The sequence below is a fragment of the Rouxiella badensis genome, from assembly GCF_026967515.2.
GTDB classification, from domain to species: Bacteria; Pseudomonadota; Gammaproteobacteria; order Enterobacterales; family Enterobacteriaceae; genus Rouxiella; species Rouxiella badensis.
Genome location: NZ_CP114062.1, coordinates 1,717,355 through 1,773,104 on the forward strand (window position 1 = coordinate 1,717,355; position 55,750 = coordinate 1,773,104).

The following is a 55,750-nucleotide window of genomic DNA, read 5'->3' on the forward strand; positions in this document are numbered from 1 at the left end:
GTACGACAAAACGTGTAAACGGAATGATTGAAATCATCAGAATAATAAACGGCAGCGAGCGCACAATATTAATAACGGGATTAATAATCCTATAGAAAAAAGGATGGTTAACCAGTCCGCCTGGGCGAGTGATGACCAGTAAAATACCGAGTGGCACCCCGAGCAAGGAGCCAATGAGCAAAGAAACGCTGACCATCAGCAGAGTGTCATGCATCGCGCCAAGAAACTGGTCCAGAGTAATAGCCGTATCGAACATTATTGCACCTCCTCTACCCGCACGCCGCACTGCTGTAAATAGGCAATCCCTGCGCGCAATACTTCAGCCTCACCGCTTAACTGAATAATCATAAAGCCCAGAACCGTATCCTGAATTTCTGACATACTGGCAAACAGGATATTAAATTCGAGGTCGAAAGCCTTGCTCATCTGATAAATAACCGGCTGGCCAGCCGTCTCGGCAACAAATTCCAGCCGGAAACGCCGCACCCGGTTATTCGCAGGTGAATGCGGCTCAATGCTTTCCGGCAAACTGTCGCGAACCAGCGTACGCACAAAATTCAGCGTGGTCGGGTGCTGGGGATGCCCAAATACGTCAATGACGTTCCCCTGTTCGACAATCCGCCCCTGTTCCATCACCGCGACTTTGTTGCAGATTTTTTGGATAACCGACATTTCGTGAGTGATAAGCACTAGCGTGACGTTAAATTCATGGCTAATACGCTTGAGTAACATCAGAATCTGTCCGGTGGTCTGTGGGTCCAGGGCCGAGGTTGCTTCGTCACAGAGCAGTATTGAGGGGTTAGTCGCCAGTGCGCGTGCGATACCCACGCGCTGTTTTTGTCCGCCGGAAAGTTCACCCGGATAGCTGCCTGCACGGTCTCCCAGTCCCACCAACTGAAGAAGCTCTTTCACCCTTTCGGCAATGAAGGCCTTGCTCTTTCCGGCTAAAATCAGAGGTATCGCGACATTCTTCCAAACAGTTTTAGACTCCAGCAGATTGAAGCCTTGAAAAATCATGCCGATATCTTTCTTCATTTCCCTGAGTTGCTTCGAGTTAAAATCGCCGATCGCCTGCCCGTTGATGACCACCTCGCCCGCGCTGGGGGTTTCCAGCGCGTTAATAAGCCGTACCAGCGTGCTTTTTCCCGCACCGCTATAACCGATAATGCCGAAAATATCCCCCCTCTCGACGCGTAAATTAATATTGTTCAGTGCGCGTGTCGTAATACCTTTACGCTGAAATACCTTATCAACGTCATGCAGCTCAATCATTTCCTCTCCCCAATACAAAGCAAGCAAAAAACTCGTCAGCCAGGCCGACGAGTAAAAAAGATTATTATTTTAAGTAGTCAGGCAACAGGTAACCCTGATACTGAGGGTTGGAGAGAATATATTCTTTGAACTCGGCAGAGTGATAGCCTGCGACAATATCCTGAGCAAACTGGGCATCTTTATTTTTACCCGCCACCGTGACCACGTTAATAAAGCCTTTTACCGGATTTTCGAGCTTGAGCGCGCTATTAAGCTTCATCCCACTCGAGACGGCGAAATTGCCCTGAATAGCGCCATAGTCTACGTCCGGTAAGGCCCGAACCTGCTGCGCGTTATCCATCTCTTTGAATACCAGTTTGTAAGGATTTTCGGTGATGTCTTTTTGCGAGAAGGTGGCAGGGTCAGATTTTGCCGAAATCTTTATCCAGCCGAGATCCTGGAGCAGCAGCGCGGCACGATATTCATTAGAGGCCTGATTAGGTACTGAAATAGTCTCACCGGGCTGAGGTTTTTCACCGGCCTTATGCTTGTTGGAATAAAGCCCCATCGGCGGAGTGGGCACCTGGACAATACCAACATTATCAATACCAAGTCGATCATTAACGGATTGGAGATAGATAGGATGCTGCATAATATTGCCGTCAATGGCGCCAGTGGCTACGGCATTATTGACCTGAATACCATCACTAAAGTCTTTATAAACCAGTTTATAACCTTTGGCCTCGAGAAAGGGTCCTACACCTTTGGCAAACTGTTCCTCATAAGGTCCGGGATTAAATCCAAGAGTAATCGTTTTATTTGCACTGTCAGCCGCATGCCCTGAAGAACTTACCGCCATTAATAGCAAAGATGCCAAAAATGAAATTTTACCTGTCGACATAAAAATAGCCCTTTTTGATTGATTATCTTCAAGGGCTATCCAATCATATTGAATCTCGCGAGCTAAACAATTAAAAGAGAATTGCTAAGCCAATTTTTATCTATTCACTCATCGTTAAACTGGCTTGCTCTTGGTTTAAAATTTTAAGAAACCAACAGTTCGGAATAATAGCGTTCTGCTACGTCAGGATGCGAGCGTAAACGCCCTTTCAGGTAGTTCCAGCCAACGTCTCGCAACAGGGGATTCTGCGGGTCGCTTTCCGGGCCATTAGCTTGGGCTGCAAGCTCTGACGGCAGCTGAAATACGGGCACCACGGCGTCGAGCTTCGCACCGAGGAAGAACGCCAGGGACAGCCTTTCCTTGCCGGCGGGCGGTGCAACCACACGGTGCACCGTGGCACGAAGATAACCGTTGGTTGCCAGCTCAAGCAGTTCGCCGATGTTAACGACAAAGGAACCTTCAATCGGCAGTGCATCAACCCAACGCCCCTCTTCAACCTCAACCTGGAGTCCCTTTTGCTGATCCTGCAACAGGAAACTCAGGAAGCCAGAATCTTTGTGCGCGCCAACGCCCTGATTACTCTCATTTTCTCCACGGCCTGGATAGCGAATGAGCTTGATGTGCTCATTAGGTTTATCGCCGTACAGCGGGTCAAAAGAGTCCACGGGCAGCGAAAGAGACTCGGCAAAGGCGCGCAGAATTTTTAGCGACATCGCGGTCATGGCTTTTTGCCAGTTCAGCAGCAGCGGTTTTAACTCAGGCAAGGCTTCTGGCCACTGATTTGGCCCCTGAAGCCGAGACCACGCCGGTGAATGCTCTGTCTGCGGAATCGGCTGACGCTCTGCGCCAAGGTCAAACTGCTCGCGCCAGTCGGGTTGCCCTCGCGTGCGCTCTGAGGCTGCACGATTGTAGCCGCGAAAGTGTCGGGAATTGACCATTGCCACACGGTCTTTTTCGGCCTGTGGCAGCGCGAAAAAGTCTCGTGAAGTCCCCTGAACCTGCGACAACAGCGTCGGATCAACGCCGTGATTAATTAAATAAAAGAAGCCGACATCACGGGCAGCAACGCGCAGCTCTTTGAGGAATTCGGCACGGGTAGCGTCTGAACCGTCGAGTTTTGACAGGTCAATAATCGGAATTGAAGAAATCTTTGAATGAGACATAACTGACCCCCTGGTGAATATAACTCAAGATTATCACTGCCAAACCGGCGGCCTAAAGGATTTAAAATGCATTACTTATGCAACATTTTTTGAGTTAGAGTGAGCTGACTTTTCCCCTTCCTTTTCACTATGCTGCCGTATGTTTCCGCTGGCGGAAAAACCACTGAACAACTTTAAGATAAACTCATGATTTCATCACTTTTCGTTGATAACTCTATCAGGGTAAATCAGGAGTTCATCAGTAACTTCATGGATATCTCGACATTTATTGATTGCAGGTGATTGAATGAACCGTCGTAATTTTATTCTCGGAGCCAGCGCGGCTTTGCTTGCAGGATGTGTTAATGCCAAGGAACGGCCGCATAACACGCTAACCATTACCGATACAGAGACTCTGCTGCTTTGGCCGCAAACGCCACCGGGCGGCGGAGGTCCTTCCGGGCCGATGAAACGCGACAAGCGCGGGGCCATCAGCAATATCAGCCAGCCATATCTGACGGTTTATAGGCCGAAAAACCCTAACGGCGCTGCAATGCTTGTTGCGGCCGGCGGAGGTTATAAACGTATCGAAATGGAAACGGAGGCACACCCGGCGGCTCAGTGGCTCAGCGAAAGAGGTATTACCGCCTTTGTTTTAACCTATCGTCTGCCTCATGAAGGCTGGAACGTGGGGCCACTGGCCCCCTTGCAGGATGCACAGCGTGCGTTGCGCCTGATTCGTGCCAACGCGGAAAAAAGGGGTCTTAAAAAGAATCAGATTGGCGTGCTTGGCTTTTCGGCTGGCGGGCACCTGCTTGGGCTCGCCTCGGTTCGCGCCGATTTTCAGTCTTATCCGCCCCAGGACGCGACTGATAATCACAGCGCCAGGCCCGACATCAGCGCACTTATTTATCCGATAATCACCCTCGAAGCGCCGTATGACCATACCTCAACGGCGCATATTCTGATTGGCAGAGACGCCGATGAGCAGGAGGCAGCGAAGTGGTCGGTGCAGACCTACGTTAACCCACAGACCCCGCCGATGTTCCTGGTTCAGGCCAAGGATGACCCCGTTTCTAACCCAATGAACACCGTTATCATGCAGCAGGCCTGCGAAAAGGCGCACGTTCCCTGTGAACTGCACCCACTCGCCAGCGGTGGCCACGGTTTCGGGATGGGGAAACCGGGCTCACCGACCCAATTGTGGCCACACGAATTCCGTGACTGGCTAAAGCAGCGTGGCGAGTTAAGCTAGGGGTCCGCTTGGAAAACGGAATCTATCCTACGCTAAGGCTCTTTATTGCCCTGTAGGGGCCGAAGGTGTGAAACTCTCTGCGACTTACTTTTGGTTCTTAACCAAGTAGTCGCTAAATACTTCTGCCATGTAATCCACAAAAACACGGACCTTCGGTGTCATCTGCCGCGTGCTGGGCCAGAGCATATGAAAAGTGGTTGTATGCGTCATATCATTATTCAGGATTGGCTCCACCTCACCTGTGGCGAGCGCGTCTTTTACCGAGTAATCAGGCAAACAGGCAATACCACGACCTTTTTTCACCATATACAGCAGGACTTCAAGGCTGCTGCAAGTCAGTGTTAAAGGAACAGCCTGAATACCGCCTCGGGTTACAGCGTATTGAAGCGGCCACTGAGCAATTTTCCCTGAATTGGGATAGCGATAGTGCAGGCAAGAATGACCGAATAAGTCTTCTGGGCTGGTAGGCGTTCCTTGATGCTTGAAGTAATCTGGTGAGCCAACGATACACAATTGAAATGATCCGAGTCGACGGGATATTAGTCTTGAATCACTCAACTCACCGCCACGAATGACAACGTCCATTCCATCCTCGATGACATCAGACAATCTGTCGGAAAAATCAAGGTCCAGCTCTATCTGGGGGTAACGTTCCATGAATTGTGAAATCATGGGTAACATCAGCCCTCCCGCCAGCGGCAGACCGACGCGGAGCCTTCCGCGTGGCTGTTCTGTCATCGCTGACAGTTCATCCTCTGCGGCCTGGATTTCACCAAAAATACGATGACATCGTTCCAGAAAGACCTCACCTTCTGACGTCAGACTAACCGAACGTGTACTTCGCTGGAAAAGTCGTACACCCAGACGTTCTTCCAGCCTGGAAATGCTCTTGCTGACTGCTGACGATGAAATGCCTTTTACTCGCCCTGTCGCGATGAAACTCCTTGTCTGCGCTACATGTACAAACACTTCAAGACCATTCATTTTTTCCATCATTTCAAGCACCGAATCATTAGTGACATAAATGTCACATATGTTATGCCATTCATCCCGATTAATCCCGGAGGAATATCATCATATTATTGCCTCTATCCCAGGGGGCTGATTCTTATAGCCTGCCTGATATTCAAATAATCTGATAAAAGAAGGCAGTATGAACAACAGTAAAATCCGAGTAGGTATTATTGGTACCGGTGGCTGGGCCAGATATGGTCACATTCCTGCACTCCAGTCGTTGAGTGATTTTGAGATTGTGGCACTCGCTGGTCGTAACAAAGAGAAAGTGGAAAAATATGCTGCACAGTTCAATATCAGCCAGGCTTACGGTAGCCCCGAGGCGTTACTGGCTAACCCCGACATAGACCTGATTGTTGTTCTGGCTCCGACACCTGAACATGGACGACTGGCAAAGGCAGTGATTGAAGCAGGAAAGGATGTCTACAGTGAGTGGCCCCTTTCCACCACCACGACTGAGTCAGAAGAAATTCTGGCGATGGCAAGTGACAAAGGTGTCAAACATATTGTTGGGTTACAGCGCCGTTTCTCACCCAGTTCCCGATACTGGCATGATCTGATTAAACAGGGTTATGTGGGTAAAATCCGCGCAGTGCGAATGTCCGTGGGCGTTGACGCCTTTGGCGAAGTCATGCCGGAGTTTGCAAAATGGGCAGTAGACGTAGGGAACTTTACTGAACTGTTATCCATCTATGGTGGTCATTTCCACGATATGCTTTTCAAGGGTGTGGGCTTCCCTCAACAGCTTTCGGCTGTCATTAAAAACCAGTTCCCTATCACAACGATTGCCGAAACAGGTGAGAAGATCCCCTATACCGGCCCTAACGAGGTCATGATCATAGGCTCTCTGGCAAATGATGCATTATTTTCTGTTCAGCTTGAAGGCGGACAGACACTACGTACAGGACTTCAGATTGACATCACCGGTACAGAAGGTGTTTTACGCATCACGAATGCACGTGGATTCCAGAATGAAGATGACAACTTAATCCAGGGAATGCGCAATGGTGTCGAACAGTTTGTCGACCTCCCTGTCCCAGCTGAATATACCTATTTACCTGTATCTCATCTTGATGCCAGTTCACAGGACGTTGCTTATCTGTATTCAGCCTATGCCAGGGATAAATTATCTGAAACTAGCGAAGTGACAACATTTGAAGATGCAGTGCGTCAACATCGGTTAATTGACCTGATCACAGAGTCTTCTGAGCGTTTCTTCAGGTAAAAGAGAAAAGCATGCCGCTTGCCTGATTCATTTCAATGAATCAGGCTAAATAAATCCGGGGGCGTTCGCTGGCAGCAACCGAGCCAATGATATGCTCCTTAATAATTCGTTGTGCTCTGAGGATGGGAAAGAAAGATGCTCAGGCCCGCTATCAAGGCCAATACGCCGCCAAGAATAAAAGCGGCGTAGGTTCCCTGAGTATCCGCCAAAAAGCCGCCGAAGAATGCCCCGCAGGCCAGAGCCAGCTGAAATACGCATACCAGCAGCGCAGAACCACCTTCGAATAATTCAGGGGCGGCCTGATAGATCCAGATATTCAGACAAATAGGCAGTGCACCAAACGCCAGTCCCCAAATAACGATAAGTACTGACGCTAATACCTGATTGCTGCTCAGCTGAGAGGCGATTAATACACAAACCCCAATGAACAGAATATTGGTTAAAAAGGCATAGCGGACGCCAAATTTGCGCACGGTGAATTCCGTGAGAAACGTGCCGATAAATCCGGCGATACCGTATCCCATCAGTAATAGAGAGATGGACGACGAGGAAAAATGCATTTGGAAACGCAGCCACGGCTCAAGGTAGGTATAGGCTGAATACTGCGCCGAGGCCATGAAAATTCCAATAATCAATCCTCGCCGAACGCCCTTCATTTTTGCGGCAGACAGCATAGCGCTCAGGCCTATCGAATTCCCCGCAGGCAATAAAGGCAAGGCTATCCACTGGTAAATAAATATCGCCACGGCCAATAGGGTATTCAGCGTAAAGGCCATCCGCCAGCCGTAAAGCTCACCCATATAGGCACTCGCGGGAACCCCAGCGACGGTCCCTAACGCCACTCCGGCACTAATCAGCGAAATCGCTCGCGCACTTTGCGCCTCTGAAACTAATCTTTTACCCGCAGGGATAGAAAAAGACCAGAAGCCACCGGCAGCAAATCCAAGAATAATTCGCCCCAATAAAAGCGTAGATAAATCGGTAGCGAACATCGCAATGGCGTTCGACAGTATCACTGAAACGGAAAGGATCAGCAGTAAAGTGCGACGATTTAATCGCCGTGAAAATAGCATCAACAGCGGTGCGGCAAAGGCGGCGATAAGTCCAGGCAGCATTACGGTCCATCCTGCCTGCCCTTCACTAACGTTGAGCGCTTTGGCAATCGGCGACAATAGCCCAATCGGTAAGAATTCAGAATTGATTAACACAAAAGTTCCGCACGCTAATGACAAGACGGCGGACCAGCGTTGCAGGGAGGACATTTGTCGCTCAGAACTCAGCGTTGTGCATTGAGACATTTTTATTCCCTCAGTTTTGCTCGATATAGAACGAAATCTGAGACAATGCGTCAACTATTTTTATAAAAATCATTAACTTAATAACATATTGGTCTTAAGTTATCACAATTTGTGCATTACCAAACTGACCTGCACAGCGCCTGCGACGTCAGAGCTGGAGGTCAGGTTCATTAAAACTCTTTTAAGTATGTTGTAACTAATATAACTGTTACCTATCGGTTCATGGCATTAAATTCAGCCAATGAATAATTTCGTCGCAAAGCGCTGCGGGTTGCTCAAGGGGGATCATATGACCACAGTTTTCGATCACGCGAAGCTCTGCCCCGGGGATATGGGTTTGCAGCTCGGTTGACTCTTCCAGACTGCGCATACGGTCATTTCGCGCCGCGATAACCAGCGTTGGGCAGTGGATTTGCGAAAGCCTGTCGGTATCACTGCTGCGGTCCAGGCGCGACTGACGAACAAAGACCTCATAGCCGAGGCGCTGCCCCATCCCCTTCAGGCGCTGCAAAAGCTCAGGGTCCTTGCTGCGGTCAACGTGGAGCGAATAGCCCAGCGAGAGATGACTTAATCCGTTGTAGGAATGTGCCGTGACCGCGTCGGCAGCGCTGGCCTTTGTGCGCTGCTGCAACGCCGAGTCCGCTCGACTTGAGGTAGCAACCAGAATCAACGCCGTGACACGTTCAGGAATGCGTTGCTGTATCTTGCGCGCAATGTAACCGCCCATCGAAAAGCCCAACAGAACAAAATTTTGCGGACAGGTTTCGATGATGCGTTCGGCCATCTCATCCATCGTGTGGCCGCTGTCTAGCTGGGCAAAAGTCAGCGCCGCCCCCTGCGCTTTTAAAGGTTCAACGACGTCATCCCACAGGCGGTCATCGGTCATATAACCTGGGATCAAAACGATATTCCCTAAAGACATCGGCGATTTCTTCCTTGTGCAGTCATTACAATTAACAATATTTTGGAAACATCACGCCATATTTTCAGACAGCGAGAAACCACGAATAGGTAAATCGGGGCTGTTGGCGCAGTCGGAAAGATAGCGCGCTGGCGGTTTCCCCTGCGCCTTGCGGAACATGGTCACAAAACTGCTGGCACTTTCGTAGCCTAAGTCGAGTGCTACGGTTTGCACGCTCGCCCCGCCTGAGAGTTTCTGTAGTGCGAGGATAACATGCAGCTGTTTACGCCAACGGTGAACGCTGACGCCAACCTGGTTAACAAAAGTGCGGCTCAAACTACGCTCGCTCATGCCGATACGCCCAGCCCATTCGGCCAACGTCGATTTGTCGGCGGGGTCTTGCAACATGCCGTCGGTCAGTTGTCGCAGACGATTGTCTCGCGGCAGCGGCAGATAAAGGTCTTCCACTTCGGCCACCGTTAGCTGATCAAGCAACACGTTGATTATCTTACCTTCGGGTCCCTGCTCATCGTAAAGCAGCGGGAAGTGCGCGGCGTGCAGCAGGAGTTCTCGCAGTAGCGGCGTCACCGACAAGGTACAGCAGGAGGTCGGTAACGAAAGATTGGCGTCGGGTTCAACAAACAGGCTATAGCACTGATTCACGCCCGTTCCGCGTGCAGAGTGCATTAATCCGCTCGGGATCCATACCGCACACTGCGGAGGCACGACCCAAACACCCTGCTCCAGCTCACAGCTGATGATACCTTCGAGCGTATAAATCAGCTGTGCCTTACGGTGGCAATGCATGGCTTTTTCCCATGAACCGTTGGTGCGCGAAGCACCTACCGCAATCACCGGCCTCTCAATATCGTCGATAGCAACACGATTACAATCGCCGGGATGGCATTGAATAATTGGCATCGTTTATTAAAACTCCGTTAAGATTTGGCCGATTTGATAAATAATATGGCTGAATTGCGCATTGTAGTCCAGCGTTCGGAGTGGCTAAATGGCTACCTTAACGGGGGAATCAAAATATGTATCACGAAAGTATTGTCAGTGAACTGTTGGATTGGATTGAACATAACTTGGATCAGTCCTTAACATTAGACACCATTGCCGCGAAATCGGGCTACTCAAAATGGCACCTGCAACGCCTGTTTAAAAGTTTTACCGGCCAGACACTCGGGACTTATACACGACAACGTCGTCTGACGATGGCCGCGACCGAACTGCGTCTGACGCAAAACTCTGTATTACGCATTGCCGATAAGTATCAGTTTGATTCTCAGCAGACGTTTACCCGCACGTTTAAAAAGCAGTTTAAAACAACACCTGCGGTTTATCGTCGTCTGGATCATTGGCCGAGCTATGGTATGTGTCCGAAGATTGAGCTGGAAGCCGCGCATGAGCAACCCAGTATACAGCCTGTTGCCGTGAGCGAGCTGGAGAAGGAAAAACCGGAGTTAGAATGGATGGGGCTAAAGAGCAGTACGCCGAGTTACCACTGTCAAAAAACCGTCTGGACCCACTGGAAACCGTGCAGTGACGGCGTAAGTTCAAAATCTTGCTAATTTAAGATGGGGAGAAAATTGCTTTCTCCCCATCCTAAATATTTATTGTTTAATCTTAGAGAACAGACTCCCTACCATTGAGATACGATCGCGTTCTATGGCTGTGTCCTGCATGCATTTAGCAAAAGAATTCGTTCCCGACTGGAAGCCATACTGCGAGCAACGCTCTCTGTCCTGCTGTAACTGCACATTATGCACTCCACAACCTGATAACAAAGTCACTGCCGCTAAAACGGCTGTCATAACGATGTAAGTCGCCTTCATTTTCTCTTTCCGTCTTCGATGATTTTTAGGAAAAACAAGCGCAGAAAATCAGAGGGTTAACTGGAGATTATTCCGCTAAATCCGCGCTTGTTTTAATGATATAAAGATATAGAGGGGATGGGGCCGATACTATCTGACAAGTACGGAACTGGGGGCGTCTGCCCTGGACCTGCTTTTAAGGTCAAGATCTGGGTTTAGGTCTTTTAGGTCAAAGGCAGGTGCTTCGCACGTGGCGTAGGCCGCGCCGCTTCGCGATTCCCTGCCTCGGTGACGAGACAAACGCGTCTCGTCACGCTTCACCCGTCACAGTCCCGAATCCGCCAACAGTCCTCTTAAACAAAAACCGGCAACCTTGAGGTCAAATCCACGCTCGGTTTAACGACGGGATTTTTTTGTTTTTCTTTGTTGCCTCGGCAACTGCTTAGGGATTATGTCTTCTCTACGGCGGATTCAGGACGGCGCTGAACGGCGGGAGAAAGACGTATTTGGCTTTCGAGCAAAGTGAAGGGACCGCATTGACGTTAACCTTAAAAGCTGGGCAGGCCAGCAGGCCGAGATCAGGCGGTGACCCAAAAAAAACATTTGCAATCAAAAGCCCCTACTCTAAGGGTTGGAACTTCAACGCGCTCAACGGCTGCACCTTGTCTTCGCGTACCATCTTGTAAGAGGTGTTAGGACCCATCCATTTATCCCAAATCTTGTCGATCACCCCCTGGTCGTCCATCGCTTTGAGGCTTTCATTGACCTTGGCCAGCAGCGCTGGCTCGCCCTGCTTCATCCCCACGCCGATGGGCTCAAGCGCCATCGGGAACGAGGTCATCGCCAAGTCGACGCCGCCCTTTTTGGCCTGATCGATCATCTTCACCGCCGTCATGGTGTTAGTCACAAAACCGACCGACTTGTTCTGCTGTAGCGCAAGATAAGCCGACGCAGTATCCTGGAAGGTGATCGCCTTGGCGCCCGCCAGATAAATTGACTGCTCGGAGGTGGTTCCCTTGGTCGCACTGATGCGTTTATCTTTAAAGAAGCTTTTCGGCTGTCCGGCATTCGGCGCCTTGACCACCAGCATCTCTTTAGCAACATAGTAAGGGTCGCTGAACTGAATCTGCGAGGCGCGGGTCTTGGTATAGGCCAGGTTAGCAATCAGCACATCAACGCGACCGGTAGTTAACACCGGAATACGCGCCTCGACCGAGGTCGGCATCAGATTCAACTTCAGGCCCATCTGTTTGGCGAGTGCGCCACAAAGGTCGACATCCATCCCCACCAACTGACGCGTCTGCGGGTCCGGGGATGAAAACGGCGGTACGTCGGAATACACGCCGCAGTTAAGCTGACCGCGCGCCTGAATATCGCTCAGCATATCAGCCTGTGCCGTCAAGGTGCTTAGCGCCAGCGGGCTTATCAATAGAGCCAAAGAAAGACTTTTGAGTTTCATAAGTAACCTACCCCGATAATGTTCAATATTAAGTGACAGCGTCACGAATTTTAAATAAAAATACCGCCTAAAAATGGATTGAAATGCTCTGATAAGGATCAGTGCTGGCGTAAATCGCTCAAGAATCGCTGTGCACGCGCGTGTCCCGGCTGAGTAAAGAATCGCTCCGGCGGCGCTTTTTCAAGGATCTTGCCCTCGTCCATAAACCAAATAGTATCAGCCACTTCACGTGCGAAATTCATCTCATGCGTCACACACATCATCGTCATTCCTTCCTGCGCCAGCCCCCGCATCACGCTCAGCACTTCGCCGACCATTTCAGGGTCGAGCGCGCTGGTCGGTTCGTCAAACAGCATCACCGGGGGTTTCATCGCCAGCGCACGTGCGATAGCAACTCGCTGCTGCTGGCCACCGGAGAGCTGTAAAGGATAGGCATCGGCCTTATGCGCCAGCCCGACGCGTTCGAGCAGCGCCATCGCCTCTTTGCGTGCCTGATAGCGACGCACGCCGAGCACCTTGATGGGTGAAATCATCACGTTTTCCAGCACCGAAATATGCGGGAACAGGTTGAAATTCTGGAACACGAAACCGATGCGGGTACGCAGATGGTTCAACCGCGTGCTGCTGCCGTTGATATCCAGACCTTCAAACAGAATCTGTCCGTCCTGAATCGGCTCCAGCCGGTTAACCGTTCGAATCAGGGTGGATTTCCCTGAACCGGAAGGGCCGCAGACCACCACCACTTCGCCACTGCGGATTTCCGCACTCAAATCAGTCAGAGCCTGGTATTCGCCATACCATTTATTGACCTGGTTAAACATAATAAGCGGGGTCATCTCTGCTCCTTATTGCGTAATTTCAGGGGTTAACGCCGCCGAGGGAGCAACCGCCTGCGCCATTTGATGACGAGTACGTTGCCGGGCGATGCGTTTTTCGAGTCGGTTTGCCAACCAGGTCAGACTAAAACAGACCGCGTAATAGCTAAGCGCCACAATCGCGAACACCTGAAAAGGCTGGGTCAACAGCTGGTTGCTGACCTGATTGGCGGCAAAAGTCAGCTCCTGCACGTTAATCACGTAACCCAGTGTGCTGTCTTTAATGATGGAAACTAGCTGACTGATCAGGCTCGGCAGCATGTTATAAAGCGCCTGCGGCAAGATTATCAGCCGGAAGGTCTTGAGATAACTCATGCCCAGCGCACGCGAGGCCTCGTACTGCCCCGACGGCAGGGCCTGAATCCCCCCGCGCACAATCTCGGCAATATAGGCGCTCTCATAAATCACCAGCGTACAGGCCATGGTCGCAAAACCGTTGATGTCGTGACCCAGCAACATCGGCACGCAGAAGTAGGTCCAAAACACCACCATCATCAGCGGAACGCCGCGAAACACGTACACCCACACTGCCGCCACGCTGCGCACAGTCTTGAACGGCGAAATGCGCGCCATCGCCAGCACAATCCCCAGCGGGAAGGCAAACAGCATGGCAACCACCGACAGCAGCAGCGTATTCGCTAACCCGCCAAGAGAGCCGTGCGGATACTGGCCCACCAGAAACAGCATCCAGTACTGATGAATAATGCTGAAGAAATCAGACATCGCCTCTTACCTCGCCATAGCGCGCTGAAAACGTTTGGCAACCCATGCGCCGCCGCCCATTAACAGCAGTGAGAAAAACAGGTAAACCACCGAGGCCACCATATAAATTTCAAACGTCCTGAAGGTCATGTTTTCGATTTCGCGAGTGACATAGGTCAGTTCAGCGACGCCGATAACCATCGCCAGGCTGGTATTCTTAAACAGCAGCACCGTATGGTTGATGAGCGACGGCAGTGCGTTGCGCATTCCCTGGGGTAAAATGATCAGCCGCATCGATTTGATGTAGCTCATCCCCAACGCCCGCGAGGCCTCAGTCTGTCCGGCCGGGATAGCGCGCAGTCCGCTGCGGATATCCTCCGAGAAGTAGGCCGCCTGACACAGTCCCAGCGCCATCATCGAGAAGATAAACTCGGCGTTCTGATTGTTTATCCAGTCCTGTAGTGCCTCAGGCAGCAGCGTGGGAATGGCGAAATACCACATCATCAGCTGTATCAGCGTAGGGACGTTGCGGTGATAGGAGACATAAACGCTAACCAACGCCACCGCGATACGCTTCTCCGACAGGCGGATAATCACCAGCAGCAGCGCCAGTACCATGGCCAGCAGCCAAGATCCCATCGCCAGCTTGAGCGTCAGCTCGATGCCGGTCACCAACATGTCGCCATACTGGCCCTGCATTACCGCAGCCAGATCAAAACCGTTTTTCACTGCTGCCATTGCGTCCCCCTGTCAGCCAATAATCTAACGCCACGCTTAACCCGCGTCGCCGGGACGCAGCGTGGATAGCCCACCCGGCACCTGTAGCGTGGGGGTAATTTCGATATTGCCGATATTGACCGCGATAGGCATTGCCACGGCGAACGCCACGGTATCAGCGATGTCTTTGGCGGTCGGCAGCTCGAAGCCGTCGATAAACTGCTTTTTCGCCCCTTCTTTGTCGCCGGACACGTTGCCGAAGATGTCGGTGGCCACGCGTCCCGGACAGATTTCGGTTACGCGAACGCGTTTGCCACAGCAGTCCACGCGCAGCTGGCGCGAGAGTGCGTGCACGCCCGCCTTGGTCGCGTGATAAATCGAGTTGCCGCCGAAGTTATAAATTGCCGCAATCGAGGTGATATTGATGATATGCCCACGGTCACGCGCCATCATCCCCGGCACGGTAAGGCGGCAGAGGTGCAGCACGGCGCGCAGGTTGACGTCGACCTGTGCATCGACATACGCCTCTTTAGCGGTGGCAATCGAACCTGGGTGAGAGATGCCCGCATTGTTTACCAGCACGTCAACCTCAATCTCGCTGCACAGGCGGGTCAACGCTGCCACGTCGCTGACGTCAATAACGTGCGGGATACAACCGGTACGTTCGGCCAGGGCCAGCAGCTCACTTTCACGGCGTGCCACGGCGTGTACGGTCAGCCCTTCTTCGCACAGGCGCTCAACAATGGCCTCGCCCATCCCTGCCGATGCGCCGGTCACCAACGCGGTTTTATAATCTGAAAATGGCATAATCATTCCTCTTGAAATTGTGCCGCAGAGGCCCGTAATACGGGACATTGCAGGCTTAAATCGACTGTATCGGGTAATGTCTTTAATGGATAAGACATAAAGGGTGTGTGGTAATAAGGCCATCTTATGAAGCCCAAAGCTACACTTCATCCTATTGTTATTTATCGGAAAAAATCATTCATCCCGCAGCAACTGGCGCGACATCGCTCGAATTTCACAGCCCGGCGTCTGCTCTATCTCGGCCCTTATCCGTTTTGCCAACGCGACTGCGCCCTCGGTATCGCCGTGCAACAGGATGGACGACACGTTGAGAGGGATTTTTTCGCCTTCAATGCTGGTCAATGTCCCCTCGGTCAGCCACTGCCGAATACGCGCACTTATCTGCTCGGCGCCGTGGATAACCGCCCCCGGTAAGGCGCGATTCACCAACATGCCGTTAGCGTGATAGGCTCGATCGGCCAGCAGCGTGCAGGCGACCTTCATCTTCAATTCACGCGCGCAGTGCTCTACGGCATTCCCCGCCGTCGTGCTAATAATCAAGTTCGGGTCAAACGACTGGACCGCACGCAGTAGCGGCATCGCCAGCCCCTCGTCCTCGGCCGCCATGTTGCCCAACGCACCGTGAAAGCTCATGTGGGTCAGCGGATAATCTGCCACCCGTGCGAACCCCGCCAGAGCACCGAGCTGATAAATCACGTACTGCGCCAGCGTTGCGGTGTCAATTTGCATCCGGCGACGGCCAAAACCGAGCAGGTCAGGGAAACCGACGTGTGCCCCCAGATCGATGCCATGTTGTTTAGCGCGCGCGACGCTGGCGGCCATGATGCTCGCGTCACCGGCGTGAAAGCCGCAGGCGATATTGGCGGAGCTAATAATGGACATCAGCGAGGCATCGTCGGCGATACGGTAGTCGCCAAAGCCTTCGCCGAGGTCGGCGTTTAAATCAATGTATCGCATGCTTTCACCTCTTCAATCGGCCGATTTTCTGGCGCTGGACGCAGCATGAATAGCCCTCTTCCGCGCCCGACCGTCTCTCCGCTGGCCACCGCGAGGCGGGTTATTTCCCCCGCCAGTGGACTGCGAACCGGCAGATACAGGTCACCAAACTGCAAGAATCCCAGACAGTCGCCGGCTTCGACCCAGGCCCCCTTGGCGATCGGGGCTTTGTCCTGCATCGGATGCGTCGCCCAAAACTGCCCTTTTTTGGCGGCTTTGATAGCGACCGGTGCGGCCTCTTTAGGGAGCGGCAGGCAACGATATAACTCCTCGTCGGTGCATCGCAGGCGCAGCGAAAAATCCTTACCGCTGATTTCAATATTCCCAAGGCCAGACGCCTGCATTTTTTGCGCTATCTGGCGTATCTCGTTAATCGCTATCATCGTTCACCCTGATTAAGCCCGGTTAAGCTGTTTAATTTGTTTCCGCACCTGCTGGATGTAGTCCTGCTGTGTCTGCCACGCATCGCGCGCCTGCGCAAAATTACACTCCACAAAGCGGATACGGCGACCCGGCGGAATTTGCCCCAGCAGCCAAAGGTCAGCCTCAATCACGGTGGCGAACTTCGGATAGCCACCGCTGGGCTGTGCATCACTCATCTGAATGATTGGCTGGCCGTTGTGCGGCACCTGAATCACGCCGGGCACAATGCCGTGCGAACGCATTTCCATTGTTTCGAGCGCCACCAAAGGTTCGCCCTCCAGACGGTAACCGTAACGGTTGCTCTGCGGCGTGATGCGCCAGTCCTGCTGCCAGAAACGTGCGCGAGACTCGGCGGTATAAGCAAAATGCTCACCGGCGGCCAACACGCGTACCGGTTGAACCTCGGCGTTTAGGTCGGCAAAACGCAGCCACGGCGAGGCAATGCCGAGGTCGGTTTTCACCCTGCGCTGCGGCTCAGCCGCCGCCAGACGATCGCCCTTATGCAGTCCACGACCGTGAAAGCCGCCAAATTCACCGCGCAACTGTGTGCTGCGCGAACCCAGCACTTCGGGCACGTCAATCCCGCCCGGCAGATGCAGATACGCACGTGCGCAATAGCGCGACGCCTTGACGGTCAGAGTTTGTCCGGCCTTGGCCTGCGCCACCCACCAGGGCGGCAGCAGGCGATCGTCGAGCAGAACATCGCCGTCGTTGCCGCTCACCGCAAAGGCACAATCTTCAAGAAAGCGTACCCGAAAAGGAAACAGCGGGATCTCAATCGCCGCCGCTCCCGGCGCATTGCCTAACAGCAGATTGCCGAGCTGGAGCGCCAGAGAGTCCATCGCCCCCGCACGCCCTACGCCGTAGTTGAGACAACCTTCGCGCCCCAGATCCTGAACGCTGGTCAGTGCGGTCGTTTTTTCAATTTCAATCATGACAGCACCTTCTGTATGCGAAATTGCACGCTGTCGCCGGGGCGAAGCGTCACCGGCGGAGTGGCGGTCGCATCAAAAAAGACAAATTCGGTGTGGCCAATCGTGTTCCAGCCGCTCGGCCCGGCAGAAGCAGAAACACCGGTCTGTACGCCGCCAATCGACACCGCACCGCCCGGAATACTCAACACCGGCGTTTGGCGGCGCGGTGTGGCAATCGACGGGTCCATCCCACCCAGATAGCAGTAGCCGGGATGGCTGCCGAGCGCATAAACCGGGTACAGCGGCTCGGCGTGACGCCGCACTATCTCGGCAATACTCAGCCCGGTGTGCTGGGCAACGTCGCACAGATGCGGGCCGTACTCACCGCCGTAATACACCGGTAGCTCAACCACGCGCCCCTGCAAAGTCTGGGTCTCACCGCGCTGCCACTCGGCGAGCAGCGCGTCGTAAAACGGCTCAAGCGCCTGCGGCGGCTGGTGAAAGGTGAGCATCAGGTTGTTCATTCCCGGCACCGCCTCTGCGACCAGCGACCACTGCTGCACCTGATTCGACAGCGCCCAGATACGCTGCTGGTTTTCGAGCCCCAGCGCACCGGGCGCCTCGAACAGCATCGCGCGAGTGCCCAATGCGCTCACGACCGGTTCTTTTGAGGTTTCTATAGACATCATGGGTTTTCCGCTCCGTGCCGTTATCAGGACAGTGAAGCCAGTCCTCGCTTCAGTCGTTCGAGGCCTTCGGCGATCAGCTCTTTGCTGGCGGCGTAAGACAGGCGGATATGCGACTCACCGGCTGCACCAAACTCGCTGCCCGGACGCACCGCAATACCGAAACCGCGTAGGATACCGACCATCTCCACAGACGAGACAGGCGCTGAATAGGATGGGAAACAGTAGAAAGCCCCTTCGGGATTGCTGAGAGTCAGGCCGGGAATGGCATTCAGACCGGCAATCATCAGTTCACGACGTTCGGCGTAGACTTTATGCATCTCGCGCACGTCCTGAGCGCACTCTTCGATAGCGGTCAGCGCCGCGTACTGTACGGCGGTATTGACTGAGCTGTTCACCGAGTTGTGTACGCGCGCAGCGGCGGCGATCATCCTGGCCGGTCCCGCCAGATAGCCGATGCGCCAGCCGGTCATGGCATAGCTTTTGGAGAAGGTTTGGCAATACAGCGTGCGGCCACGGAAGCTTTCAACCTCCAGCGCAGAGGTGAATGGCTGGTCGGTAAACACCAAATCGCTGTAGGCTTCATCGGCAACCACCAGCGTATCGCTGGCTTTCACAATCTCGCCCAGCGCCTCAATCTCTTCGCGGGTGTGAACGATGCCGGTCGGGTTGCTCGGGTTGCAGAACACGAACAGCCGCGCGCCCTGCATTGCCTGCTCCAGCGCCGCGAGGTCCCAATGCAGGTTCTCCTTGCAAGGTACAGGCACGCAGACGCCGCCGGCCATGTTGACCAGGTCGGCATAAAGGGAATAGGTAGGGTCGGGAATGACCACCCGGTCACCGGGATTAACTATCGACAGGATAGCCGCAGACAGACCACCGGTGCCGCCGTGGGTGACCAGAATTTCACCGGGGCCGACTTCAGCGCCCGACTGGGCAGAGACTAATTTTGCCAGCGCCAACAGCAGCGGTTTTTCCCCTAGCTGCGGCGAATAGTGGGTCAACCCGTTGGCCAATGCGTCGGCGGCAGCCTTGATGATGCGCGGCGGGGTAGCAAAGTCCGGCTCCCCCACGGCCAAAGAAACCATTTCTGGCGTCGTGGCGGGCTGCTGAACGCGCAACGAGGTTCTTTCGATACGAAGTACCGCTTCTGCGGCCGTAAAATCTACAATTTCATCCTGCTGTGAACGCATTGGGTCAACCCTCAAGTCTACTCATCTGATAGTAACGGCCACTGTATCCTGTCGTTTTCTCAGCCTGAAAGAGGGTTTCCCTGTGAGGTAATAAGCGTCTCTTATTAATGAATCGGCACTCAGTGAACCAGCATCAGTGGCCGGTTATCCTGCGTTCGCTTCACCATCAACGACAGCAAAATGTCTTTTACCGCCTGCGCCGGAGGCGACAGGGAAAGGTGGTCCGACATACAGAACGACAGCGGTGCCTGAATGCCCGGCGACGCGATGCGCGACAGCCAGACTCCCGGCTGGGCGGCCATCGCCCGCGCGGCAGACTCAGGCAGAATGGTGACACCCAGCCCATTGAGCACCGCAGCGTTGAGAGTCGACGGCGATTCGATTTCGGCGATGATATTCACCTTCAGCTTCTCGCGTTGCAGCGTTTCGTCAACCAGTCTGCGCACCACGTTATAAGGACGCGGCATAAAGAGGTCACGTTTAACGACATCGACAAGTTCGATGGTCGGCTCCGGCGTCGGGACTCGCGCCGAACCGACCAAAAACAGGTCCTCTTTCATAAGCGGGATGAATGACAGTCCGTGTACCGGCCTATCGCCGTAGATAACCGCCATGTCCATGCGCCCGTTCATAATTTGCTCACTCATCGGCGAACCAAAATTCTCGTTGAGATACAGCACGATGCCAGGATGCTGAGCCTTGACGGCCTGAATCAGTGGCATCGCCAGCAGCGACGCGGCGGTAGAGGGCGCGAGACCGACGGAAACCTGGCCGCCGAGCGAGCAACCGGCGTTGTCTACCGCGCTTTGCGCCTGCTCACACTGGCGCAGAATGGTTTGCGCATGGCTATAAAGAATTTTACCTGCTTCGGTCGGCGTGACGCCGCGCTTAGTGCGGATGAGCAACTGCTGATCAAGCTCTCCCTCCAGCGCCGCCAGCTGCTGGCTCAGTGCCGGTTGAGCAATGTGCAGCACCTCGGCGGCCTGCGTCAGGCTGCCGATATCCACGATTTTTACGTAATACTTTAAACGTCTGAGATTCATGACCGACCTCGATTTTTCTGAGTACTGATTTCAATAAAGCAAGATTCAGGCCATAAGCTTTGTAAACTTGAACATCTACAGGTCATAAGCAATACCAATGGATTAACCGGGGGTGAATTAACCTTAAGAACCCGCCATAATCGTTTAATCAAAGCGTTATAAAACGATTTCGCACCGCGATGGTGCATATTCGCTATATTTAGGATTAACCCCCCGCAGGTATTGGAGCAACATATGACCCGCCGCATAAAACGTCAGTACAAGGCCTTTCGCGATGACATCCGTGATTTACAAACCCGCAGACCGGTTCCTGGCCCCGAACTTGAGCACCTTGACCCCTTCCTGTTTCTGAACCATCACGGTCCTCAGGTTTATGCCCCGGATAATCTGGGTCTCCCCTTTGGCCCGCACCCGCACCGGGGCTTCGAAACCGTGACCTTTATTCTGCGCGGCGAGCTGGCGCACAAGGATACCGGCGGCCATGAGAGCATCATTGGTCCGGGCGGCGTGCAGTGGATGACCGCAGGGTCGGGTCTGATTCACTCCGAGCTTTCACCAGAATCTTTCCAGCGTCAGGGCGGCGAACTGGAGATTCTGCAACTGTGGGTCAATCTGCCTTCACGGCTGAAAATGACCGCGCCAAGCTACGTTGGGTTGCAGGCGGCCGACATTCCGCAGATCCCGCTAAGCCATGGAGAAGGCTCGGTGAGTCTTATTTCGGGGGAAGTGGCGGGCGTAACGGGGCCGATTAAAACGCTGACCGGCGTCACTATGATGACGGTGCAACTCGCGGCGGGCAGCAAGGTCACCCTGAAGGCTCCGGCCGCGCGCGAGGTGTTTTTATATACCGTGAAAGGTCGACTGCAAATCGGTGACCAGCAGGCTCAAAGCTGGCATTTGATTGAGCTGGATGATTCCGACGACAGCGTAACGATTGAAGCGATTGAAGACGCGGTATTACTGTTTGGTCACGCCGACAAAATCCGCGAACCAATTGTTTCGCACGGGCCGTTCGTGATGAACACCGCGCAGGAAATCAACGAGGCCATTCTGGACTATCAGGCCGGCAGGTTTAACGTCAAACTCGACGGCTAGAAAATTACGCGTCTGCCTCTCGTTAACGGAAGGCAGACGCGCAGTGATGACTTTCCCGCCCTTCCCCTCAGGTTCTGATCCGCAGCATCGCCTCAAGCTTATCGGCAATTTTTGTCACTACATAAGCAATCACCATATAGAACACCACGGCAATCAGGAACGCTTCGAGGTAATAGAAGTTCAGCGCCGCCGTCAGTTGAGCCTGAGCAAAAATGTCCACCACTTCTATCGCAAACGCCAGCGACAACGCCTTCATGATAACCATAAAAGAGTTCGCCAAATCCGGGATAGCGGCAATGATCACCTGCGGAAACAGCACCCGGCGAAACAGTTGGCCGCTGCTGTAACCCAGCGAGTTGGCGGCGTCAGACTGACCCGAATCAAAGGAGTTCAACGCCCCCTTCACCACCTCGGCCTGAAACGCCGCCACGCAGGCGGTGAGCGCCACAATAATAATCGCCCAGTTTGGCAAGGTGTTGGGATTGAATTTTATTCCGAACAGCGACGCGGTAAAGGCCAGCGCCGTCGGCAGCCCGTAGTAGGCGAGAAAAATCATCACCACCATCGGGATACCTTTGAAGGCAACCTTGTACGCCACCACCAGCTCGCGCAATACCGGAATACGACGGTATTCAACCAGTGCAAAAAGACCGCCCACCAGCGTCGAAAAAATAAAAATGGTGAACGCCATCGCGAGCGTAGCGGGTACAGCGTCCAGAATGCTCCAGAAGTCCGGGATCAGAACGTCGATATCAAACATAGTTAATCACCTTTTCTCTGTCAGATGCTCGCGCTGAGCTTGATCTTGGTCGGTGCCGTTTTCGAGGTGTACTTTGAGAAACGCAGCTCAAAGAAACGCACGATAAGCCAGGCAATCAGGCACAGCAGCGAGTAGATAACGCCCAACACCAGATAAGTGCCAAACTGATACTGGTTATAGGAGCGTTCCATGATCAGGTGCGCGGTCGCCATCACGTCGGCAGCACCGATATACATTACCAATGCCACGTTATGAATCAGATAGATGACGGCGTTGCCGTAGCCGGGTAACCCGATGTGCAGCGCCTGCGGACCGGCGATGCGCACGATTTTCTGCCGCAGGGTATAGCCCATACTGTCAGCCGCGTCATGCTGACCCCGCTCAACCGCCAGGTACGCCGGTCGCATCACCTCAGACAAATAACCGCCGTGATACAGGCTAAGCCCAACCATTGAGGCCAGGGTCGGAGAAATATCAACCTTGATACCGAACAGGCCGAGCAGCATTGGCAGTCCGTAAAATGCCACGAAAAGCTGTAGAACCACCGGCACGCTGCGGGCGTATGAAACGTAGAGGTCAGCCAATGGGCTCAGACCCCACACCCGACGTACCCGCAGGGTCGTGGCCAGCAACGCCAGCAAAAAGCCGGCGGCCAGCGCGACAAACATAATCGCTAACGTCAGCGGCAGAGCCGAGAGTAGCTCGGGAATCATGGTGGAAAGATCCACGTTTAAACACTCCTAAATCCAGTTTCAGCCTTGACCACTGACGTCAGAACCCTCGTTGCGGGCGTGCGCCTTACTTGATGTATTTAACAACGTCTTCGCCGAACCATTTCTGCGACAGCTTGCTCATCGTGCCGTCATCTCTCAGTTCTTTGAGCGCCTTATTCACGTCATCCGCCAGCGCTTTGTTCTCGTCAGAGCGGTGTATAAGGATGTAGGTGTTATTGATGGCAACCGGTTCGCTGGTTTTAATATCGAGTTTCAGGTTATCGATAACGGTCTGCTCACCCAGATTTGACGGCAACACCAGCGCGTCATATTTGCCGCCCTGCACCTCTTTCAGGCGATCCGGATACGGAACACCGGCGCTGGAGGCGCTGATATTCAGCTTATAACCCGGATTTTCCTGCTGCCATTGGTTAACAAACTTGAAAACGCCACCGCCTGCGGTCACCGGCACAATGTTCTTGCCGACCAGGTCTTTCATGTCGTTGATATTGCTGTCTTTACGGCTGTAAATTTTCATCAGGCTCGCCCCTTCCGGATTGGATGGGATCAGAAACTGCTTGTTGCGCGCCGGTGCCATATAAAAGCCGCTGGTCGCCATGTCATATTTACCGGTCGCGAGTCCGGTCTCCTGAGCAATTTCTGCGGCGCCTTCCATAACAAACTTGTACTGCGGCAGTTTAGCATTAATGGCTCGCAGCAGGTCGGGCTCATAGCCCTGCGGCTCGACGCCGATAGCGCCCCAGGAAAGCGGTTTCGATTCGGCCGCCGTGGCGACTTTAATCGTTCTGACCGCCGTATCGGCGTGGCTGACGGTGGACACAGCAAGCGCTAATCCGCCCAGCACGGAGAGGCTCATACGACGGTAAAGGCTTGATTTGATTGCAGGCATCTATTGTTATCCTTTTATTATGAGAATGAGTGTTCAGAACGGAGAAACTGTGCGAGCCGTGGATTCGATGGATTATCGAAAATTTCGCTCGGGCTGCCTTCTGCGGCCACGACGCCTTTATCCATAAAGACGATACGATTCGAGACGCTTTTGGCGAACTGCATCTCGTGAGTCACGAGCAGTGAAGTTATCCCGGACGAGGTCACGTCCTTAATCACCTTGAGCACCTCGCCCACCAGCTCTGGGTCGAGCGACGACGTGGGTTCGTCAAACAGGATAACGTCCGGTCGTACCGCCAGCGCGCGGGCGATGCCGGTGCGCTGGAGCTGTCCGCCGGAAAGCTGTGACGGATAGTGGTCAATTTTGGCCGACAGCCCGACGCGTTCCAGCTCTTCCAGGGCAATTTTGCGCGCTTCGTCCGCCGATTTGCGCTGCACCACGACCAAGGGATCCATCACATTCTGAATCACCGTCATATTCTTGAAGACGTTAAACTGCTGGAACACCATGGCGGTACGCAAGCGAATCGCCTGCACTGCGCGCTTGTCTACCGACTGATAACTCATGCGAATATCGTCAAAGGCGATGCTGCCGGAGGAAGGCTTAGCCAGATAATTGATGCAGCGCAATAGCGTAGTTTTGCCGGTTCCGCTCGGGCCGATAATTGACACCACGTCACCGCGTTTTACCGAAAGGTTTACGCCGTTAAGAATCTGCGAGCTGCCATAGGAAAGCTTTATATTTTCAAGTTCAAGCATTGAGGATTAGTTCCTTTCGAGTGCGTTGACGTCGTAGCGCATCATTTGCCGCTGTCGGCATGCCCCAGAACGTGCATCAGGCGGTTTGCCCAGCCAAAGATTGAGATAGCGTGGATCAGGTCAATAATCTCGTGCTCGTCCAACCCTACGGCGCGCAGTGCCGCAACGTCTTCCGGCGTCGCCTCTGACGGCACCGCCGAAAGTCGACGGGCAAAGCGATAAATAGCCGCATCGCGCTCACCGAGGAGCGCAGGCTGGTCAAAATAGAGCGCGCTCACCACGTCATCGCTCTTGGCCAAATTGGCGTGGCGACGCGCGTGAACCACCGCGCAGAACTTGCAGCCGTTGACTATCGATGCGCCCAACGCGCCCAGCTCTCTGTCCTGATGCGCAAGGCCGCCTTCAACGTACATAATGGCGTTAAACAGCACGGTGCGCGCAACATAGCTCTCGGGATCGTGTGCCAGCGTGCGCACGTATTCAGAGATCTTTTTGTTCGACGGCGTCACCTGCATCGCCGCTAACTGTGCCGGCGAGGCCTCTGCCACTTCCAAAGGAGGAAGATAGGGATGCCAGGTCAGGGGTTTCAGGCTAACGGAAGGGATCATGCGGACCTCATCAGACGTAGACCGGTAGCAACCTTGGACTGGAAATTAACGAAGGCGATCAGCTCAGAAAGCGCGACAATCTGCGGCGTGCTCAGTCCGACCGCGGTCAGGCGCGTGATATCACTCTCCACTGCCTCGCTCGGGGTGAGCGTAATCTTGTCGGCATGGCGGGCGAGTGTTGCCAGCGGCTCGGCGTGCGGCGTTTCCCCTGCCGCTAACGCCAGCAGTTCAGGCGCTGGCGTCAGGGCATCAAGCTGTGCGCGATATTGTTCGACCAACGCGCTATCGGCGTTCAGCGCCGCGATGCGCAGCGCCAGGGCAAGGCGTAAATCAGCATCCAGCCCCTGATTATTGTCCGGTTGAAGCACCGACAGGCGGCATATCTCCGCGCCCTCAACAAATTCTGGGCGAAACCTTCTAGCGCTGAAAAGTGTGTCGTCCGGTGAAAGACCGGCGGCCTGGTCTACTGCATCGATCACAGTGCGTTATCCTTGTTGAGTAAAGGGGTTGAATCCACCCATTCATCGCCCTGCAATTCTGGCGTGCTGTAGGCAACCAGATTGGCGAAATGGCTGTCGACGTCTTCGGCAAACAGCGAGGCAGTGATGCCACGCACCAGACGATCGGCTCCGGCGCTGACCGCCGGGATATCACCTGAAACCTTGCCGTGCGTCAGCATCGCGGCATCGTTGAAACAGTGTATGTGCGCCAGTATCGGGCAGGTGCCGGGCTCTCGCTCACGAAACTCAAACGCCGGTCCAAGGTCTGGCGACGCGAGCATTCCCTCACGCGCTGCGCCCATTTCCGGGGTATAGCGGCCGTCGGACCAGCTGCGAATAAAGGGAGCGATTGCCGCAAACTCCGGACGACCGTCAAAGTCATTGGTGAAGCCGGTTGCTGCAATCAGGAAGTCGTAGCGCAGCAGGCCCTGCGTAGTTTCAATCAGCAGTTCTCCGCCCTGTTCTTTCACCGCAACAATGCCGCAATCGAGCAGGAAACGCGCGTTGGCGTGCCGAGAAACGCGCAGCGTCGAGGCGCGCGGCGGCGGGGTCTGCGTGGAGGCGGTATAGTCGACAAACTTCCATTTCCAGGCATCCGGCAGCTGATACATGCCGTGCACCACGCCCTGACTGCCAATGCCGGTCATCTTGTTAATGCGCGGCATCTCTTTTCTGCGGATAAGCAGGTCAACCGAGGCCGCGCCGGTTTCGAGCGCCGTGGCAGCGTTGTCCATCGACGACGCGCCCGCACCGATAACCGCCACGCGTTTCCCCGCCAGCGAGGAGAAATCAACCTCGTCGGCGGAGTGCGCCCAATACTGACGGTCAACTTCTTTCAGGAAATCGGGAACGGCGAAACCGCCCAGTCCAGAGCGACCGGTGGCGAGCACCAGACGCCGCGTATAGACGCGTCCTGTTTCAGCACCTTCAAGATCGAGCGCAATCAGAGAGCCTGCGGTACGGATACCGGTCATGCGTACGTTGTTGCGCACCGGTAAATCCAGCACCTGGCGATACCAGACCAGATACTCCATCCACTGATTTTTGGGAATTTTGTCGAGCGATTCCCAGGCCTCCGCGCCCCACTGGGCGGTAAACCACGCGCGGAACGTGAGTTGTGGCAGTCCGAGTGCCGGGCCGTGCAGGCTTTTCGGCGATCGCAGCGTTTCCATACGCGCAAACGTCACCCATGGGCCTTCAAGCCCTGCGGGGGCGGCGTCATAGGCAACGACGTTATTAATCCCGCCCAGCACCAGCCTGGCCGTGGCGGCTAGTCCGCACATTCCCGCACCGATCACCACCACGTCGCGAACGGCAGCGCCCTCGTAGGTCCGCTCGGGCACCCAGGATTTGGCCGGCAGCTCCAGCAAAGACAGGTCTTCCGCCAGACGCTTTTCCAGCGCCTCTAATCCGGATCTGTTATCAACCTGTGCGGACATATTCAAAACCCCTGGTTGTTGGCGAAGAGAGAAGAAATACTTATAATCAATTATGCTAAAAACGCATTATGATTCAGTTTGTATGCGTATTCTTAATACTAATTAATAATTAGCTTATTCCAAAAAAGCAATTAAAATTGGCGCTAATAAAAATAAGGATTGAAGGATGCCGAAAATGACCTCACTCAACGATCTGGATTTACGCCAGCTGGAGGCCTTCTCTGCGGTTATCTCATCCGGCAGCGTGACGGCAGCCGCCAAGGTGTTGCAGCGTTCGCAACCCGCCGTCACCCGACTGATTCAAGATTTGGAAACCGCCATCGGTTATCCACTTTTTTTACGCAACGGGCCGCGCATTCATCCCACGGAGCAGGCGTTACGACTGCACGAATACGTCGAGACAGCGCTCATGTCGCTGCAACAAATTCGTCTGCGGGCCAATGAAATCTGGAAAGAAGAAAAAACGCCGCTGCTGATAACCGCTACGCCCTCGATGTCCTCGGGACTGCTACCGGCGGCGCTCGCGCGGGTAAATCTCGACGATTCGGTGCAAATTCTCAGCGACTCCGCCGAGCAAACGGCGCACGCCATTATTACCGGCAAGGCCGAATTAGGGATAAGTAGCCTGCCGCTAGAGCATCAGGGGGTTCAGGTTCAATGGATTGGTCAATCGCGCTGCGTGTTAGCGCTCAAAGAAGACGATCCGCTGGCGCAAAAGAGCCTGGTATCACTGGGTGATTTGACGTCGCGTAAGCTGATTACACCCTATAACCCGTATCGCCTTCGTCGGCGCTATGAACAGGTTTTGCGTAAGGCCAAGGTTAAGCCAGCGGGGGTGATTGAGACCAACTCGTCGGTCAATATTCTGGCCTGTATTCGTGCTGGATTAGGAGTAGCGATAATGGAACCGGTTACGGCCTACGGTTTGCCGCTTGCCGGAGTGGTGATTAGAGAGCTGGACGTGGAAATCCCCTACTATTTCGGCGTCACGACGCCTCAGTCAAAACCGCCGCGCCCAAGCGTACTCGCGTTGGTTGAGGCATTGAAGCAGGCGGCGGCAAGCATGTTGCCAGAGTTTACCTGCCTCGACGCCGATGCCCACTCCCGCGTTATGCAGTCGCTGCATCAGGAAAAATAACGCGGAGCCACGGCATGCGCTTATTCTAAAAGCTGTGCAACCATGCCGCCTTTGTCAAAGTATCTGACCTTGGCCATGGCCCCGTTGACCAGCGAAAGCTGCGGCGGAACGTGGCCGATATCAACATCGTAGAGCACCGGAATCGATAAATCGCCGAGCGCCGATTCCAGCGCATCATGATAGTTCTGCAAAGTAGGGTCGGTCACCGCCGGTGCCGCGCTTCTGCCAAACAACACGCCTGCAACGCCGTCAAACCAGCCGTGCATTTTCAGACTCAACAGCGTGCGGGTTAATTCGCACGGTGCCATCTCTGCATTTTCAAAATAGAGGATGACGCCGTCCTGCTTATGCTGCTCGCAAAATTTTGGCACATCACCAAATCGAGTGCCCGCCAGTCGAGAAATGGTTTCGATGCAGCCACCGATTAAACGCCCCTTAAACTCCATCGGCAACGTGCTGCCATCGAGGCGCTTCCACTCGGTTTTATGGGTCAGGTTAAATCCGGCGTCTGGCTGTTCACGCCAGTCACTCCCCTCGGTTTGATAAGCCGGAGAGGAAAACTGCTCAACGACCTCACCGCGCTCCCCCTCCAAAATCAACCAGATGGCTTCCGTGGTGACATCCCGCTCTTTGGAGCCTAGCTCCATTAGATTTGGGCCGTGCAGGGTCGCCCACCCACAAATAAGGGTCAGTGGGAAATGCAGCGTGCTAAGGTCAGAAAATCCAGAAAACCATTTAGGTTTAACCTGCGCCAGCCCCTCAAAATCGATTAATTCGAGCAGCTCCATCGCCAGCTCACCGCCCCACGGCGGCATCACGGCGTTTATTTCCGCATTAAGAAGAAAATCACTCAATTCCGCGGCACGCAACGTCCGTACCGCGCTTTTATTTTTATTGACCGCCCGCAAACATTGACCTTCAAGTACCCGATACTTTCTGATTTTTAGCACATCAATAGCCAGATCGAGACGGGTATGCAGTGACGCCGGTACCCCCATTGAAGGTGCTGTGATAGCAATGACATCATCAGGGCAAAGTTTCTTTGGAAAGCGAATGGTCATCTAATGAATCCTTATCAGTGACGGAGTTTCTGACACTCTATTCTATTTTGCCTCTATGCCGAAATCCTTCAATAACGCGATCAATACACTTCCTGCCCAATCATCATTCGATGGCCATCGGGCGTCGCGACGGTGAATTCACGCATGCCGTGCGGCCTGTCCGTCGGGGGCTGGAGAATAATGGCCCCGTTGGCGGTAAATTCATCATAAAGCGCGTCAACGTCGTCGACGTTCAGGTAGCCAAAATAACTGTGATCGCCGGTTGCAGAGGGCCTGATAGCCTCCGGGCAATGGCCCAGCATGATGCGCACACCGCCGCGCTGAACCTGCTGCCATCCGCCGCCTTCAGGCCATGCCAGAGAAAATCCCAACGCATCCCGAAAGTAGGCCACGCTGGTCTTCAAGTCTGGAACAGCCAGCACGAATGAAAAAGATTGAAGACTGGCGGTGGACGTCGTCGTCATAGTGTTAGCCTCAGAGGAGTAAAATTTATTTAACCTAAAGACGCGTCCCTTAATGCAAACTCATTCATTTTTATGCGTGATTTGTGGCTCACAGCGTACCGGGAAGTTGAGCGAATTGGCGATATAGCATAATTCGTGAGCTGTATGGTGCAGGGACAGCGCCAGCTCAATATTGTTACCGGCGGCCACTGTAATTTGCGGTTTGAGAACAATGGATTCAAAACGGCCGGTTTTATCTTCGACCATGGTGCCTTCTGCCTGGTCAAGATAGGTTTGTACCACAATTCCCGCTTCGGCACACAGGTGTAAATACCAAAGTTTATGGCAGGCTGAGACCGATGCCACCAGCAAGTCTTCTGGATTCCATTTTTTGGCATCGCCTAAAAATGCCGGGTCTGAGGAACCTGCAATCTCGGGTTTTGAGGACGCCTGAATAACATAATCGCGGTCGTAGGCCTTATACGATGCCGTGCCCTTTCCCTTGTTACCCGTCCATTTAACCGAAACCTGATAGTGATGTTCACGACGTGCCATGTTTCCTGCTCCTTTACGAAAATTAACGGAATTTTTGGAGTGCCTTAGAGACGCGTCAATCGAGTCTGATTGTCGGCCACTTCAAAATGGTATACCATTATTCCAAAATTTAGGAGCATTTATTAATGCAGACAAAACTCGACTCAACGGCAGACCTGGTAGCCGCCTCTCTTCGAAAGATGATCAACAGCGGTGAACTGGCAGAAGGCGCAAGACTGGTCGAACGCGACCTTGCCTCACAATTTGATGTGAGCCGAATCCCCCTGCGCGAGGCGATTCAACAACTGGTCCGCGAGGGCATTGTCGAGACTCAGCGCAATCGTGGTGCGGTGGTCAAAACCCTAACTGCCGAGGACGTAAACGAGATTTATAGCCTGAGAGTCTTGGTCGAGGGCGACGCGATTTATCAGAGTGTCGCCAATATGGACGCCGAAGCGCTGGCGAGAGCGGAATTGACTCACAGGCTGCTTGAGAAAGCCACCACGCCACAAAAACAGGGCGAGCTGAACCGCGAGTTTCATCAAATTCTTTATCGCGGATGCCGCAATGCCAGACAACTGCGGCTCATAGCAGAATTATGCGCGCAGATAGAAAGGTACGAACGCCTGCAACTTCGGCTTTTAGAAGATACCCCTGCGTTTCAACACGAACATAATGCCATTTTGCAGGCCTGCAAAAACGGCGACCCGGCGCTGGCGCGTGAAGCCACGGTGAGACATATCGAGTCCGCAAAACTGATTGTTCTCGGCATCCTCGCCGACAGGCAGGATTGAGCCAACCTTTCTGACCTTGAGTTTCTTCGAGGTGCGATTTGAAGGCCTCAATTAAATTGACGCCGGTGGCCGCACGCGCCATTTTGGCAGCGCCTTGGTTAATTGCTTTTCAGCAAAAAAATATCTGACAAGGAATGAATAAATAATCCCTTGAGGTTAATCATCGCCCACGTCAGTTTTGGTGGTTAACGCAATAACCGCGCTGATGACGGTAAACAGGGCTATTATCCAGGCCATCGTCCAGGGCGTGCCATCGTGCATCAGCGCGAGCAATAATGATGAGACGATCCCACTGCCGTACTGCAAGGCGCCCATTAATGCCGACGCAGATCCTGCAATATTAGGCACCGCGTCGAGCGCGGCCGCGGCTGACGTCGCCGCTATCACGCCGTTCATAGAGAAAAACACCAGAACAGCGGCCGCAATAAGAAAAATGCCGCCTACCTGGAGTTTTACCCCAAAAGCCAGCACCAGCGCGGCGATGGCGGCCCCAGAAACTGCGCACTTAAGCAGCCACTCAAGTGAGTGACGTTGTACCAGCCGACGGTTAATCATACTCATTGCCATCAGTCCGACAATATTGAGCGCAAAAAGCCAGCCGTAATACTGCGGCTTTACGCCGAAAAATGAGATATAGACAAAAGGTGAATCGGTGATAAAGGCGTAGGCGGCGGCATAATAGGCGCTGAGACATAAGGTAAAACGCATGTATCGGCTATTTGTCAGTAAGGCGTAGTAATTATGAACAGCCCCACAAAAGGAGGCCTTGACCCGTTTCTCTTCGGGCAAGGTTTCCGGTAAGCCGTTTAACGCCATGAACATGAGTGCGCCAATGACGACCAGCAGCCAAAAAATTGCACGCCAAGAGCTCATTTCAATCATTTGCCCACCCAATAGCGGTCCAACGATAGGCGCGATAGCCATGATTACCATCAATGTAGAGAGCATCTGCGCCGCCCGAGTTCGGCTAAACAGGTCGCGGATCATGGCCCTCCCAAGCATAGGGCCGGTACAGGCACCTAACGCCTGAAAAACGCGCCAAAACACAATCTGTGAAATGTCTTTAGAAAGTGCACAGCCCGCAGAGCCGATAATAAACAGCGCTATTCCGACAAAGAGCGGTTTACGACGACCAAAATGATCGCTGATGGGTCCCCAGATAAGCTGGGCAATACAGAAACCGATTAAAAAACCAGTGATGGTTAATTCAACATCGCCCTGTAAGTCTTTGGCCATCAGAGGCATAGCAGGCAGGTAAATATCGGTGGATAACGAGGTGAAAGCCATTAATGCGCTGAGGATAAAAACAAATGCCAGTCCAGAGGTTTTCACAGTATGACGGTGTATTTTCATCGGAGAGGGGGTCATTACGCGTCTTCTCGCTATTGATAAGGAGATGCATTTTATCGACATTTAATCGATGAATAATCAGGTTTAAATCCATAGGGTTTATGAGCTGCCCTCATAAGCAGTAGCGATTTCCTAATGGACGGCGGCGTGACGGCGGAATAGGGGTTTGGTAACGACGCAGCGCGCTAAGGCCACTTGGCGCTGAAAACGTAAACGGGCGCTGCCTGCCTTGATGAGGCGGTAATATCCCGGCTTTTGGCCACAGTCTTGATGCAGATGCCGTCATTTCACCTTAAGGAATGCTATCCTGTTCTTTTATGATGAAATTTTACTGGAGAACTCCCTGCACAAAACACCGCTGCCAGGGGTCGACGCTATGACCTATATTTATCTTTTTATCGCCATTATCTCTGAAGTGATCGCCACCAGCTCGTTAAAAGCCTCTGAAGGATTCACTCGCTTATACCCCTCCGTCGCGGTGGTAGTCGGCTATATTATTTCGTTCATCCTGCTGTCCCTGGTGCTGAAGTCGATGCCGGTGGGTATTGCCTATGCTATTTGGGCCGGAATGGGCATTGTGCTGGTCGCCTGCGCCGGCTTTATCTTCTTTGGCCAAAAACTGGATGCTTATGCCATTGGAGGCATGGTAATGATTGTCGCAGGCGTGCTGATGATTAATCTGCTGTCCAAAACGGCAGGACACTAAGCGCCAGCCCGCCTCTGGGAACGCTTATTCGGCGCCCAATCCGGCCTCGACGTGCTTAACAAACAGCTTTACGCTCTGGTTCTTAATTTTTTTGTGCCAGCATAGTGAAAGCTGCGTCACTGCCTGAGCGTCATCGATTTCCCGATAAACGACGTCTTGTATCAACAGGGAACGCTGTGAGTCGGGAACCACCGCAATACCCATCCCCATTGCCACCAGTGCAATAGCCACGTTGACTTCCTTGGTCAGGTGCGTATTGTGCGGCAAAAGTCCCTTGCGCTGGAAGATATTATACACCGCGCCACCCAGCCCCACGCCCATCGGGTCGTCTTGCAAAATAAGCGGCTCGTTGGCCAAATCCTCCACGCTGATACGCTTTTTGCTCGCCAACGGATGATGCGCAGGCAACACGACGTACAGTTTGTTTTTGACCAGGTCCAGCAGCGCCAGATCCCGAAAAACCGGCAGCGGTTTTCGCACTAAAGCCAGGTCCAGTTGACCCTGCTGGAGAAGCAGCAGCTGGCGATTAACGTCACTTTCAACGGGAATAATATCGATATCGGCACAGCGGCGGCGAAACTCGCGGATAATGTTCATCACCGTTGGGTCGAGCACGGACGTCCCCACATATCCCAGCCTTAACACCCCTTTGTAACCGGCCGCCAAACGTTTGGCGGTCTTCTCCAGCAGTTCAAGCTGATTTACCGCATGCTGGACATCGCCAAGAAGCACCTTTCCTTCCATCGTCAGGCTGACGCTGCGCTGGTTTCTCTCGAACAGTCGGATGCCTAAATCTTTTTCCAATGCCTTGATATGGTTGCTTAAAGCAGGCTGTGTCAGGTTCACTTCCGCTGCGGCTCTGGCAAAGTGCAGCGTCTCCGCGAGCACCGTAAACGATTTGAGTTTTCGAAGGTCCATGCTCCCTCCTCGGTGATAAGGTTTCGTTATTAATAATGCCAGATTATTGATTAGATTTTTATTATCGCGAAAGCATAATTGAAGAATAGATTTTATCCGAGAGTGTTTTAACCCATTCGAATAAATAGATATCCCTATTTCACGGAACTGGAGTCAAACCTATGTCAGAGAAAAAGACTACCCCACCAGGCGTAGAAGTTTACGACCTGCGTTCGGCCATCGAATTGTTGAAAACCTACGACGACGAGTACATCGAAACCAACGAGCCCGTTGACCCCGCCGCAGAGCTTTCCGGGGTTTATCGTTACGTGGGTGCCGGGGGTACCGTTATGCGTCCGACCCGCACCGGTCCGGCGATGGTTTTTAATAAGGTTAAAGGTTACGACGACGTTCGCGTTCTGATTGGTCTGCTGGCCTCTCGCCAGCGTGTGGCACGCCTGCTCGGTGCACCAAAGGAAGACCTGGGCCATCTGCTGCGCAACTCGGTTAAACATGCGATTCCACCGGTCGTTATCTCCAATGACAACGTTCCTTGTCAGGAAGTGGTGCACCTGGCCACGGATCCAGGCTTTGATCTGCGCACCCTGCTCCCGGCGCCCACCAACACCCCTGAAGATGCGGGTCCGTACTTCACCATGGGGATGTGCTATGCGGCAGACCCGGAAACCGGTGAGCACGACGTAACCATTCACCGCCTGTGCGTGCAGGGCAAAGATGAAATTTCGATGTACTTCGTGCCGGGCCGTCACCTCGACCAGTTCAGAATCAAGGCCGAAGAAGCCGGTAAGGCGCTGCCGATCACCATCAGTATTGGCGTCGATCCGGCTATCGAGATTGGTGCCTGCTTCGAGCCACCGACAACGCCGCTGGGTTATGACGAACTGGCGATTGCCGGGGGTCTGCGTGGTCGCGCCGTTGAACTGGTGAAAGGCGTGGCGGTCGACGCATTAGGTATCGCCAACGCAGAGATAGTTATCGAGGGTGAACTGGTACCGAACTATCGCGTTCAGGAAGACCAGCACACGCATACCGGCAAAGCGATGCCTGAATTCCCCGGCTATACCGGCGAAGCCAAAGCGGCGGTACCGGTTATTAAGGTGAAAGCGATTACCCATCGCAAACACCCTATCCTGCAAACCTGCATCGGACCGAGCGATGAGCACACCAATCTGGCAGGTATTCCTACCGAAGCCAGTATTCTGGACATGGTTGAGCGTGCGATGCCAGGACTGGTTAAAAACGTACACTGCCCGTCACCGGGCACCGGTAAATACGTTGCCGTGCTACAGGTAGGAAAACGTGGCCCGCAGGACGAAGGCCGCCATCGTCAGGCTGCGCTGCTGGCATTCTCCGCCTTCTCCGAGCTGAAACACGTGTTCCTGGTGGATGACGATGTAGACATCTTCGACCTGTCCGACGTGATGTGGGCAATGACGACTCGTTATCAGGGTGATGTGGACACCATCTTTATCCCCGGTGTGCGCTGCCATCCGCTCGATCCCTCACAGGATCCGGCCTTCAGCCCAAGCATTGCCGATCACGGTATTACCTGTAAGACGATTTATGACTGCACCGTGCCCTATGCGCTCAAACACAACTTCCAGCGTTCGCAGTTCCTCGAGGTTGACGTTACGCGCTTTATTCCCGACTTTAAGATGTAATCATTGGCTGAAACAATCACCCCCTCCCGATGAGGGGGGTTAGGACTGATAATAAAAACCCCCTCACGGGAGGGGGATTTGCTTCAGCGGCGGTAAAAACAACCCGTTGTCAGAGGTCGGCCAGCGCCTGACGCAGGTTCACCTCATTGCCCGACTGTTCTTCCAGCTCCAGTTGCGCTTCAAGGTCGTGCAGATGTTCAATCATTACCGTAACCGCCCGCGCGTTTTCCCCCGCTTCTAGCGCATCGACAATCGCCTGATGCTCATCGGACTGGCAGGAAGGCACGTCGTTACGCTGATACAGTGCAACGATTAATGAACTACGAACCATCAGATTAGCTAATACTTCGCTCAACACTTCATTACCACAGATTTCACCGAGCACCAGATGAAATTCGCTGAGTTCGCGCACAATAGCGCGACGGTCGGTTGAGTTGGTGGCCTCACGTTCTTTACACAGATGAGTCGTCACGCGGTGACGGTGACGGCGCATCATTTCCGGGGTAATCACCTCGACAATAGCGCGTTCGATAGCGCGACGAGCGATGAAAATCTCACGCGCCTCTTTTGCCGTAGGCTGTGCCACCATCGCGCCACGGTTCGGCTCAATGGTCACAATGCGCTGCATGGCAAGACGCTGCAAAGCCACCTGAACGTGATTGCGGTTGGCGTTTAACGCTTCAACAATTTGCGCCTCGATAAGACGAGCACCCGGGCGCAAACGATGCTGAGCAATCGCTTTTGAAAGGACATCTACGATGCGCTTTACTTCCTGTTGTTTAGCCGTAGTTGTGTTATTGCTCATTGCTTCCTCAATGTATCAAACATACTGCAGTAGACGATTCTATGTGCAGCCCTGTCTTTTGTGCAAGCGATTGGGCAGTTCTCCAGCAACTCAGTTAGTTAAGTCGCACTGATTGATCAGTATTAATTACTTTAGGTCCGTACTATGCCCGCAAAATTTACTTACGGACTCAACTCCATGAAAAATCCAATAATTAAGCAGGCAATTGTATTTGTCACCTTGGCAATTTGTGCTGCCTTCTCCGCAGGCGTACTGTTCTTTGACGTTGTTATTCTAAAGGATCAGGTCAAAGAAATTTCCGCCACCGAAATCATTCAAGAGTTGTTCCTGTTCGCGACAGCGGCGCTGTTTTTTATCCATTCACGTCGACAAAAAACGCTGCGCGGCGGCTTTATTCTGGCGGCAGGATTCTTCGGGTGCATGCTTATTCGCGAGCTCGACGCCCTCTTTGATCTCATTCATTTTGGGGCCTGGGTCTATTTCGCCAGCCTGCTCGCCCTGTATTCCCTTTGCTGGGCTGCGTTCACGCCTAAAACCACGCTGCAAGGCCTGAATGCGCTGGTCGCCGATGATGCGTTTCCCGTACTGCTGTTCGGCCTGGTGGTGATTCTGGTGTTCTCACGCCTGATGGGCCTGCACTACATCTGGCAGGCCGCGATCGCAGGCGATAACGTGCGGCTGGTCAAGAATCTGGTGGAAGAAGGCACTGAGTTATTTGGCTATTCGCTCTGTCTGTTGGCGGCGATTCGGCTGTGCGGCGGTAAAAAATCCTTCCATGATGCTTAAATGATTAACTCATTATTGTGAAGGAGTTGTTTCACTTAATGGATTAAAAAAATATTAGGGATTTTTAAATTTTAAGCAACATTGTGAGTATGGATCACCCATCAGAATTTACCAATCCTCCCCCCCTGAGGAGGGGGTAAAGCTGATAAACAAAAACCGGCTCATGCCGGTTTTTGTTTATCAGAAGTCAGCGCTCAGAAAACGACTCGCCAACCGCGTCGCGGATAGGCGTTTCACCGCTGCAAAGCTCCCACTGTTTACCCACGGCTGACGAACTTCCCAGCGCGGCGACAACAACCAGCGCCACGTCTTCGCGCGGAACCTCGCCCCTGCCGACATCCTCTGACAGCGTCACCAGGCCGGTTGCCGGTTTATTGGTCAAGGGACCCGGACGAATTATGGTCCAGTCCAGCCCGCTTTCACGCAGAGAGGTATCAGCGTCTCGCTTGGCCTCGATATAGGCTTTCCAGACCGGTTCGGTACCCGGCTTGATGGGGTCATCGACACCGATGGCGGAGATCTGCACGTAACGCTTGATGCCAGCCTTACGCGCCGCTTCGGCCAATAACACCGATCCGGCATAATCAACGGTGCGTTTACGCTCGGCCGAAGAGCCTGGGCCAGCACCTGCCGCAAACACCACGGCATCGACGCCTTTGATGGCGCTCGCCAATGCGTCGGCGCTGGCAGATTCGATATCGACAAGCACACTGTCTGCACCGAGTTTACGCAGAGAGGCGATTTGCTGCTCTTTACGCACAACACCCAGCGCTTCATGCCCCTGAGCGCGTAAGTGCTTGATAATAAACTGTCCAATTTGGCCGTGTGCGCCAACAATTGCGACTTTAGTCATCGCTCCTCCTTTGACCTTTTTAATGAATAAGGGTAATCCTTGCAGACTCACCGCTACCCTTAACTGTAGCACAAGGACTTTTTAACCTTTTAAACAGGCTTTCAGGCGCGCCAGGGTAAGACGCCCTCCGGCAGTCGGCGGGCAAACAACGTAGCGATGAGCATAAACAACAACACCACCAGAATCATTAAACAGCCTACCGCAGCCGCTAACGTCGAGGAGCCGCCTTCATCGAGAAAAATCACCATCGGCCCCAGCGTCTGCGAACTTGAGGTAACCAGTAGAATGGAAACCTGAATCTCGTTCAGCGCGGTGAGAAACACCAGAATTGCCCCTGCCATCGCCGAGGGCGCGGCCAACGGCATCAGGATGTCCCACATACGGCGCATAAATCCCGCACCGGAAATTTGCGCGGCTTCGTCTAGCGATCGATCTATCTGGGCAAAACCCGCAAGCGTTGGCCGTAGTACCAGCGCCAAAAAGTTTGAGAGGTAGGCCGCGAGGATAATCCATACGGTGCCGTAAATACTGACGTTAATCAGTGGCAAAGGTTTGAGAAAGAACAAAATAGCCGCAATACCGGTGACAATACCCGGCAGCGCATAGGCCAGTTCGGTCGACATTTGCAGCAGGCTCACCAGTCGGCTTCGCTGCCAACTGAGGAAATAGGCTAAAAACAGTGAGGCGAGGGTCAGCAGCACCACGGCCATTAGCGTCAACCCAAGACTGGTGAAAAACGCCTGATGGATTGCCGGATATTGCCACAGGGCGTTGGTATAGTTGTCAAAGGTCAACGTTTGCCGGTTAAGGGTTTGCCCAAAGCCATTAGTGAGCGAGGTGCCAACCAACGCGGAAAGCGGCAGCAACAAAGTCATGCCAATCCACAGCCACGCCAGCCATTCGGCCGGGAGACGCCATGCGCCGAGCGGCTGTTTGAGCTGACGCAGTGAACCAGACACTCGCACATCACGACGCCCACCCAGATAGCGGCTGAGTGCCAGACCGCCGAAGGTTATCAGCGCGATGAGTAAAGACAGTACCGCCATATCCGGTAACGCAGAAGGCCCGTAGCCGTTGAGCCGCTGATACACCAGCGTTATGAGCGTAGGCACGCGTGCAGGAATGCCGAGCATCGCCTGAATACCGAAGTTACCGGCGGCAGCGACAAACGACAGCGCCGCACCGGCAAAAATCGCCGGGCGTGCCAGAGGAAGAATGACCGTAAACAGCACTCTCAACGGTGAAGCGCCGGTTATCCTCGCGGCCTCGACTAAATCGGCCGGCAAACGGCGCAGACCCGCACGCACGGTCAGAAAAACCAAAGGCGCGTTGTGAAGGCCAAGCAGCATAATGATGCCGATGAGGGAATACAAAGGCTGACCGTTGCCCAGCGTCAATCGCCAACCGAGCGACCGGTAAACAGCCTCAACCCCGGTTAAGAGCGGGCTTGAAGGTGACAGCGCCTGAACCCACGCCAGCGCAATCACCTGCGGGGGAATCATCAACGGCAGAATAAAAGTGAAGACCCAAAGCTGTTTACCGCGCATATCAGACAGCCCAACCAGCAGCGCCGCGAGCGTACCGGCGAGCATGGCCAACAAGGTTGCGGCAACGGCAATCTCCAGCGTATTCAACGTTGCCTGCCATACCTTTTGCGTACCAATGAGCTGCAATACGTGCGCGAGGTCAGGCGAGCCGTCTGGCGCAATCGCGGCCCAAATCAGCCGCGTTAACGGCGCCACGGAGAGTACGCCGATGCCCAAGGCCAAAAACCACAATACCGCCCTTTCGCTTCGCCAGCCGAAGATTCGCCGTAAGGCCACTGTGCGGCGTAATTCCCGCATAACGTTCATCGCGCTTATAACGCCCATCGCCTTAACCGCCGAAGATTTCGGTGAATTTAGCGCGCACCTGTTTATCGTCATCGACCGCTTTATCGGCGTCCAGCGTTAACAGTTTAATCTTGTCGATAGGCGTAAAACCGGCCGGTGCAGGCACGCTTTCGTCAATCGGGCGATTGCCTTGCTTGACCACCAGCTCTTGTCCCTGTTTCGAAAGCAGGAAATTCACGAAAGCTTTGGCCGCCGGAACGTTGTGGCTGGACGACAGAATCGCCACCGGCTCGGTCACAAACGACACCCCCTCTTTCGGATAGACAAGATCGATAGGTGACCCCTTTTGTTTTGCGAGAATGATATCGGCGTCGGTAATAACGCCGTATTTATCCAATCCGCTGGCAACGGCCTTAAGCGCCGGACCGTTACCCCCTTCGGGACTGACGCCGTTAGCCGCCAACTTCTGATAGAAGGTCCAGCCTATGTCGGGCGTATTGATGGCGGTATGCAGGTTGTAAAGTGCCGCGCCTGAATACAGCGGGCTGGGCACGGCGACCTGTCCTTTATTGACCGCGTCGGTGAGCGCCATCCACGAGTCGACCGGCTTGGCATTTTTAGTGTTGTAGCCAATCACGGTGGCAATGATCTTGGTTCCGAACCAGGTTTTATCTTTGTCGTAGAAGCTGGCCTTGATATTGCCTACCGGCGCCTGCGGATAAGGCATCAGGTTGCCTTCTTTTTTTAATGTACCGAGATTTATCGAATCGGCAACGAGCAGCACGTCGGCCTTCACGTCACCGGCCATCATCTCGGTATGCAGCACGTTCATCAGCTGAGTAGTGCCGTTACGGGTCCATTCCACCTGAAGAGACGGATAAGCCGCCTTAAAAGCGTCAATGGTCTGCTGGGCAATCTCGGGGGCCTGAGAGGTGTAAATGACCAGCTTACCGCTGGGCTTATCCTCGGCCTGAGCGCCAGATATTGTCGCCAGCAAGCTGGAAACCAGCAACGCTGCCAGTGAACTTTTGACGGTCATTTTTTTAGCTGATGTTGCAAAAGCGAGGTGCATAGCCCTGTCCTTTAAGAAGAAGTCAGAAAAAAATCATTACTCAACTATTGCAGTTAAAGCGTATTACAGCGAACCGTTATCCGGGATCAGCCAGCCGTCGTTCAGCGTGAGTCGCAGACTATCGCCAACGTCTAAACGCTTAACATCGGTGAGGTGCAGCGAAAGCCATTGCCCCGGTGCGCCGTCTGGCTCTGCGTCCAGCTGGCTGTAGCCGCCGCGATAAGTGATACGTTTAATCGTCGTACTGAAACCTTTTTCATCCTCTCGCGCCGCACGCACCGAAGCGGCATGCAGGCAAATTTTGCCATTGCGTTGTGCACGCTGCCGTGGGCTGGCGCGCAAACGATAAGTGACGCCGAGCAAGTTGACGTCGGCCGTTCCCCCCTCCGCCGGTCGAATATCTTCAACCTCAATGACCCGCCCGTCGTCGATAAATTTGGCGACCATCTCGTTAGCCGGTTCAAGATAAAGGGTCTGCGGCGTCGCGAACTGCATGACTTTCCCAGCGTTCATGACCACCACGCGATCGGCAATCGCCATCGCTTCCTGTTGGTCATGGGTGATATACAGCAGCGTCGCGCCCGTGTGGCGGTGAAAGTTGGTGAACTCCTCCTCCATTGACGCACGCAGATGTACGTCAAGATTGGCCAGCGGTTCGTCGAGCAGCACGACAGAGGGTTTGGCAACCAGACAGCGAGCCAATGCCACCCGTTGACGTTGGCCCCCAGAGAGATCGGCAGGACGTCGGCTGGCGAACTCCCCGAGTCCGACCTGTTCCAGCGCCGCCGCGGTACGCAGACGGCGCTCGGCGGTGGGGATGCCGTTAACTTTGAGGCTATAGGCCACATTTTCTTCGACCGACATGTGCGGCCAAAGCGCATAGTTCTGGAAGACAATCGCCAGCTGTCGCTGTTCAGGTGCAACGTGATGCTCGGGAGAAGAGACGGTATTGTTGCCAAGCGTGATCGTGCCGCCGTCGACAGGTTCGAATCCGGCAATCGTGCGCAGCAGCGTCGTCTTACCGCAGCCCGACGGGCCTAAAACCGCGACAAACTCACCGTGGCGAATGTGCAACGATACGTCATCCAGCACGGTTTGCGACGCGTAAGTTTTGGTCAGGTGGGCAATATCTATGGCAGACATCTGATTATGCATCCCGCAGTTTCAACCGGTGAACGGTTATCAAATAAAACAACGGGGGATAAGCTAGCGAGGTTAAATGACGTTTTTATTAAACAATGATGACGAAAATAATTTAGCGGCGTGTCGGTACCCGGCTGCCGCAGTGAATCTGCGGCAGCCGGGGAGGATTATTTAGCCTTTTTGGTGCCAAGGTAGCGATAGACCACGGAAAGGTCGTTATCACCGTAACCGGCATCCACCGCTTTCTGCCAGGTTTCACTGATGTTTTTCATCACTGGCAGCTTGCGCGAGCCGCTGGCCTTGAGCGCCAGATTGATGTCCTTCAGGGCCCAGGTCAGTTGCATCTGCGGCGTATAGTCGTCGGTCTTGAACATCTCCATTTTGCCTTTGATGTAAGGCACGGCCAGCGGACCGCCGTCCAGCACGTTCCACAGGTCATCGGTGGTGAAGCCCAGTTCCTCGGCGAGCTGAGCGCTTTCGGCGATACCTTCAACCATCGAGATAAGCCAGGCATTGACCACCAGCTTCATCTTCGAGGCTCGGCCGGCTTCACCCAGCCATTTAACCCCTTTAGAAATTGCGCCAAACACCGGTTCAACGGCGGCCCCTGCCTCTCTGTCGCCGCTGGCCAGCACCACAATTTGCGCCTGCTCGGCGGGGGCTTTGGTGCCTGACACCGGTGCGTCGAAGAATACCGCATCCGGGCGCTGTTTTTTGGTGAGTTCGATAAGCTGTTCGGTTGCTTCAACGCCGAGGGTTCCCATCTGGACGACAATTCCGCCCTGCTTCAGCCCTGCGAGCAGCCCGTCTTCGCCGTTGAACACCGCGAGCGTGGTTTCGCCGTCTGACAGCATAGTTATCACAACATCCACGCCCTCAACGGTTTCGCGCGGCGTCTTACCTGCGACAGCCCCGGCCTTGACCAGTGCGTCGCCGCGAGATGCGGTACGGTTCCAGACGCGGGTGGTAAACCCTTTTTTTACCAGGTTAGCGGCAAAAGCGTGCCCCATGGCACCCAGTCCAAGTACTGCGACAGTGGGTTGCTGACTCATATCCTGCTCCTTGTTTAAGAAAATGACTTTCGGAATGTAAGAGTAATTATCGGGGGAGGGTTTTTAATTTCAAATTTGTTTTGTAACTTCAAGTTCGGTTGGGGGCGGTGCAAACTCGCCTTTTTGCTGGGGTGCGGCCCAGAGCCGCTCAGCGCCATCCTGAACCCGCCAATAAACTCTTAAGTAAAACCTTGTTCAGCCTTTGAGCGTTGCCTGCCCAGAATAGGAGGGATTTTTGACAGTGAGCATTTGAGATGCCGCACGTTTCCCGCCAATGTGAATCCGGCGCAGAAAGGACATCAGATTTACCGCTGCTGATGCAGCAAAGAACAAACAAAAAAACCCCGCCGTTAGACCGTGCGTGGATTTGACCGCAAGGTTGCCGGTTTTTGTTTAAGAAGATTGTTGGCGGATTCGGGACAGCGCCCAGCGTGCGAAGCACGTGCCCTTGACCTTAAGACCTAGACCTAGACCTAGACCTTAAAAGCGCATCAAGGGCCGCTCAGCCCCCCACCCCCACAGCACATTTTGCCCTTTAAGAAACTTTGCTAAGGTTTATAAAACCGCCCCAATATCGTACTCTTAGCGCATGAATTTTTTTAACATCAGTCGGTAAGACTCAGGAGATATCGTGTCAGGAGCTATTGTAATTGGAAAGACGGGTAAACTTATCTTAGGCGCGATGATTTGCATCGTGTTTGTGTTCGTGCTGTTCACGCTGGGGATGACCTATATCTACCCAACGTGGATGCAGCGTACATCGCCAGAAGCCTGTGCAACCATCACGCCACAAAATGCCATGGATACGGTAACCCGCGACTTCATGCAAAATAAACTGCCGAACTGGGGTAACGACAAAGACAACCTGGGTACCCAGATCCCGAGCCTGTCATTTATTGCCGACAACGTGAAGCAAAGCAACGGCACCTATGACGTTCCGTTTACGGCAAGAGGCCCGTCAGGCACGTTGAAATATGACGCTCACCTCAACTGCTCGAATAATTATATCAAGTACGATACCGTCGAATAACAGCCTGCCTCTGCGCCATCGGCACGGTGGCGCATTGATTCCCTGCCCCCCATTTTTAGAGGTGTCATCATGCGAATATTGATTCTTGGCGCAACAGGAATGGTCGGTCAGGGGGTATTGCGTGAAGCTCTGCTGGCTGAAGACGTCACGGAAGTCGTCGTGTTAGGCCGCACGCCAGTGGGTAAAAGTGCCGATAAACTGACCGAAATTGTTCACAGCAATCTGTTTGACCTGAGCGATATCGAATCTCGGCTCGGCAACTTCAGCGCCTGCTTCTTCTGCCTGGGCGTTTCCTCTTTTGGCATGTCCGAAGTCAACTATGTTCACATTACGTACGGTTTAACGCTGTCTGTAGCCCATGCTTTACTGCCCCTTAATCCCATGATGACCTTCGTATACGTCAGCGGTGCAGGTACCGATAGCACCGAACGTGGCAAGACCATGTGGGCTCGCGTGAAAGGCAAAACCGAAAATGCTTTGCTGGGTATGCCCTTCAAGGCGGTGTACCTCTTCCGCCCCGGCATCATTCAGCCGTTGCACGGCGTGAAGTCGAAAACCCGGGCTTATCGCCTGCTTTACCCTCTTCTTTGGCCATTTATTACCGTCCTCAGGCCTCTCATTCCCGGCGTTATCCTGACCACAGAAAACGTCGGACGAGCCATGCTCAACGCCGCTCGGCGCGGTGAGGGCGATAAGGTGTTGGAATCGAAGGATATCTATCGCCTAAGCCGGAAAAACATTTTGTAACTGAGAATGTAAAAAAGAGTGTAAATTATCAAAAATGGTAATTAGAATGCAAAGCGTTATCATTTGCATTTTCAGGGACCATTATTTTGTCATTATCAAAAACAAACATAAAAAACGGCGCTAATCCTCACTCTGGACAGTCTCGCGCAACAGGTTATTTCAAACCCAGCGTCCTCGCGCTGGCCATCTTACACTGCTCCCCCCTGCTCGCCGCCACCGGCAGCGAGGCCGATAACTCCGGCTCGGTCATGACCATTACTGCCGACGCAGCTGACGCGAACCCGGTCGAATACGGCGCAACGCAGGCCTCTACGGCCACCAAAACCGATACCCCTCTGATTGAAACACCACAGTCTGTCAGCGTAGTGACTCAGTCAATGATTGAAGACTACCAGGTGACCTCGCTCGATGACGCAATGAAGTTCGTTAGCGGCGTGACGCAGGGCAACACGTTGGGCGGCACGGAAGACGGTTTCGTAAAAAGGGGGTTCGGTGCCAACAGCGACGGTTCCATTCTGCTCGACGGCGTGCGCAGCAATCAGGGACTCGGCTTTGACGCGACCACCGACCACGTAGAAGTGCTGAAGGGCTCAGCCTCCTTACTCTACGGGATCCAAAACCCCGGCGGCGTCATCAACGTTATCAGCAAGAAACCGCAGTATGAATGGAACACCCGCGTTAGCGGTCGTACCGGAGGTTCAGGCGGCGGTGCGGGTACCCTCGACGTCACCGGCCCGCTGGGCAATGGTTTCGCCTTTCGTTTTATCGCCGAACGCCAGTCGGAAGATTATTGGCGTAACTTCGGCAAAGACCAGCACACCCTGCTCGCCCCGTCGCTGAGCTGGTACGGTGAAAAAGCCAGCTTTAACATCAGCTATCAGGAGTATAAATACGATATTCCTTACGATCGCGGCACCGCGTTTATCAACGGTAAACCTCTCAGCATCCCTTACGAACGCCGCCTCGACGAGTTGGCTAACCACGCATGGGGCAAAAACAAGCGCCTGAATACCACCTGGGAATACGAACTGTCGCCAGACTGGAAAACCCGCTTCACCTACGCCTGGATGCAACGTCGCTACGATAGCAACGAAGTGCGCGCGACGGCCATTAATACCACCACCGGTGCAGTGACCCGCCGTGCAGACGCCAACCGTGGCTTTAATCATCAAACCAGTCTGACCTCATGGGACTGGATTGGCGAACCAGAGGTTTTAGGCATGAAGCATGATCTGCTGATAGGCGCAGACTATGAGAAGGTCGAGACCTACAAGCAGTATTCTTATCGCGGCAAGGTCAACTCAAACTTTAATATGTATGACCCGGTTTACGGCGTCTCACCGATAACCAACGGTTCGACCTATTCAGACAGCAACAGTAACCTGCGATCGACGCTGTTCAACCATTCTGTCTACGCCAAAGACAGCATCCACTTTACCGACCACTGGATTGGGGTCATCGGTGGTCGCTATCAGCACTACAATCAAAAGGGTTCTTCCGGCTTCGTGACGCCGGCCGAGACGCAAAACGATACCGCCAACAAGTTCCTGCCACAGGTTGGATTGGTGTACATGCTCAACGATTCCCTGTCGTTCTACGGCAACTTCAGCAAGTCGTTTACGCCTTCAACCGACGTCGATGACGACGGCAATACCGCGCAGCCAGAACTGGGTACCACCTATGAGATAGGCAGTAAATGGCAGATTTCTCCCCGCCTTGATGCCACTGTCGCGCTTTACCGCATCGATGAAAAAGACATGTCGGTATACATCAATGGCGTCACGCGCAACATTCCAAAAGCACGTTCAAGCGGCGTCGAGCTTGAGCTGAACGGAGAAATAGCCAAAGACTGGAGCGTCAGCGCCAACTACGCCTACGACAAGACCGAGATAGTTGAGGACAACGTGTCGCAGAACAACGTCGGTAACCGTCTGGTGAATGCGCCCACCAACATGGGGAGCCTGTACGTCAGCCATACTCTGCGCTGGCTGCCGGTTCCGGGCGATATTCGCCTCGGCGGCGGTGCGCGCTATGTTGGCACGCGGGCGGGCGATCCTGAAAACAATTTCACCATGCCAGCCTATACGGTGGCGGATGCCTTCATCACCTGGGACAACGCGTTGCTCGGCAAACACACTCAGTTGCGTTTGAACGTTAACAACATCTTCAATAAGGAATACTACACCTCAAGCGCCGGTAACCTGCGCGTTGAAGAAGGCGAGACCCGCAATGTGGTGTTGTCGGCCAGCGTCGATTTCTGATGCTCTGCATCTAGAAAAAATCATAAAAAAATCAGGATTTACTCATGAGAAATGGCTGCCGGAAGATTCCGGCAGCCTGGCGGTTAGGACTTGGCCGGGAGTCGAGTCCAGTAGGTTCCCGTTAGAGGGATAGGTAAAAACTGCTGGTACAGAGTTTTCAGCGTTTGATCGGGGTCCAGCGAGGCAAACAGCTGCGGATAAAACACCTTGGCGAACACTTCCACGTCAATGAGGTGGTAAGGGCTTAAATAGAAGTTGTGCCACAGGCTGTAGGCGTTCCCCTCTTTCACCGCGCGCAGATTCGACAGAATTAGCTGGTTTGACATTAACGACCTGAAGCTGTTTTCTGCCCGTTCCTTCGAGACCTGCGGGCCGAGCTGCAAATCGTCCGGCTTTTCAGGACCCGACATGCCGGTGGTGAGGTAGACGTCAGGATTGGCAACAATAACCGATTCAGGATTCATCTCACCATACACGCCCTTGAAGGCCTTTTTAGCGATATTATCGCCGCCGGCAAACGCCAGCAGGTCAGCGAGATTACCGTTGGCAACCGTGGTACAGCAGCTCTCTCTTCTGCCCAAATGCAGTTGCAGCATCACCCTGGGCTTTTTACCCTGATAATTCGCCAGCGTTTGGCTAATATGCTGCATATGCTGCTGATAAAAATCAATAAAGCGTTCAGCTTTCTGTTGAGTATTCAATGCCTGGCCGAGCAGCCGCAGGCTCGGAACGGTGTTATGCAGTTGATCGACGCGAAAATCGACGTAGATAAACGGCACCTTGGCCTTATCCAGCTGCTGTTCAAGCGTTCCTTCATTCGACGGCCGTTTGGCATAGCGCGGCAGGATAACCAGGTCCGGTTTTAAGGCGATGATCTTCTCTGCGCTCATCTGGTCGTAACTGGTGTTGCCTATCTGTTCGACGTTGGCAATATGCGGAAACGCCTTCACGTAAAGCTGCCAGCTCTGCGGGTCATAATGCTGCATGTCACCCGGCCAACCCACCACGTGGGCCGAAGGGTCACCGTCTTCAATCAGCGCCAGACTGTAGAGCATGCGGCTCTCACCAAGCACTATTCGCTGTGGATTATCGGGGATCTCGACCTTCCGCTGGTAAATATCGACCACCGTTTTGGCCTGCGCCGTCTGGATTACTGCACCACTGCCTACCGCAATAGCGATGGCCATTGCCCAACTAGAGAAACGCATAAGGCCTCGAAGTTCATCTTCAAAGCCATGGATGATAATGATTATCGTTATTTTTCGCAATCAAAGGGTGGGGTTGTCTCTCCCTCGCCGAGGGTTCGCTGCATCATAATGGTGTTAACCCAACGCCCATGCTTGAAACCGACGCCGGTCAGTTGCCCGATGACGTGAAATCCGAGCGACTGATGGAGCCTCAGTGAGGCGATATTTTCGCTGTTACCGATGACCGCCATCATCTGACGCCAGCCGCCGCGTTCGGCGCGCAAAATCGCCTCGGCCATCAGGCTTTTTCCCACGCCTTTACCCTGGTGCGCTTCGGCGATATATACCGAACCTTCTACGGTAAATCGGTAGGCATAGCGTGGCCGGTAGGGTGAGAGATAGCAGTAGCCTAAGACTTGCCCAAATTGGCGTGCAACCAGATAGGGCAAACCTTTGCCGAGCACGTTTCTGCGGCGCAGCAGCATCTCCTCGAGCGTCGGCGCTTCGGTCTCGAAGCTCGACAATCCGTGGATCACGTGATGTGCATAAATCTTCTGCACTTCCACCATATCCGCTTCGCTGGCATCGCACAGCTCAAGGGCATTTTCTGTGTAACTCTCGGGTAACATAGCGTTTTCTCGATATCATTGATTGCGTTGTTTTCAAGAGTAAAGTAAACAGTTAACTTAATGTAGCTTTGTCAACTTATCATCGGCATAAGAAAAACTTTGGTATGAACCGACACCCCTCGCCCAAACTGAATCTCGAACAGCTCGCGACCTTCGAACTGGTGGTTCGCCACGGCAGTTTTTCGGCGGCCGCCGAGCAGCTCGGACTGACCCAGCCTGCGGTCAGCCTGCAAGTCCGTCAGTTAGAAAAATACTTCAACCTCAAACTGCTCGAACGCATCGCCAAGCGCATGAAGCCGACCTCGGCAGGCAGCACGTTACTTGAGCATATCGCGCAACTCGACAACAGCGTCGAGCTCGCGCTGCGCGCAATGGCGGTCCACGCACAAGGAGTCAGCGGACAGGTCACGTTAGGCACCGGGGCGACGGCCTGTATTCATTTACTGCCTGAATTACTCGGTCAACTTAAGGTCGACTGGCCAGATCTCGAGGTGAGCGTCAGGATTGGAAATACCGACGAGATAACCCGTGCCGTTGAGGAGAACCGTTTGGATCTCGGGTTGGTTACCCTTCCCGCCGCGGGAAAAAATATGTCGATAACGCCCCTGTATCGCGAGCAGTTTGTGCTGATTGGCCCAGAACGCCACGACACGGACCTGTCTTCACTCACGCCCGAACGGCTATGCGGCCTGCCGCTGGTCTTGTTCGAAACAGGCAGCAGTACGCGATTGCTGATCGACAACTGGTTTCAGTTACAAGGCTTGAAACCCCGTCCGGTCATGGAGCTGGGCAGTATCGAGGCGATAAAACAGATGGTGAGTAACGGGCTAGGCTATAGCATTGTCCCGCAGCTGGCGCTGCGCGGTGAATCAGCGGGATGCGGACTGGCTCAGTGTCCGCTCCAGCCGACGCTGGAAAGGCAGCTGGCGCTGGTTCTCAGGCAGGACAAGCCGCTGAATAAAGGGCTGAAAAAGCTTATCGACAAACTGATGTCGAGACCTATAAGTAAAACTGATTATGTGATTTGAAACTCCTCTTTGCCTTTCACTCTGGCCTCCCCCTATTATCTTCGCAGGCTAAGGCTTGAAATATTCAGGCCCCTGCTGCCCAGCACCTCGTTTTCTCTCTTTTTGCCGCAGAGCATGTTTTATGACTGATTCAGTTGTTGCCGCACCCTTAACTTTCCGTCGTTCGTTATTAGCCGTCCTCGGACTGGCGCTGGTACTGATGCTGTCCGCCCTGGATCAAACGGTTATCGGCAATGCGATGCCGTATATCGTGGCCGACCTGGGTAATTTCGACCTCTACGCCTGGGTTGCCACCAGTTATCTGCTGACCTCGATCATCACCGTGCCGATTTTTGGCCGCCTGGGCGATTACTATGGCCGCAAATATTTCGTCATTGCCGCAACGCTGCTGTTCACTCTCTCCTCTGCGCTCTGCTCCTTTGCGGGCACCATGCAGACGCTTATTCTCTGGCGCGCGGTGCAGGGCATTGCGGGCGGTATGTTGGTCGGCACCGCCTTTGCCTGCATCCCCGAACTGTTCCCCGATACTCGACAACGCCTGCGTTGGCAGATTCTTTTCAGTACGGCGTTCAGCATCGTGAATGCGCTAGGTCCAACGCTCGGCGGGATCCTGACCGAGCAATACGGTTGGCGTTCGGTGTTTTATCTTAACCTGCCGCTGGGTGCGCTGGCGCTGGTGGTGTCGTGGATTTATCTGCCCTATATCAAGCCGCCCAAGAAGGCCGCGATTCGCCTCGACTGGCTGGGCGCACTGCTGATTATGTGCGCGCTGGGCAGCATGCAGCTGTTGGCGGAGTTTTTACCGAGCAACGGTTCGGCCTTCTCGCTGATTGGCCTGATGCTGGCCTGCGGACTCAGTGCAGCGCTGTTGGTATATCAACAACGACGTGCTCATTCGCCTATCCTGCCACCGGCGCTCTTCGCCATCGGTCCGGTTAAGCAACTATTTACTATTTCGATATTAATCGGTGCGGTGCTGTTTACCCTGCTCTACTTTATGCCGCTGCTGTTTCAGGGGGGATACGGATATTCGCCGAAGCAGGCGGCGTGGCTGGTCACACCGATGGGTGTGAGCATTACTGTCAGCGCGATTATCAATGGTCGTATTGTGACCCGCATGAATAACCCGATGCGTCTGCCGCAGATGGGCTTTCTGGTCGCCGCCAGCGCCTGTGCACTGCTGGCGTTGCTCGGCAGTCGTGGACACTTCGGCGTACTGATGGGACTGATGATGATGGCGGGGATCGGCATTGGTTTCATCCTGCTGAACGTGACCATTTTTATTCAGACGCTGGCACCGCGTGAATTTCTCGGCATTGCCACCGCCCTGACCCAGTCTCTTCGTCTGGTCGGCGGCCTGCTTGGGACGGCGCTGACTGGCGCAGCCGTGACGAAGTGGTACAGCGTTCACGTGGCAGGCAAGCTGCTGGACGGCAGCAACGCTGTGCTTCCCGAGTCGGTTCAGCGGCATTTTGCCGACCCGCAGGTGCTGTTGCAGCCGGTGGCCGCGCAGTTTGTGTCGTATTATCCACTCGCTCGCAGCGCCATGGTCAACGCGATTGATATAGGTCTGGCAGTCTGTGCCTTACTGGCATTATTGGCCTTTTGGCAGTCAACCCGCCTGCCGCTGATTCAATTTCCCGGGGTAGCGGTGAAACAGACGCAGAAACCTCAAGAATCTTGAGTAAAAAGCGCGTTAAGTCTGAGATTTTTGACTGTTAGCGATTACACTAGGTATCACTTTCCTCAAAGGGATACCAAAGCAATGAAAAGACTGACACAGCAGGACATGACGGAAAGCGAGCAACGCGAGTTAAAAACGCAGCTAGACAGGGCGAGAAAGGCCCAGGGACGTGATCTGACCAATTCGGAAAACAACCGCATTAAAGACGATTATATTGATGCATTAATGGCTGAAAAAGAGAAAGTCGCCAGCAAAGCGCGAGCAGAAAAACGCCGTGCCAAAGCCAATGCCACGCCAAGCACTTCGGCAACTTATGACTGGACTGCCAGAACCCATCCTCGCGGCCGTCGCTAAACAAGATTTTTGCATTAAAAAAGGGCAGCTTCGGCTGCCCTTTTTTTTTGGCGGATTCTCCCCCCCGTATTAGATCAAACGAAAGCCGTGAGTATCATCACGTTCGAGCTGCGCCACCAAACCTTTCTCCCAATCCTGATAGGCCTGTATTGCCTCAGGGCTGGCGTCGTCTTGCTCATGCTGACGCAGGTATTTGTCGCGTGGATTCTGCAAATACGGCGAATCGCCGTGCTCCAGCGGGCGCTGTTCATCGATCCATTTAAGCGTGCCGCCGTGGAGTAAATAGGTCGGTGATCCCGTCAACTCCGCCACTTCGGTGACGGCGTAACGCGCCAGAAAACCGCTGCCACAGGTCACTACCCAGCGTTTATAGGCTGGACGCTGCGACAACGTCTGCGGCAGCTGGCTGCGTGCGGTAAAAACCGCACCGGGAATGCGACGGTTACGAAAATTGGCGCTAAGCGTCAGGTCCACTATCCCGGTTTCCCCTTCCTCAAGCCACTGTTGCAGCTGCTGGCCATCAATACTTTCAATCGCAGGAACCGGTGCCGAGGTGACAGTCCCGTTACCTGATTCGGTAAACAGTGCCTCAGGCTTGCCGCCGTCGGCCAGCACGAAGGCGTCCCAGTTCAACTGGGCCAAACGTGACGCCGCGAGATTCGCCCTTACGCCGTCGTTATCGATAAGCACCACGCGTGCCCCACGTACGCTGGCAAACTGGTCGATGGACTGCGTCAGTCTGTCTCCCGGGACATTACGCGCACCCGGCAAATGACCGGCCTGAAACTCTTCGGGGCTGCGCACGTCGAACAGATAAAGTGTGCGTTGGCCATCGGCCTGCCACTGGATAAACTGCGCTAAATCGATCTGCTGAGCCCCAGTGCGTGCCGCCCATTCACGAGCGATTTCCGGCGCGCTTTCTTGTGGCGCAGAAGGCTGATGATGATATTCGGCCCACGCGGCAAAGGCTTTGCTCTGTGAATTAAGATCGGTAAAAACCTCACCCCCCGCCTCTTTCCAACCGGCGAGGTCGCCCGCCAACAGTGCCACATCGACATATCCCAGCGCCTTAAGTCGCTGATACGCGACTTCAGCCAGCCGCGTTCCGGTGCGCGGGTTATAACGTTGTCCGTTGTCATACAGCGTGATAGTGGTGCTACGACGCGGTATGCGGTCAAGCACCTCAATCTCCAGCTTCGACAGCGGCAGATTGGTGGCAAATAGCGGATGACCGGTGCCGAAATCGGCCTCTTCACGCAGATCAACGATAGCCACTTCCTGACCATTGCGCAGCGCCTGAGTCAGTTCGGCAGTGTGGCGTAAGGGAATTGAATTTAGAGAATCAGACATAGGACGTGCTCCACGCATCGAAGGCTCGGAATGAGACAATGATATGCAGGCTAGCACCGGGCCTGAGGATGCAAAATTCATATTATCGCTAACCAAATGTTAAATTTTGATTTCTCAGCGCGGACCAGGCTGTCTAAGGTAAATCTCGTCTGCCATCTGATGTGGTGAGGGTTATTAACAGCGGGAGTATCAGCCATGAGCGTTCAATTTATTGGGATGATCGGCCATCGATTAGCCTCGGAGACTATTGCGCCCACTGGGCCAGTGTTTGATAAGCAATATATTGCCGACTTCGCAAAAGCCCACGAAAATGCCGGATTCGACCGAGTTCTGGTGGCCTATGGGTCCGATCAACCCGATGGTTTTCTGGTGACTGCTCACGCAGGCGCCAGTACCTCGAGAATTAAATTCCTGCTGGCTCATCGCCCAGGATTCGTTGAACCGACGCTTGCCGCACGCAAGCTGGCAACGCTTGATAACCTCCTCGACGGGCGTTTGGCAGTGCACATCATCAGCGGAGGCAGTGATGCCGAGCAGCGCCGCGACGGAGATTTCCTCGACAAAGCCCAGCGCTACGCCCGCACCGAAGAGTTTTTGCAGGTGATTAAAAAGAGTTGGTATTCGGATAAGGGCTATAACCACCGGGGCGAATTCTATCAGGCTGAAAATGCCTTCACGCAGATAAAACCCCACCAGCCTCGTTTACCGATTTACTTCGGTGGGTCCTCTGATGACGCTATCCGCGTGGCCGGGAAACACGCCGACGTGTTCGCACTTTGGGGTGAACCGCTCGCCAGCGCGTCCGAAACGGTCAACGCGGTCAAGGCAGAGGCTGAGCGCTATGGCCGTGAGGTAGGCTTCAGCATTTCATTCCGCCCTATCTTGGGTCGCACCGAGGAAGAAGCATGGCAAAAGGCTGAAATCATACGCGCCCAAGCCAAGGCCCAGCTGGAAAAGAACGGCGTGAACCTCGGTCAGGCCAAACCACAGAGCGTGGGAGCTCAACGGCTGCTCGATGCGGTAGCGAAAGGCGATCGTCTGGATAACCATCTCTGGACCGGTATCGCGGCGCTGGTCGGCGGCAGCTCGAATTCGACCGCGCTGGTCGGTACGCCGGAACAAGTCTCGGATGCGCTGCTGAAATACTACGACCTCGGCATCGAGACTTTCCTGATACGCGGCTTTGATCCGCTTAATGACGCCGTGGAATACGGGCGCGAACTTATTCCTCTCACGCGACAGAAAATTGCCGCACACAAACAGCAGGCGTTAAAGGAAAGTCTTCCGGCGGCGCATGCAGAATGGTAATGGGAACACGAATGATATCTTTAGGTTATCGACTCGCTGGACTGAGTCTGTTGGCGGCACTTTCACTCTCATCGCTGACCGCTCACGCGGCAGAAATCACACTGCGTATTGCGGATCAGAAAGGCAATATGCGCGCCCAGCTTGAGGCCGCTAATAAGCTGCAAAATTTGCCCTATAAGATTGAATGGTCTGAGTTCCCCGCCGCTGCCCCGCTCGCCGAGGCGCTTAACGCGCAGGCGGTGGACATTGGTGTGATTGGCGATGCGCCGCTATTGTTTGCCGAAGCGGCCGGTGCGCAAGTCAAGGCGATTGCCGTCGATAAGTCAGACGCTTACGGCACGGCGCTTATCGTGCGCGCCGACAGTCCTATTCACAGCGCCGCCGACCTGAAAGGCAAAAGCATCGCCACCAACAAGGGATCGATTGGCCACTTTGTCGCGCTAAAGGCCTTAGCCTCTGCGGGCCTCACCGCCAAAGATGTGACCTTCAGATTCCTTCAGCCGAGCGACGCCAAACTGGCGCTGGTGCAGGGATCGGTTGACGTCTGGGCGACGTGGGAACCTTACACCGCCTTTGCCGAAACGCAGGACTCTCTTAAGGTGGCGGTAAACGGACGCGGATT

Annotated in this window: 56 protein-coding genes and 1 pseudogene (2 of these 57 cut by a window edge); 17 read left to right on the forward strand and 40 right to left on the reverse strand. The window is 53.9% G+C overall.

What is annotated here, in order from left to right:
* The 4 genes from O1V65_RS08030 to O1V65_RS08045 all read right to left on the reverse strand — a co-directional run.
* Window positions 1-256 carry the beginning of a methionine ABC transporter permease gene (locus O1V65_RS08030; RefSeq protein WP_017490803.1) on the reverse strand. Its footprint begins 404 nt before the window's first position, so 256 of the gene's 660 nt are visible here — the first part of the coding sequence; the start codon lies at window positions 254-256; its stop codon lies beyond the left edge, outside the window.
* Entirely contained in the window at window positions 256-1,272 is a 1,017-nt protein-coding gene (locus O1V65_RS08035; protein ID WP_084912036.1) for a methionine ABC transporter ATP-binding protein, read from the reverse strand. The genes O1V65_RS08030 and O1V65_RS08035 overlap by 1 nt, the downstream gene beginning before the upstream one ends.
* 64 nt (window positions 1,273-1,336) lie before the next feature.
* The gene (locus tag O1V65_RS08040; protein WP_139802768.1) at window positions 1,337-2,110 is read right to left on the reverse strand and encodes a MetQ/NlpA family ABC transporter substrate-binding protein; all 774 of its coding nucleotides are present in this window, start codon (window positions 2,108-2,110) and stop codon (window positions 1,337-1,339) included.
* 185 nt (window positions 2,111-2,295) lie between these two features.
* A complete protein-coding gene (locus tag O1V65_RS08045) occupies window positions 2,296-3,315 on the reverse strand; it encodes an isopenicillin N synthase family dioxygenase (protein ID WP_017490800.1) in 1,020 nt (339 codons plus the stop codon).
* Between the two features lie 286 nt (window positions 3,316-3,601).
* On the opposite strand from O1V65_RS08045, the gene O1V65_RS08050 reads away from it, so the two are divergent.
* Window positions 3,602-4,549 (forward strand): alpha/beta hydrolase, encoded by a 948-nt coding sequence (locus tag O1V65_RS08050; protein ID WP_269130400.1) that lies wholly within the window; start codon window positions 3,602-3,604, stop codon window positions 4,547-4,549.
* A gap of 84 nt (window positions 4,550-4,633) precedes the next feature.
* Here the strand turns inward: O1V65_RS08050 and O1V65_RS08055 are convergent, their stop codons facing one another.
* Complete coding sequence (locus O1V65_RS08055; protein WP_026110379.1) at window positions 4,634-5,542, reverse strand: LysR substrate-binding domain-containing protein; 909 nt, start codon at window positions 5,540-5,542, stop codon at window positions 4,634-4,636.
* Window positions 5,543-5,702: 160 nt separating this feature from the next.
* Between O1V65_RS08055 and O1V65_RS08060 the strand changes: the two genes are divergently transcribed.
* On the forward strand, window positions 5,703-6,788 hold the full coding sequence (locus tag O1V65_RS08060; protein ID WP_084912047.1) for a Gfo/Idh/MocA family protein: 1,086 nt from the start codon (window positions 5,703-5,705) through the stop codon (window positions 6,786-6,788).
* Between the two features lie 98 nt (window positions 6,789-6,886).
* On the opposite strand, the gene O1V65_RS08065 is transcribed toward O1V65_RS08060, so the two are convergent.
* The 3 genes from O1V65_RS08065 to O1V65_RS08075 all read right to left on the reverse strand — a co-directional run bounded on the left by O1V65_RS08065 (window position 6,887) and on the right by O1V65_RS08075 (window position 9,908).
* Entirely contained in the window at window positions 6,887-8,086 is a 1,200-nt protein-coding gene (locus tag O1V65_RS08065) for an MFS transporter (RefSeq protein ID WP_026110378.1), read from the reverse strand.
* 220 nt (window positions 8,087-8,306) lie between these two features.
* Window positions 8,307-9,008 (reverse strand): alpha/beta fold hydrolase, encoded by a 702-nt coding sequence (locus tag O1V65_RS08070; protein WP_269130401.1) that lies wholly within the window; start codon window positions 9,006-9,008, stop codon window positions 8,307-8,309.
* Between the two features lie 51 nt (window positions 9,009-9,059).
* Entirely contained in the window at window positions 9,060-9,908 is an 849-nt protein-coding gene (locus O1V65_RS08075) for an AraC family transcriptional regulator (protein WP_017490794.1), read from the reverse strand.
* A 116-nt stretch (window positions 9,909-10,024) separates the two neighbouring features.
* On the opposite strand from O1V65_RS08075, the pseudogene O1V65_RS08080 reads away from it, so the two are divergent.
* Window positions 10,025-10,384 (forward strand): annotated as a pseudogene (locus tag O1V65_RS08080) (helix-turn-helix domain-containing protein); the annotation flags it as partial.
* 1,039 nt (window positions 10,385-11,423) lie between these two features.
* Here O1V65_RS08080 and O1V65_RS08085 read toward each other — a convergent pair.
* The 11 genes from O1V65_RS08085 to nac all read right to left on the reverse strand — a co-directional run bounded on the left by O1V65_RS08085 (window position 11,424) and on the right by nac (window position 20,619).
* Window positions 11,424-12,263, reverse strand: coding sequence for an ABC transporter substrate-binding protein (locus O1V65_RS08085; RefSeq protein WP_017490791.1), 840 nt, complete (start codon window positions 12,261-12,263; stop codon window positions 11,424-11,426).
* Between the two features lie 98 nt (window positions 12,264-12,361).
* Window positions 12,362-13,099 carry an amino acid ABC transporter ATP-binding protein gene (locus tag O1V65_RS08090; protein ID WP_017490790.1) on the reverse strand — a complete coding sequence of 246 codons (738 nt, stop codon included), beginning with the start codon at window positions 13,097-13,099 and terminating at the stop codon, window positions 12,362-12,364.
* A gap of 9 nt (window positions 13,100-13,108) precedes the next feature.
* On the reverse strand, window positions 13,109-13,861 hold the full coding sequence (locus O1V65_RS08095) for an amino acid ABC transporter permease (RefSeq protein WP_192503670.1): 753 nt from the start codon (window positions 13,859-13,861) through the stop codon (window positions 13,109-13,111).
* 6 nt (window positions 13,862-13,867) lie between these two features.
* Complete coding sequence (locus tag O1V65_RS08100) at window positions 13,868-14,578, reverse strand: amino acid ABC transporter permease (protein WP_017490788.1); 711 nt, start codon at window positions 14,576-14,578, stop codon at window positions 13,868-13,870.
* Between the two features lie 36 nt (window positions 14,579-14,614).
* On the reverse strand, window positions 14,615-15,364 hold the full coding sequence (locus O1V65_RS08105; RefSeq protein WP_017490787.1) for an SDR family oxidoreductase: 750 nt from the start codon (window positions 15,362-15,364) through the stop codon (window positions 14,615-14,617).
* A gap of 174 nt (window positions 15,365-15,538) precedes the next feature.
* Window positions 15,539-16,321: a LamB/YcsF family protein gene (locus O1V65_RS08110; protein WP_084912056.1), complete on the reverse strand. Its 783-nt coding sequence runs from the start codon at window positions 16,319-16,321 to the stop codon at window positions 15,539-15,541.
* Window positions 16,303-16,743: a hypothetical protein gene (locus tag O1V65_RS08115; protein WP_017493307.1), complete on the reverse strand. Its 441-nt coding sequence runs from the start codon at window positions 16,741-16,743 to the stop codon at window positions 16,303-16,305. The genes O1V65_RS08110 and O1V65_RS08115 overlap by 19 nt, the downstream gene beginning before the upstream one ends.
* 12 nt (window positions 16,744-16,755) lie before the next feature.
* Entirely contained in the window at window positions 16,756-17,718 is a 963-nt protein-coding gene (locus O1V65_RS08120) for a 5-oxoprolinase subunit C family protein (protein WP_084912057.1), read from the reverse strand.
* Entirely contained in the window at window positions 17,715-18,386 is a 672-nt protein-coding gene (pxpB, locus tag O1V65_RS08125; RefSeq protein ID WP_017493309.1) for a 5-oxoprolinase subunit PxpB, read from the reverse strand. Before pxpB ends, O1V65_RS08120 begins: the two co-directional genes overlap by 4 nt.
* A gap of 23 nt (window positions 18,387-18,409) precedes the next feature.
* A complete protein-coding gene (locus O1V65_RS08130; protein ID WP_017493310.1) occupies window positions 18,410-19,576 on the reverse strand; it encodes a pyridoxal phosphate-dependent aminotransferase in 1,167 nt (388 codons plus the stop codon).
* Window positions 19,577-19,695: 119 nt separating this feature from the next.
* Window positions 19,696-20,619 carry a nitrogen assimilation transcriptional regulator NAC gene (gene nac, locus O1V65_RS08135; protein ID WP_269130402.1) on the reverse strand — a complete coding sequence of 308 codons (924 nt, stop codon included), beginning with the start codon at window positions 20,617-20,619 and terminating at the stop codon, window positions 19,696-19,698.
* Window positions 20,620-20,853: 234 nt separating this feature from the next.
* Between nac and O1V65_RS08140 the strand changes: the two genes are divergently transcribed.
* Window positions 20,854-21,714, forward strand: a complete 861-nt coding sequence (locus O1V65_RS08140; protein ID WP_269130403.1) for a pirin family protein — start codon at window positions 20,854-20,856, stop codon at window positions 21,712-21,714.
* Window positions 21,715-21,781: 67 nt separating this feature from the next.
* Here the strand turns inward: O1V65_RS08140 and O1V65_RS08145 are convergent, their stop codons facing one another.
* The 7 genes from O1V65_RS08145 to O1V65_RS08175 form a co-directional block, all read right to left on the reverse strand.
* Window positions 21,782-22,474, reverse strand: coding sequence for an amino acid ABC transporter permease (locus O1V65_RS08145; protein WP_017493313.1), 693 nt, complete (start codon window positions 22,472-22,474; stop codon window positions 21,782-21,784).
* 20 nt (window positions 22,475-22,494) lie between these two features.
* On the reverse strand, window positions 22,495-23,187 hold the full coding sequence (locus tag O1V65_RS08150; RefSeq protein WP_017493314.1) for an ABC transporter permease subunit: 693 nt from the start codon (window positions 23,185-23,187) through the stop codon (window positions 22,495-22,497).
* A gap of 85 nt (window positions 23,188-23,272) precedes the next feature.
* Window positions 23,273-24,064: a transporter substrate-binding domain-containing protein gene (locus O1V65_RS08155; protein WP_416362489.1), complete on the reverse strand. Its 792-nt coding sequence runs from the start codon at window positions 24,062-24,064 to the stop codon at window positions 23,273-23,275.
* Between the two features lie 50 nt (window positions 24,065-24,114).
* Complete coding sequence (locus tag O1V65_RS08160) at window positions 24,115-24,855, reverse strand: amino acid ABC transporter ATP-binding protein (protein ID WP_017493316.1); 741 nt, start codon at window positions 24,853-24,855, stop codon at window positions 24,115-24,117.
* A 41-nt stretch (window positions 24,856-24,896) separates the two neighbouring features.
* A complete protein-coding gene (locus tag O1V65_RS08165; RefSeq protein WP_017493317.1) occupies window positions 24,897-25,463 on the reverse strand; it encodes a peroxidase-related enzyme in 567 nt (188 codons plus the stop codon).
* The gene (locus tag O1V65_RS08170) at window positions 25,460-25,942 is read right to left on the reverse strand and encodes a carboxymuconolactone decarboxylase family protein (protein WP_269130404.1); all 483 of its coding nucleotides are present in this window, start codon (window positions 25,940-25,942) and stop codon (window positions 25,460-25,462) included. Before O1V65_RS08170 ends, O1V65_RS08165 begins: the two co-directional genes overlap by 4 nt.
* The gene (locus O1V65_RS08175) at window positions 25,939-27,402 is read right to left on the reverse strand and encodes an NAD(P)-binding domain-containing protein (RefSeq protein ID WP_017493319.1); all 1,464 of its coding nucleotides are present in this window, start codon (window positions 27,400-27,402) and stop codon (window positions 25,939-25,941) included. The genes O1V65_RS08170 and O1V65_RS08175 overlap by 4 nt, the downstream gene beginning before the upstream one ends.
* A gap of 175 nt (window positions 27,403-27,577) precedes the next feature.
* Here O1V65_RS08175 and O1V65_RS08180 point away from each other — a divergent pair, with 175 nt between their 5' ends.
* The gene (locus O1V65_RS08180) at window positions 27,578-28,540 is read left to right on the forward strand and encodes a LysR family transcriptional regulator (protein ID WP_269130521.1); all 963 of its coding nucleotides are present in this window, start codon (window positions 27,578-27,580) and stop codon (window positions 28,538-28,540) included.
* Between the two features lie 20 nt (window positions 28,541-28,560).
* Here the strand turns inward: O1V65_RS08180 and O1V65_RS08185 are convergent, their stop codons facing one another.
* The 3 genes from O1V65_RS08185 to O1V65_RS08195 all read right to left on the reverse strand — a co-directional run bounded on the left by O1V65_RS08185 (window position 28,561) and on the right by O1V65_RS08195 (window position 30,599).
* Entirely contained in the window at window positions 28,561-29,601 is a 1,041-nt protein-coding gene (locus O1V65_RS08185; protein WP_269130405.1) for a S66 family peptidase, read from the reverse strand.
* 80 nt (window positions 29,602-29,681) lie between these two features.
* Window positions 29,682-30,065, reverse strand: coding sequence for a VOC family protein (locus O1V65_RS08190; protein WP_017493322.1), 384 nt, complete (start codon window positions 30,063-30,065; stop codon window positions 29,682-29,684).
* A 60-nt stretch (window positions 30,066-30,125) separates the two neighbouring features.
* Window positions 30,126-30,599, reverse strand: a complete 474-nt coding sequence (locus O1V65_RS08195) for an OsmC family protein (RefSeq protein WP_017493323.1) — start codon at window positions 30,597-30,599, stop codon at window positions 30,126-30,128.
* A gap of 125 nt (window positions 30,600-30,724) precedes the next feature.
* On the opposite strand from O1V65_RS08195, the gene O1V65_RS08200 reads away from it, so the two are divergent.
* Window positions 30,725-31,372: a GntR family transcriptional regulator gene (locus tag O1V65_RS08200; protein WP_017493324.1), complete on the forward strand. Its 648-nt coding sequence runs from the start codon at window positions 30,725-30,727 to the stop codon at window positions 31,370-31,372.
* A 156-nt stretch (window positions 31,373-31,528) separates the two neighbouring features.
* Here O1V65_RS08200 and O1V65_RS08205 read toward each other — a convergent pair whose 3' ends face one another.
* Window positions 31,529-32,740, reverse strand: a complete 1,212-nt coding sequence (locus O1V65_RS08205) for a multidrug effflux MFS transporter (RefSeq protein ID WP_038328244.1) — start codon at window positions 32,738-32,740, stop codon at window positions 31,529-31,531.
* A gap of 358 nt (window positions 32,741-33,098) precedes the next feature.
* Between O1V65_RS08205 and O1V65_RS08210 the strand changes: the two genes are divergently transcribed.
* Window positions 33,099-33,428, forward strand: a complete 330-nt coding sequence (locus tag O1V65_RS08210) for a DMT family transporter (protein WP_017493326.1) — start codon at window positions 33,099-33,101, stop codon at window positions 33,426-33,428.
* Between the two features lie 24 nt (window positions 33,429-33,452).
* Here the strand turns inward: O1V65_RS08210 and O1V65_RS08215 are convergent, their stop codons facing one another.
* The gene (locus O1V65_RS08215) at window positions 33,453-34,346 is read right to left on the reverse strand and encodes a LysR family transcriptional regulator (RefSeq protein WP_017493327.1); all 894 of its coding nucleotides are present in this window, start codon (window positions 34,344-34,346) and stop codon (window positions 33,453-33,455) included.
* Window positions 34,347-34,507: 161 nt separating this feature from the next.
* Here O1V65_RS08215 and O1V65_RS08220 point away from each other — a divergent pair, with 161 nt between their 5' ends.
* Window positions 34,508-36,007 (forward strand): UbiD family decarboxylase, encoded by a 1,500-nt coding sequence (locus O1V65_RS08220; RefSeq protein WP_017493328.1) that lies wholly within the window; start codon window positions 34,508-34,510, stop codon window positions 36,005-36,007.
* 109 nt (window positions 36,008-36,116) lie between these two features.
* On the opposite strand, the gene O1V65_RS08225 is transcribed toward O1V65_RS08220, so the two are convergent.
* Window positions 36,117-36,812 (reverse strand): GntR family transcriptional regulator, encoded by a 696-nt coding sequence (locus O1V65_RS08225; protein ID WP_017493136.1) that lies wholly within the window; start codon window positions 36,810-36,812, stop codon window positions 36,117-36,119.
* Window positions 36,813-36,989: 177 nt separating this feature from the next.
* Here O1V65_RS08225 and O1V65_RS08230 point away from each other — a divergent pair, with 177 nt between their 5' ends.
* The gene (locus O1V65_RS08230; protein WP_084912064.1) at window positions 36,990-37,598 is read left to right on the forward strand and encodes a hypothetical protein; all 609 of its coding nucleotides are present in this window, start codon (window positions 36,990-36,992) and stop codon (window positions 37,596-37,598) included.
* A 187-nt stretch (window positions 37,599-37,785) separates the two neighbouring features.
* Here O1V65_RS08230 and O1V65_RS08235 read toward each other — a convergent pair whose 3' ends face one another.
* The 5 genes from O1V65_RS08235 to O1V65_RS08255 form a co-directional block, all read right to left on the reverse strand.
* Entirely contained in the window at window positions 37,786-38,451 is a 666-nt protein-coding gene (locus tag O1V65_RS08235) for an SDR family oxidoreductase (protein ID WP_017493134.1), read from the reverse strand.
* Between the two features lie 101 nt (window positions 38,452-38,552).
* Complete coding sequence (locus O1V65_RS08240) at window positions 38,553-40,304, reverse strand: ABC transporter permease (protein ID WP_192504468.1); 1,752 nt, start codon at window positions 40,302-40,304, stop codon at window positions 38,553-38,555.
* Between the two features lie 22 nt (window positions 40,305-40,326).
* Window positions 40,327-41,322 carry an ABC transporter substrate-binding protein gene (locus O1V65_RS08245; protein ID WP_269130406.1) on the reverse strand — a complete coding sequence of 332 codons (996 nt, stop codon included), beginning with the start codon at window positions 41,320-41,322 and terminating at the stop codon, window positions 40,327-40,329.
* A gap of 96 nt (window positions 41,323-41,418) precedes the next feature.
* Window positions 41,419-42,498 (reverse strand): ABC transporter ATP-binding protein, encoded by a 1,080-nt coding sequence (locus O1V65_RS08250; protein WP_026110703.1) that lies wholly within the window; start codon window positions 42,496-42,498, stop codon window positions 41,419-41,421.
* 167 nt (window positions 42,499-42,665) lie between these two features.
* Window positions 42,666-43,550 carry an NAD(P)-dependent oxidoreductase gene (locus O1V65_RS08255; RefSeq protein WP_017493130.1) on the reverse strand — a complete coding sequence of 295 codons (885 nt, stop codon included), beginning with the start codon at window positions 43,548-43,550 and terminating at the stop codon, window positions 42,666-42,668.
* A 631-nt stretch (window positions 43,551-44,181) separates the two neighbouring features.
* On the opposite strand from O1V65_RS08255, the gene O1V65_RS08260 reads away from it, so the two are divergent.
* The 3 genes from O1V65_RS08260 to O1V65_RS08270 all read left to right on the forward strand — a co-directional run bounded on the left by O1V65_RS08260 (window position 44,182) and on the right by O1V65_RS08270 (window position 47,588).
* The gene (locus tag O1V65_RS08260; RefSeq protein ID WP_269130407.1) at window positions 44,182-44,580 is read left to right on the forward strand and encodes a YebF family protein; all 399 of its coding nucleotides are present in this window, start codon (window positions 44,182-44,184) and stop codon (window positions 44,578-44,580) included.
* 69 nt (window positions 44,581-44,649) lie between these two features.
* Window positions 44,650-45,327, forward strand: coding sequence for an NAD-dependent epimerase/dehydratase family protein (locus O1V65_RS08265; RefSeq protein WP_026110702.1), 678 nt, complete (start codon window positions 44,650-44,652; stop codon window positions 45,325-45,327).
* 185 nt (window positions 45,328-45,512) lie between these two features.
* Entirely contained in the window at window positions 45,513-47,588 is a 2,076-nt protein-coding gene (locus O1V65_RS08270; protein WP_420066653.1) for a TonB-dependent siderophore receptor, read from the forward strand.
* An 83-nt stretch (window positions 47,589-47,671) separates the two neighbouring features.
* On the opposite strand, the gene O1V65_RS08275 is transcribed toward O1V65_RS08270, so the two are convergent.
* Both O1V65_RS08275 and O1V65_RS08280 read right to left on the reverse strand, forming a co-directional pair.
* A complete protein-coding gene (locus O1V65_RS08275; RefSeq protein WP_420066654.1) occupies window positions 47,672-48,775 on the reverse strand; it encodes an ABC transporter substrate-binding protein in 1,104 nt (367 codons plus the stop codon).
* A gap of 68 nt (window positions 48,776-48,843) precedes the next feature.
* Complete coding sequence (locus O1V65_RS08280; RefSeq protein ID WP_017493125.1) at window positions 48,844-49,404, reverse strand: GNAT family N-acetyltransferase; 561 nt, start codon at window positions 49,402-49,404, stop codon at window positions 48,844-48,846.
* Window positions 49,405-49,508: 104 nt separating this feature from the next.
* Between O1V65_RS08280 and O1V65_RS08285 the strand changes: the two genes are divergently transcribed.
* The 3 genes from O1V65_RS08285 (at window position 49,509) to O1V65_RS08295 (ending at window position 52,470) form a co-directional block, all read left to right on the forward strand.
* Complete coding sequence (locus O1V65_RS08285) at window positions 49,509-50,432, forward strand: LysR family transcriptional regulator (protein WP_269130409.1); 924 nt, start codon at window positions 49,509-49,511, stop codon at window positions 50,430-50,432.
* A 121-nt stretch (window positions 50,433-50,553) separates the two neighbouring features.
* Window positions 50,554-52,116 carry an MFS transporter gene (locus tag O1V65_RS08290; RefSeq protein WP_017493123.1) on the forward strand — a complete coding sequence of 521 codons (1,563 nt, stop codon included), beginning with the start codon at window positions 50,554-50,556 and terminating at the stop codon, window positions 52,114-52,116.
* A gap of 81 nt (window positions 52,117-52,197) precedes the next feature.
* Window positions 52,198-52,470 (forward strand): YjbD family protein, encoded by a 273-nt coding sequence (locus O1V65_RS08295; protein ID WP_017493122.1) that lies wholly within the window; start codon window positions 52,198-52,200, stop codon window positions 52,468-52,470.
* 69 nt (window positions 52,471-52,539) lie between these two features.
* Here O1V65_RS08295 and O1V65_RS08300 read toward each other — a convergent pair whose 3' ends face one another.
* Complete coding sequence (locus O1V65_RS08300; RefSeq protein ID WP_017493121.1) at window positions 52,540-53,820, reverse strand: rhodanese-like domain-containing protein; 1,281 nt, start codon at window positions 53,818-53,820, stop codon at window positions 52,540-52,542.
* Between the two features lie 195 nt (window positions 53,821-54,015).
* Here O1V65_RS08300 and O1V65_RS08305 point away from each other — a divergent pair, with 195 nt between their 5' ends.
* Window positions 54,016-55,128 (forward strand): LLM class flavin-dependent oxidoreductase, encoded by a 1,113-nt coding sequence (locus O1V65_RS08305; RefSeq protein ID WP_017493120.1) that lies wholly within the window; start codon window positions 54,016-54,018, stop codon window positions 55,126-55,128.
* Window positions 55,129-55,139: 11 nt separating this feature from the next.
* On the forward strand, window positions 55,140-55,750 hold the 5' portion of the coding sequence (locus O1V65_RS08310; RefSeq protein ID WP_017493119.1) for an ABC transporter substrate-binding protein. Its footprint extends 337 nt past the window's final position; the window shows 611 of its 948 coding nt (coding positions 1-611); its start codon is at window positions 55,140-55,142; its stop codon lies beyond the right edge, outside the window.

What these genes read in the sequence shown, in the direction of transcription:
- O1V65_RS08155 (WP_416362489.1), bottom strand. Translation starts at nt 24,064, where the DNA reads ATGAGCCTCTCCGTGCTGGGCGGATTAGCGCTTGCTGTGTCCACCGTC.
- O1V65_RS08290 (WP_017493123.1), top strand. Translation starts at nt 50,554, where the DNA reads ATGACTGATTCAGTTGTTGCCGCACCCTTAACTTTCCGTCGTTCGTTA.
- O1V65_RS08145 (WP_017493313.1), bottom strand. Translation starts at nt 22,474, where the DNA reads ATGTTTGATATCGACGTTCTGATCCCGGACTTCTGGAGCATTCTGGAC.
- O1V65_RS08190 (WP_017493322.1), bottom strand. Translation starts at nt 30,065, where the DNA reads ATGACGACGACGTCCACCGCCAGTCTTCAATCTTTTTCATTCGTGCTG.
- O1V65_RS08235 (WP_017493134.1), bottom strand. Translation starts at nt 38,451, where the DNA reads ATGACTAAAGTCGCAATTGTTGGCGCACACGGCCAAATTGGACAGTTT.
- O1V65_RS08280 (WP_017493125.1), bottom strand. Translation starts at nt 49,404, where the DNA reads ATGTTACCCGAGAGTTACACAGAAAATGCCCTTGAGCTGTGCGATGCC.
- O1V65_RS08215 (WP_017493327.1), bottom strand. Translation starts at nt 34,346, where the DNA reads ATGGACCTTCGAAAACTCAAATCGTTTACGGTGCTCGCGGAGACGCTG.
- O1V65_RS08250 (WP_026110703.1), bottom strand. Translation starts at nt 42,498, where the DNA reads ATGTCTGCCATAGATATTGCCCACCTGACCAAAACTTACGCGTCGCAA.
- O1V65_RS08185 (WP_269130405.1), bottom strand. Translation starts at nt 29,601, where the DNA reads ATGACCATTCGCTTTCCAAAGAAACTTTGCCCTGATGATGTCATTGCT.
- O1V65_RS08205 (WP_038328244.1), bottom strand. Translation starts at nt 32,740, where the DNA reads ATGACCCCCTCTCCGATGAAAATACACCGTCATACTGTGAAAACCTCT.
- O1V65_RS08090 (WP_017490790.1), bottom strand. Translation starts at nt 13,099, where the DNA reads ATGACCCCGCTTATTATGTTTAACCAGGTCAATAAATGGTATGGCGAA.
- O1V65_RS08070 (WP_269130401.1), bottom strand. Translation starts at nt 9,008, where the DNA reads ATGTCTTTAGGGAATATCGTTTTGATCCCAGGTTATATGACCGATGAC.
- O1V65_RS08255 (WP_017493130.1), bottom strand. Translation starts at nt 43,550, where the DNA reads ATGAGTCAGCAACCCACTGTCGCAGTACTTGGACTGGGTGCCATGGGG.
- O1V65_RS08165 (WP_017493317.1), bottom strand. Translation starts at nt 25,463, where the DNA reads ATGATCCCTTCCGTTAGCCTGAAACCCCTGACCTGGCATCCCTATCTT.
- O1V65_RS08095 (WP_192503670.1), bottom strand. Translation starts at nt 13,861, where the DNA reads ATGTCTGATTTCTTCAGCATTATTCATCAGTACTGGATGCTGTTTCTG.
- O1V65_RS08140 (WP_269130403.1), top strand. Translation starts at nt 20,854, where the DNA reads ATGACCCGCCGCATAAAACGTCAGTACAAGGCCTTTCGCGATGACATC.
- O1V65_RS08085 (WP_017490791.1), bottom strand. Translation starts at nt 12,263, where the DNA reads ATGAAACTCAAAAGTCTTTCTTTGGCTCTATTGATAAGCCCGCTGGCG.
- O1V65_RS08120 (WP_084912057.1), bottom strand. Translation starts at nt 17,718, where the DNA reads ATGATTGAAATTGAAAAAACGACCGCACTGACCAGCGTTCAGGATCTG.
- O1V65_RS08285 (WP_269130409.1), top strand. Translation starts at nt 49,509, where the DNA reads ATGAACCGACACCCCTCGCCCAAACTGAATCTCGAACAGCTCGCGACC.
- O1V65_RS08220 (WP_017493328.1), top strand. Translation starts at nt 34,508, where the DNA reads ATGTCAGAGAAAAAGACTACCCCACCAGGCGTAGAAGTTTACGACCTG.
- nac (WP_269130402.1), bottom strand. Translation starts at nt 20,619, where the DNA reads ATGAATCTCAGACGTTTAAAGTATTACGTAAAAATCGTGGATATCGGC.
- O1V65_RS08055 (WP_026110379.1), bottom strand. Translation starts at nt 5,542, where the DNA reads ATGGAAAAAATGAATGGTCTTGAAGTGTTTGTACATGTAGCGCAGACA.
- O1V65_RS08075 (WP_017490794.1), bottom strand. Translation starts at nt 9,908, where the DNA reads ATGCCAATTATTCAATGCCATCCCGGCGATTGTAATCGTGTTGCTATC.
- O1V65_RS08305 (WP_017493120.1), top strand. Translation starts at nt 54,016, where the DNA reads ATGAGCGTTCAATTTATTGGGATGATCGGCCATCGATTAGCCTCGGAG.
- pxpB (WP_017493309.1), bottom strand. Translation starts at nt 18,386, where the DNA reads ATGATGTCTATAGAAACCTCAAAAGAACCGGTCGTGAGCGCATTGGGC.
- O1V65_RS08210 (WP_017493326.1), top strand. Translation starts at nt 33,099, where the DNA reads ATGACCTATATTTATCTTTTTATCGCCATTATCTCTGAAGTGATCGCC.
- O1V65_RS08110 (WP_084912056.1), bottom strand. Translation starts at nt 16,321, where the DNA reads ATGCGATACATTGATTTAAACGCCGACCTCGGCGAAGGCTTTGGCGAC.
- O1V65_RS08175 (WP_017493319.1), bottom strand. Translation starts at nt 27,402, where the DNA reads ATGTCCGCACAGGTTGATAACAGATCCGGATTAGAGGCGCTGGAAAAG.
- O1V65_RS08045 (WP_017490800.1), bottom strand. Translation starts at nt 3,315, where the DNA reads ATGTCTCATTCAAAGATTTCTTCAATTCCGATTATTGACCTGTCAAAA.
- O1V65_RS08230 (WP_084912064.1), top strand. Translation starts at nt 36,990, where the DNA reads ATGAAAAATCCAATAATTAAGCAGGCAATTGTATTTGTCACCTTGGCA.
- O1V65_RS08100 (WP_017490788.1), bottom strand. Translation starts at nt 14,578, where the DNA reads ATGGCAGCAGTGAAAAACGGTTTTGATCTGGCTGCGGTAATGCAGGGC.
- O1V65_RS08180 (WP_269130521.1), top strand. Translation starts at nt 27,578, where the DNA reads ATGACCTCACTCAACGATCTGGATTTACGCCAGCTGGAGGCCTTCTCT.
- O1V65_RS08130 (WP_017493310.1), bottom strand. Translation starts at nt 19,576, where the DNA reads ATGCGTTCACAGCAGGATGAAATTGTAGATTTTACGGCCGCAGAAGCG.
- O1V65_RS08240 (WP_192504468.1), bottom strand. Translation starts at nt 40,304, where the DNA reads ATGAACGTTATGCGGGAATTACGCCGCACAGTGGCCTTACGGCGAATC.
- O1V65_RS08105 (WP_017490787.1), bottom strand. Translation starts at nt 15,364, where the DNA reads ATGCCATTTTCAGATTATAAAACCGCGTTGGTGACCGGCGCATCGGCA.
- O1V65_RS08295 (WP_017493122.1), top strand. Translation starts at nt 52,198, where the DNA reads ATGAAAAGACTGACACAGCAGGACATGACGGAAAGCGAGCAACGCGAG.
- O1V65_RS08200 (WP_017493324.1), top strand. Translation starts at nt 30,725, where the DNA reads ATGCAGACAAAACTCGACTCAACGGCAGACCTGGTAGCCGCCTCTCTT.
- O1V65_RS08060 (WP_084912047.1), top strand. Translation starts at nt 5,703, where the DNA reads ATGAACAACAGTAAAATCCGAGTAGGTATTATTGGTACCGGTGGCTGG.
- O1V65_RS08035 (WP_084912036.1), bottom strand. Translation starts at nt 1,272, where the DNA reads ATGATTGAGCTGCATGACGTTGATAAGGTATTTCAGCGTAAAGGTATT.
- O1V65_RS08245 (WP_269130406.1), bottom strand. Translation starts at nt 41,322, where the DNA reads ATGACCGTCAAAAGTTCACTGGCAGCGTTGCTGGTTTCCAGCTTGCTG.
- O1V65_RS08050 (WP_269130400.1), top strand. Translation starts at nt 3,602, where the DNA reads ATGAACCGTCGTAATTTTATTCTCGGAGCCAGCGCGGCTTTGCTTGCA.
- O1V65_RS08300 (WP_017493121.1), bottom strand. Translation starts at nt 53,820, where the DNA reads ATGTCTGATTCTCTAAATTCAATTCCCTTACGCCACACTGCCGAACTG.
- O1V65_RS08275 (WP_420066654.1), bottom strand. Translation starts at nt 48,775, where the DNA reads ATGGCCATCGCTATTGCGGTAGGCAGTGGTGCAGTAATCCAGACGGCG.
- O1V65_RS08065 (WP_026110378.1), bottom strand. Translation starts at nt 8,086, where the DNA reads ATGTCTCAATGCACAACGCTGAGTTCTGAGCGACAAATGTCCTCCCTG.
- O1V65_RS08225 (WP_017493136.1), bottom strand. Translation starts at nt 36,812, where the DNA reads ATGAGCAATAACACAACTACGGCTAAACAACAGGAAGTAAAGCGCATC.
- O1V65_RS08160 (WP_017493316.1), bottom strand. Translation starts at nt 24,855, where the DNA reads ATGCTTGAACTTGAAAATATAAAGCTTTCCTATGGCAGCTCGCAGATT.
- O1V65_RS08195 (WP_017493323.1), bottom strand. Translation starts at nt 30,599, where the DNA reads ATGGCACGTCGTGAACATCACTATCAGGTTTCGGTTAAATGGACGGGT.
- O1V65_RS08150 (WP_017493314.1), bottom strand. Translation starts at nt 23,187, where the DNA reads ATGATTCCCGAGCTACTCTCGGCTCTGCCGCTGACGTTAGCGATTATG.
- O1V65_RS08265 (WP_026110702.1), top strand. Translation starts at nt 44,650, where the DNA reads ATGCGAATATTGATTCTTGGCGCAACAGGAATGGTCGGTCAGGGGGTA.
- O1V65_RS08040 (WP_139802768.1), bottom strand. Translation starts at nt 2,110, where the DNA reads ATGGCGGTAAGTTCTTCAGGGCATGCGGCTGACAGTGCAAATAAAACG.
- O1V65_RS08115 (WP_017493307.1), bottom strand. Translation starts at nt 16,743, where the DNA reads ATGATAGCGATTAACGAGATACGCCAGATAGCGCAAAAAATGCAGGCG.